General features: G+C 59.7%; 52 protein-coding genes and 1 tRNA gene (2 of these 53 cut by a window edge). 27 read left to right on the forward strand and 26 right to left on the reverse strand.

The window, feature by feature from the left end:
- Positions 1 to 360, forward strand: partial view of a glycosyltransferase family A protein gene (locus tag Q1B27_RS01360; protein ID WP_299842486.1) — the end only. 393 nt of this gene lie to the left of the window's left edge; 360 of the gene's 753 nt are visible here — the last part of the coding sequence; the start codon falls outside the window, past its left edge; it ends in the stop codon at positions 358 to 360.
- 336 nt (positions 361 to 696) lie between these two features.
- Here Q1B27_RS01360 and Q1B27_RS01365 read toward each other — a convergent pair whose 3' ends face one another.
- On the reverse strand, positions 697 to 1,593 hold the full coding sequence (locus Q1B27_RS01365) for a LysR family transcriptional regulator (protein WP_299842489.1): 897 nt from the start codon (positions 1,591 to 1,593) through the stop codon (positions 697 to 699).
- A 143-nt stretch (positions 1,594 to 1,736) separates the two neighbouring features.
- Here Q1B27_RS01365 and Q1B27_RS01370 point away from each other — a divergent pair, with 143 nt between their 5' ends.
- The gene (locus Q1B27_RS01370; RefSeq protein WP_299842492.1) at positions 1,737 to 2,327 is read left to right on the forward strand and encodes an isochorismatase family protein; all 591 of its coding nucleotides are present in this window, start codon (positions 1,737 to 1,739) and stop codon (positions 2,325 to 2,327) included.
- A gap of 268 nt (positions 2,328 to 2,595) precedes the next feature.
- Here Q1B27_RS01370 and Q1B27_RS01375 read toward each other — a convergent pair whose 3' ends face one another.
- Both Q1B27_RS01375 and Q1B27_RS01380 read right to left on the reverse strand, forming a co-directional pair.
- On the reverse strand, positions 2,596 to 3,762 hold the full coding sequence (locus Q1B27_RS01375) for a Xaa-Pro peptidase family protein (protein ID WP_299842495.1): 1,167 nt from the start codon (positions 3,760 to 3,762) through the stop codon (positions 2,596 to 2,598).
- A gap of 292 nt (positions 3,763 to 4,054) precedes the next feature.
- Entirely contained in the window at positions 4,055 to 4,813 is a 759-nt protein-coding gene (locus Q1B27_RS01380; protein ID WP_299842498.1) for a hypothetical protein, read from the reverse strand.
- An 87-nt stretch (positions 4,814 to 4,900) separates the two neighbouring features.
- Here Q1B27_RS01380 and Q1B27_RS01385 point away from each other — a divergent pair, with 87 nt between their 5' ends.
- Both Q1B27_RS01385 and Q1B27_RS01390 read left to right on the forward strand, forming a co-directional pair.
- Entirely contained in the window at positions 4,901 to 5,443 is a 543-nt protein-coding gene (locus Q1B27_RS01385; RefSeq protein WP_299842501.1) for a MarR family winged helix-turn-helix transcriptional regulator, read from the forward strand.
- Positions 5,440 to 6,132, forward strand: coding sequence for an MOSC domain-containing protein (locus Q1B27_RS01390; RefSeq protein ID WP_299842503.1), 693 nt, complete (start codon positions 5,440 to 5,442; stop codon positions 6,130 to 6,132). The genes Q1B27_RS01385 and Q1B27_RS01390 overlap by 4 nt, the downstream gene beginning before the upstream one ends.
- 155 nt (positions 6,133 to 6,287) lie before the next feature.
- Here Q1B27_RS01390 and Q1B27_RS01395 read toward each other — a convergent pair whose 3' ends face one another.
- The 3 genes from Q1B27_RS01395 to Q1B27_RS01405 are packed head-to-tail and all read right to left on the reverse strand — an operon-like array spanning position 6,288 to position 8,688.
- On the reverse strand, positions 6,288 to 6,671 hold the full coding sequence (locus Q1B27_RS01395; protein ID WP_299842506.1) for a cupin domain-containing protein: 384 nt from the start codon (positions 6,669 to 6,671) through the stop codon (positions 6,288 to 6,290).
- A 1-nt stretch (position 6,672) separates the two neighbouring features.
- Positions 6,673 to 7,041, reverse strand: coding sequence for an OsmC family peroxiredoxin (locus Q1B27_RS01400; protein ID WP_299842509.1), 369 nt, complete (start codon positions 7,039 to 7,041; stop codon positions 6,673 to 6,675).
- A 45-nt stretch (positions 7,042 to 7,086) separates the two neighbouring features.
- The gene (locus tag Q1B27_RS01405) at positions 7,087 to 8,688 is read right to left on the reverse strand and encodes an aspartate dehydrogenase (protein WP_299842514.1); all 1,602 of its coding nucleotides are present in this window, start codon (positions 8,686 to 8,688) and stop codon (positions 7,087 to 7,089) included.
- 94 nt (positions 8,689 to 8,782) lie between these two features.
- On the opposite strand from Q1B27_RS01405, the gene Q1B27_RS01410 reads away from it, so the two are divergent.
- The 3 genes from Q1B27_RS01410 to Q1B27_RS01420 all read left to right on the forward strand — a co-directional run bounded on the left by Q1B27_RS01410 (position 8,783) and on the right by Q1B27_RS01420 (position 11,085).
- Positions 8,783 to 9,676, forward strand: coding sequence for a LysR family transcriptional regulator (locus Q1B27_RS01410; protein WP_299842517.1), 894 nt, complete (start codon positions 8,783 to 8,785; stop codon positions 9,674 to 9,676).
- Between the two features lie 463 nt (positions 9,677 to 10,139).
- Positions 10,140 to 10,583, forward strand: coding sequence for a hypothetical protein (locus Q1B27_RS01415; RefSeq protein ID WP_299842520.1), 444 nt, complete (start codon positions 10,140 to 10,142; stop codon positions 10,581 to 10,583).
- A gap of 115 nt (positions 10,584 to 10,698) precedes the next feature.
- Positions 10,699 to 11,085: a hypothetical protein gene (locus tag Q1B27_RS01420; protein WP_299842523.1), complete on the forward strand. Its 387-nt coding sequence runs from the start codon at positions 10,699 to 10,701 to the stop codon at positions 11,083 to 11,085.
- 248 nt (positions 11,086 to 11,333) lie between these two features.
- Here the strand turns inward: Q1B27_RS01420 and Q1B27_RS01425 are convergent, their stop codons facing one another.
- Together Q1B27_RS01425 and Q1B27_RS01430 are read right to left on the reverse strand one after the other, a co-directional pair.
- Positions 11,334 to 11,963, reverse strand: coding sequence for an FkbM family methyltransferase (locus tag Q1B27_RS01425; RefSeq protein ID WP_299844819.1), 630 nt, complete (start codon positions 11,961 to 11,963; stop codon positions 11,334 to 11,336).
- Between the two features lie 71 nt (positions 11,964 to 12,034).
- Positions 12,035 to 12,538 carry an RNA polymerase sigma factor gene (locus Q1B27_RS01430; protein WP_299842526.1) on the reverse strand — a complete coding sequence of 168 codons (504 nt, stop codon included), beginning with the start codon at positions 12,536 to 12,538 and terminating at the stop codon, positions 12,035 to 12,037.
- A 261-nt stretch (positions 12,539 to 12,799) separates the two neighbouring features.
- Between Q1B27_RS01430 and Q1B27_RS01435 the strand changes: the two genes are divergently transcribed.
- Complete coding sequence (locus Q1B27_RS01435; RefSeq protein WP_299842529.1) at positions 12,800 to 13,054, forward strand: EF-hand domain-containing protein; 255 nt, start codon at positions 12,800 to 12,802, stop codon at positions 13,052 to 13,054.
- A gap of 153 nt (positions 13,055 to 13,207) precedes the next feature.
- On the opposite strand, the gene nhaC is transcribed toward Q1B27_RS01435, so the two are convergent.
- From nhaC to rocF, 4 genes are all read right to left on the reverse strand, one after another.
- Positions 13,208 to 14,647: a Na+/H+ antiporter NhaC gene (nhaC, locus tag Q1B27_RS01440; RefSeq protein WP_299842532.1), complete on the reverse strand. Its 1,440-nt coding sequence runs from the start codon at positions 14,645 to 14,647 to the stop codon at positions 13,208 to 13,210.
- A 130-nt stretch (positions 14,648 to 14,777) separates the two neighbouring features.
- Complete coding sequence (locus Q1B27_RS01445) at positions 14,778 to 15,830, reverse strand: ornithine cyclodeaminase (RefSeq protein ID WP_299842536.1); 1,053 nt, start codon at positions 15,828 to 15,830, stop codon at positions 14,778 to 14,780.
- A gap of 1 nt (position 15,831) precedes the next feature.
- Positions 15,832 to 16,764, reverse strand: coding sequence for a citrulline utilization hydrolase CtlX (gene ctlX, locus Q1B27_RS01450; RefSeq protein ID WP_299842539.1), 933 nt, complete (start codon positions 16,762 to 16,764; stop codon positions 15,832 to 15,834).
- Entirely contained in the window at positions 16,761 to 17,690 is a 930-nt protein-coding gene (gene rocF, locus Q1B27_RS01455; protein ID WP_299842542.1) for an arginase, read from the reverse strand. The genes ctlX and rocF overlap by 4 nt, the downstream gene beginning before the upstream one ends.
- A 116-nt stretch (positions 17,691 to 17,806) precedes the next feature.
- On the opposite strand from rocF, the gene Q1B27_RS01460 reads away from it, so the two are divergent.
- Both Q1B27_RS01460 and lysM read left to right on the forward strand, forming a co-directional pair.
- Entirely contained in the window at positions 17,807 to 18,235 is a 429-nt protein-coding gene (locus Q1B27_RS01460; protein ID WP_299842546.1) for an Lrp/AsnC family transcriptional regulator, read from the forward strand.
- Positions 18,236 to 18,334: 99 nt separating this feature from the next.
- Positions 18,335 to 18,763, forward strand: a complete 429-nt coding sequence (gene lysM / locus Q1B27_RS01465; protein ID WP_299842549.1) for a peptidoglycan-binding protein LysM — start codon at positions 18,335 to 18,337, stop codon at positions 18,761 to 18,763.
- 114 nt (positions 18,764 to 18,877) lie between these two features.
- Here the strand turns inward: lysM and Q1B27_RS01470 are convergent, their stop codons facing one another.
- Together Q1B27_RS01470 and Q1B27_RS01475 are read right to left on the reverse strand one after the other, a co-directional pair.
- The gene (locus tag Q1B27_RS01470; RefSeq protein WP_299842553.1) at positions 18,878 to 19,348 is read right to left on the reverse strand and encodes a disulfide bond formation protein B; all 471 of its coding nucleotides are present in this window, start codon (positions 19,346 to 19,348) and stop codon (positions 18,878 to 18,880) included.
- A 2-nt stretch (positions 19,349 to 19,350) separates the two neighbouring features.
- Positions 19,351 to 19,929 (reverse strand): YqaA family protein, encoded by a 579-nt coding sequence (locus Q1B27_RS01475; RefSeq protein ID WP_299842556.1) that lies wholly within the window; start codon positions 19,927 to 19,929, stop codon positions 19,351 to 19,353.
- Between the two features lie 141 nt (positions 19,930 to 20,070).
- On the opposite strand from Q1B27_RS01475, the gene Q1B27_RS01480 reads away from it, so the two are divergent.
- Positions 20,071 to 20,156, forward strand: a tRNA-Leu gene (locus tag Q1B27_RS01480).
- Between the two features lie 690 nt (positions 20,157 to 20,846).
- A complete protein-coding gene (locus Q1B27_RS01485; RefSeq protein ID WP_299842560.1) occupies positions 20,847 to 23,507 on the forward strand; it encodes an Ig-like domain-containing protein in 2,661 nt (886 codons plus the stop codon).
- 88 nt (positions 23,508 to 23,595) lie between these two features.
- Here Q1B27_RS01485 and Q1B27_RS01490 read toward each other — a convergent pair whose 3' ends face one another.
- Both Q1B27_RS01490 and Q1B27_RS01495 read right to left on the reverse strand, forming a co-directional pair.
- Complete coding sequence (locus Q1B27_RS01490; protein WP_299842563.1) at positions 23,596 to 24,222, reverse strand: nucleotidyltransferase family protein; 627 nt, start codon at positions 24,220 to 24,222, stop codon at positions 23,596 to 23,598.
- On the reverse strand, positions 24,222 to 26,630 hold the full coding sequence (locus tag Q1B27_RS01495) for an FAD-dependent oxidoreductase (protein ID WP_299842566.1): 2,409 nt from the start codon (positions 26,628 to 26,630) through the stop codon (positions 24,222 to 24,224). Before Q1B27_RS01495 ends, Q1B27_RS01490 begins: the two co-directional genes overlap by 1 nt.
- A 276-nt stretch (positions 26,631 to 26,906) precedes the next feature.
- On the opposite strand from Q1B27_RS01495, the gene Q1B27_RS01500 reads away from it, so the two are divergent.
- The 3 genes from Q1B27_RS01500 (at position 26,907) to Q1B27_RS01510 (ending at position 32,093) form a co-directional block, all read left to right on the forward strand.
- Positions 26,907 to 29,336, forward strand: coding sequence for an FAD-dependent oxidoreductase (locus Q1B27_RS01500; RefSeq protein ID WP_299842569.1), 2,430 nt, complete (start codon positions 26,907 to 26,909; stop codon positions 29,334 to 29,336).
- Between the two features lie 135 nt (positions 29,337 to 29,471).
- A complete protein-coding gene (locus tag Q1B27_RS01505) occupies positions 29,472 to 31,187 on the forward strand; it encodes a hypothetical protein (RefSeq protein ID WP_299842572.1) in 1,716 nt (571 codons plus the stop codon).
- A gap of 132 nt (positions 31,188 to 31,319) precedes the next feature.
- Positions 31,320 to 32,093: a sulfotransferase family 2 domain-containing protein gene (locus Q1B27_RS01510; protein WP_299842575.1), complete on the forward strand. Its 774-nt coding sequence runs from the start codon at positions 31,320 to 31,322 to the stop codon at positions 32,091 to 32,093.
- A 243-nt stretch (positions 32,094 to 32,336) separates the two neighbouring features.
- Here Q1B27_RS01510 and Q1B27_RS01515 read toward each other — a convergent pair whose 3' ends face one another.
- Together Q1B27_RS01515 and Q1B27_RS01520 are read right to left on the reverse strand one after the other, a co-directional pair.
- The gene (locus Q1B27_RS01515) at positions 32,337 to 32,786 is read right to left on the reverse strand and encodes a hypothetical protein (RefSeq protein WP_299842578.1); all 450 of its coding nucleotides are present in this window, start codon (positions 32,784 to 32,786) and stop codon (positions 32,337 to 32,339) included.
- Between the two features lie 220 nt (positions 32,787 to 33,006).
- Positions 33,007 to 34,314, reverse strand: a complete 1,308-nt coding sequence (locus tag Q1B27_RS01520) for an HlyC/CorC family transporter (protein WP_299842581.1) — start codon at positions 34,312 to 34,314, stop codon at positions 33,007 to 33,009.
- Between the two features lie 70 nt (positions 34,315 to 34,384).
- Between Q1B27_RS01520 and Q1B27_RS01525 the strand changes: the two genes are divergently transcribed.
- A complete protein-coding gene (locus Q1B27_RS01525) occupies positions 34,385 to 35,203 on the forward strand; it encodes a metallophosphoesterase family protein (RefSeq protein ID WP_299842584.1) in 819 nt (272 codons plus the stop codon).
- On the opposite strand, the gene Q1B27_RS01530 is transcribed toward Q1B27_RS01525, so the two are convergent.
- The 3 genes from Q1B27_RS01530 to Q1B27_RS01540 are packed head-to-tail and all read right to left on the reverse strand — an operon-like array spanning position 35,140 to position 37,770.
- A complete protein-coding gene (locus Q1B27_RS01530; protein WP_299842587.1) occupies positions 35,140 to 36,111 on the reverse strand; it encodes a site-specific tyrosine recombinase XerD in 972 nt (323 codons plus the stop codon). The two genes, Q1B27_RS01525 and Q1B27_RS01530, sit on opposite strands and share 64 nt — an antisense overlap.
- Positions 36,111 to 37,634 (reverse strand): hypothetical protein, encoded by a 1,524-nt coding sequence (locus Q1B27_RS01535; protein ID WP_299842590.1) that lies wholly within the window; start codon positions 37,632 to 37,634, stop codon positions 36,111 to 36,113. The genes Q1B27_RS01530 and Q1B27_RS01535 overlap by 1 nt, the downstream gene beginning before the upstream one ends.
- A complete protein-coding gene (locus tag Q1B27_RS01540) occupies positions 37,621 to 37,770 on the reverse strand; it encodes a hypothetical protein (protein ID WP_299842593.1) in 150 nt (49 codons plus the stop codon). The genes Q1B27_RS01535 and Q1B27_RS01540 overlap by 14 nt, the downstream gene beginning before the upstream one ends.
- Before the next feature lie 81 nt (positions 37,771 to 37,851).
- Between Q1B27_RS01540 and Q1B27_RS01545 the strand changes: the two genes are divergently transcribed.
- Positions 37,852 to 38,442 carry a shikimate kinase gene (locus tag Q1B27_RS01545; protein ID WP_299842595.1) on the forward strand — a complete coding sequence of 197 codons (591 nt, stop codon included), beginning with the start codon at positions 37,852 to 37,854 and terminating at the stop codon, positions 38,440 to 38,442.
- Positions 38,439 to 39,554: a 3-dehydroquinate synthase gene (gene aroB, locus Q1B27_RS01550; RefSeq protein ID WP_299842599.1), complete on the forward strand. Its 1,116-nt coding sequence runs from the start codon at positions 38,439 to 38,441 to the stop codon at positions 39,552 to 39,554. The genes Q1B27_RS01545 and aroB overlap by 4 nt, the downstream gene beginning before the upstream one ends.
- A 158-nt stretch (positions 39,555 to 39,712) precedes the next feature.
- On the opposite strand, the gene Q1B27_RS01555 is transcribed toward aroB, so the two are convergent.
- Positions 39,713 to 40,531 (reverse strand): hypothetical protein, encoded by an 819-nt coding sequence (locus Q1B27_RS01555; protein ID WP_299842602.1) that lies wholly within the window; start codon positions 40,529 to 40,531, stop codon positions 39,713 to 39,715.
- An 81-nt stretch (positions 40,532 to 40,612) separates the two neighbouring features.
- Complete coding sequence (locus tag Q1B27_RS01560; RefSeq protein ID WP_299842605.1) at positions 40,613 to 41,281, reverse strand: MIP/aquaporin family protein; 669 nt, start codon at positions 41,279 to 41,281, stop codon at positions 40,613 to 40,615.
- Between the two features lie 152 nt (positions 41,282 to 41,433).
- Here Q1B27_RS01560 and Q1B27_RS01565 point away from each other — a divergent pair, with 152 nt between their 5' ends.
- On the forward strand, positions 41,434 to 42,822 hold the full coding sequence (locus Q1B27_RS01565) for a hypothetical protein (RefSeq protein ID WP_299842608.1): 1,389 nt from the start codon (positions 41,434 to 41,436) through the stop codon (positions 42,820 to 42,822).
- A gap of 298 nt (positions 42,823 to 43,120) precedes the next feature.
- Positions 43,121 to 44,359 (forward strand): hypothetical protein, encoded by a 1,239-nt coding sequence (locus Q1B27_RS01570; protein WP_299842610.1) that lies wholly within the window; start codon positions 43,121 to 43,123, stop codon positions 44,357 to 44,359.
- A 26-nt stretch (positions 44,360 to 44,385) separates the two neighbouring features.
- Here the strand turns inward: Q1B27_RS01570 and tyrS are convergent, their stop codons facing one another.
- Positions 44,386 to 45,639, reverse strand: a complete 1,254-nt coding sequence (gene tyrS / locus Q1B27_RS01575; RefSeq protein WP_299842613.1) for a tyrosine--tRNA ligase — start codon at positions 45,637 to 45,639, stop codon at positions 44,386 to 44,388.
- Between the two features lie 63 nt (positions 45,640 to 45,702).
- On the opposite strand from tyrS, the gene Q1B27_RS01580 reads away from it, so the two are divergent.
- Genes Q1B27_RS01580 through Q1B27_RS01590 form a run of 3 tightly spaced genes read left to right on the forward strand, consistent with a single transcriptional unit; the run spans position 45,703 to position 48,704 of the window.
- Positions 45,703 to 46,815 carry an anhydro-N-acetylmuramic acid kinase gene (locus Q1B27_RS01580; protein ID WP_299842616.1) on the forward strand — a complete coding sequence of 371 codons (1,113 nt, stop codon included), beginning with the start codon at positions 45,703 to 45,705 and terminating at the stop codon, positions 46,813 to 46,815.
- Positions 46,815 to 47,549, forward strand: coding sequence for an aspartate/glutamate racemase family protein (locus Q1B27_RS01585; RefSeq protein WP_299842619.1), 735 nt, complete (start codon positions 46,815 to 46,817; stop codon positions 47,547 to 47,549). Before Q1B27_RS01580 ends, Q1B27_RS01585 begins: the two co-directional genes overlap by 1 nt.
- A gap of 9 nt (positions 47,550 to 47,558) precedes the next feature.
- The gene (locus tag Q1B27_RS01590; RefSeq protein WP_299842622.1) at positions 47,559 to 48,704 is read left to right on the forward strand and encodes an aminotransferase class I/II-fold pyridoxal phosphate-dependent enzyme; all 1,146 of its coding nucleotides are present in this window, start codon (positions 47,559 to 47,561) and stop codon (positions 48,702 to 48,704) included.
- Positions 48,705 to 48,946: 242 nt separating this feature from the next.
- On the opposite strand, the gene mnmA is transcribed toward Q1B27_RS01590, so the two are convergent.
- The gene (mnmA, locus tag Q1B27_RS01595) at positions 48,947 to 50,107 is read right to left on the reverse strand and encodes a tRNA 2-thiouridine(34) synthase MnmA (RefSeq protein WP_299842625.1); all 1,161 of its coding nucleotides are present in this window, start codon (positions 50,105 to 50,107) and stop codon (positions 48,947 to 48,949) included.
- 121 nt (positions 50,108 to 50,228) lie between these two features.
- Here mnmA and Q1B27_RS01600 point away from each other — a divergent pair, with 121 nt between their 5' ends.
- On the forward strand, positions 50,229 to 50,507 hold the full coding sequence (locus Q1B27_RS01600; protein ID WP_299842628.1) for a DUF1153 domain-containing protein: 279 nt from the start codon (positions 50,229 to 50,231) through the stop codon (positions 50,505 to 50,507).
- Between the two features lie 94 nt (positions 50,508 to 50,601).
- A complete protein-coding gene (ctrA, locus tag Q1B27_RS01605; RefSeq protein WP_299842631.1) occupies positions 50,602 to 51,318 on the forward strand; it encodes a response regulator transcription factor CtrA in 717 nt (238 codons plus the stop codon).
- A 361-nt stretch (positions 51,319 to 51,679) separates the two neighbouring features.
- Here ctrA and Q1B27_RS01610 read toward each other — a convergent pair whose 3' ends face one another.
- Positions 51,680 to 52,798, reverse strand: coding sequence for an alginate lyase family protein (locus Q1B27_RS01610; protein ID WP_299842634.1), 1,119 nt, complete (start codon positions 52,796 to 52,798; stop codon positions 51,680 to 51,682).
- Positions 52,799 to 53,146: 348 nt separating this feature from the next.
- Here Q1B27_RS01610 and ligA point away from each other — a divergent pair, with 348 nt between their 5' ends.
- Both ligA and recG read left to right on the forward strand, forming a co-directional pair.
- Positions 53,147 to 55,312, forward strand: coding sequence for an NAD-dependent DNA ligase LigA (ligA, locus tag Q1B27_RS01615; RefSeq protein WP_299842635.1), 2,166 nt, complete (start codon positions 53,147 to 53,149; stop codon positions 55,310 to 55,312).
- Positions 55,309 to 56,809, forward strand: the 5' portion of a protein-coding gene (gene recG / locus Q1B27_RS01620; RefSeq protein ID WP_299842638.1) for an ATP-dependent DNA helicase RecG. The gene runs 590 nt beyond the window's last position; 1,501 of the gene's 2,091 nt are visible here — the first part of the coding sequence; the start codon lies at positions 55,309 to 55,311; the stop codon falls past the right edge of the window. Before ligA ends, recG begins: the two co-directional genes overlap by 4 nt.

A 56,809-nucleotide genomic window follows, 5' to 3' on the forward strand; every position in this document is an offset into this window, starting at 1 on the left:
GGGGTGAAGGTGGAAAAACCGATGGTGCCGCGTCTGAATGCGCGCCTGCGGTTTGGCCGTAATACGGTCTCCAGCCCGTCGGTTCTGGCGATCCGGGCCGAGGTCGGGCTGCATTTCGATGAGAACCTGATCTGGCTGATGGATGTGGAATTCTATGACCGTTGTGCGCAGCAACTGGGCGCGCCGGTTATCCTGCCAGAGATGCTTGTGGCCAACCGCCTGCATGAGGGGCAGGTGAGCGCGATCGTCACGAAATCGCGCCGCCGGGCCGAGCTGCGCCATGTCTGGCGCAAGACCAAGGCGCGGGCAGGGTGGCGTGATTTCCGTGCCTTTGCCTATCAGTTTCTGAAAGCGCTTTAGGGGCCGGAGCCCCGGCGCAGTGATGAAATCGACGGGCGCAGGGCCGATAAATCCGCGGCGTTCCGACCGCCGAGACACCCTGCCGATGCGCCTGAGGCGGGAGAATCGGGTTAACGCGCTGAAAACGCTGGAAAACCCATGTCGGTATAACGTCGGTATTTTGTCGGTATTACGTCGGTGTCGAAATCGGTGTTTTGCCGGGTTAACAGGGCGTGCGGTTAAAGGGGATGGCAAAACGAGTAACGCCACCACTCATGACACGGGCGCGGCCCGGCGGATGTCTTTGACGGGTTTCGTTGTTCAGGGAGAACGCCCGGTGAGCGCTGGATTGGGTCATCACGCGGTCAGAGTGCAGTTTTCCAGGATGTAGCGCCGGACCGCTGCGACCGGCGGTGCAGATAGACGCTGTGATCTGCACAACAAAGAAAGATCAACCGGATCTGTTGACCAGTCCGGAAGCAGCCGAACAAGTGTCTTCTTGTGGACATCCGGCTGCGTCAGGATTGAAGGAAGCAATGCGGCGCCGTGGCCTTCTTGAACGGCGGCATGGGACAGCTCCATCGTGTTGACCCGCAGACCGACGCAGGGGACCACTGACTGGCGACGCCCATCCGCGTGTTGGAACGCCCATTCGGGGTCTTCCTGAATTCTCAGGACACAGGGGGCGTTTGCAAGATCCGATAGCTTTGTGATGGGCCCTGTCAGTTCTAGAAAGGCCGGGCTTGCATAAAGCGCCCTTTGCGCCGACGGCAGGGTGGCGGATACATATTTGCCCTTCGAGGCGGGGCCGGACCGAAAGGCCAGGTCGATATCATCCGCCGCGAAGTCGGTTTTTGAATCATCTGCGTGCAGCTCCAGGTCGATATCCGGGTAACTGGTCCGCAGCCCGGCCAGTAGCGGAACGAATACCGTGCCAAGAAGGCTGTTCGGCCCGGAAATCGACACCCGCCCGGCGACCGCACCGCTTTTCAGAAGCCCCAGATTGGCTGCGGTTTCCATCGCGGCATCGACCGGTCCAACGCAAAGATCAAAAATCCGTCGGCCTGCCGCGGTCGGGGTTACCGCCCGGCCCGAACGGTCAAGCAGGGTGAGCCCCAGCTCGGCCTCGAAAAACGTGATTTTCTGGCTGATGGCGGATTTCGTGGTCTGGAGTTCATTGGCCGCCGCGCTGATCGAGCCGGCGCGCACCGTGGCGACCAGAGCCTTTGCACAGGTATAGAATCTATCGTTCATATTTTTGAACGGTAGTTAATAAAGGAGATATTTTCCAGAACAATTAAGCCGCTTACCTTGACCGTATTCGCAGAGTTCTACCGGGGGCATTAACCGCCCGCAGACCTCTCTGCCTTCTTCAGACGATCCAGAAAGGAAATGTCGTGACACGCAAAAAACCAAGCTTGGAAAATGCGGCCATTGTTCTGATTGACCATCAGATTGGCACCATGAACTGGGCCAAATCCGTCGACCGTAGCCTGATCGAGGCAAACACCCGCGCGCTGGCGCGTCTGGCCGTGGACCTCGGGATGCCGCTGGTTCTGACCTCCAGCATGGAAGACCATATGCAGGGTCCGCTGATGCCCGCATTGGAAGGGATTGCGCCAGAGGCCTTTGCGGCCCGGATCAAACGCCCGGGCGTCGTGAACTGCTGGGACGACGACGCCTTTGCCGATGCTTGCCGCAATACCGGGAGGACGCATTTCGTCATGGCGGGGATCACCACCGATGTCTGTCTGGCCCCGCCTGCGATCAGTGCCGTGGCCGAGGGGTTTGAGGTGACGGCCATCGTTGATGCATCGGGTTCACCGACCGCGCTGACAGACGAAATGGCCTTTCGTAAAATGGAGCGCGGCGGTGTTGAGCTTACGACCACCAGCGCCTTGCTTGCTGAACTTGCCATCAACTGGACCAGTGAGGCGGGTCAGAAAATCATGCAGATCCTGGGCGAAGAAATCCTCAGCCAGGGGTGACGCCGGCTTGGGAGACAAAACCGTAACACGGCCACCCCGATGGGATTGGCCGTGTTTGCGGTTTCGGAACAGGCAACCGCGTTTATTGCGTACTCAATGGAGGGGCCAAGCCCGGCATTCGGCAGCAGTCAAATTCGATTTTTCCGTTTCCGCAAGGCTGCCATTCACGCTTGATGCCGCGATTTTTCCATCGCGCCGGTCAGGATGCGGCCCTATTTGCCGCTTACCGTTTCGCGGAGAATGTCCAACGCCCAAAGGTTTGGCGAGGTCACAATTTTATAATTGGGTCGCGCGGCGCATGGGTGATGATTTCAGGGGTATCATTTGTGACGATGGCCGTTTCTCCGACCGCCATCGACAGGCCGGTTTCGCGATCATTGAGGATCATATGTGTGAAAAATGTCATGTTTTCTTCTAGCACCTGCGAATTGCCCGAGAAAATCAGCGGCTGTTCCATCCAGGTCGGCGGCCACATCGCCCCCATCGTGTACCCTGCAACCGTCAAAACGGCATCATGTTCGCCCCGGTCTTCGAGCACGGACCGATAGGTGTCAAAAAGCTCGCCCACCGTCCTGCCGGGGCGCAGAACTTGCTGAACGGCCTCAAGCGCGGCCACGCTGGTTGCGTGCATCCTGAGGTGCCGGTCTGAAACCTCGGGGCCGGTCAGAACCACCCCCATGCACGCAACATGGTAATGCCGGTAGGCCAGCCCCAGTTCCAGCGTCACCTGATCGTTTTCCAACACATGTTTGCGGCCAGAGGTATAGCGCAGATTCAAAGCGGATTCGCCGCTGCCGAAAGGGGGGATATGCGCCGGAAGATCTGCATCCAGCCGGAACAACGTGTCGTAAAACGTTGCATAGATATCGCCCTCGAAAGCGCCGGGATGGGTGGCGTCGATCACCTTGTCCATGACGGTATCCATGATTTCGCCAGCCTTGCGAAAATAGGTCAGCTCCCGGGGGCTTTTGACCAGGCGCAGTTCACGGATGAAATCGGGTGCAATGATCAGATCGCACCACCCCTCAAGTTTGGTCTGGATTTCCAGGAAGAGGCGCGGCGTCAGGCCCATGGTATCGACCTGAATGCCGATCTTTTTCCCGGCCATGCCGTGTGATTGCAGCATGGTCTGGATGTGATCTGCCCGGGTCTGCCCATCCCCGTCCGGAGAGGTCCGGACATCATCGCAGATCGAGGAGTATGAGATATTTCCCAGATCAGCGGGTCGTGCCAGATGGGTCAGGGCGCCGTCCGTACCGACGAACATGCAGCCGAAAATACAAAACCCGTCGGATTCGTACCCCGTCAGCCAGTACATGTCTTCGATTTTGAAAAGCAGGAGACCATCCAGGCCCAGCTCTTCCAGACGTATCCGGGTTTTTTGCTGGCGTTGGGAAAATTCCTCGCGGCTGAAATGGATATAGGGTTTTGCCATGGACCGACTACACTCCAACAATGCATCAAATCCAAGGCAAATCTTGGTGGCCGGACGCAGGATGCTGGCGGCCCGGACGGGGCATCCGTCACGCGGTTGAACGCTGCAAGAGGGCGGTTGGATCGTCGTCAGCTTTCCCGGATGTGACAGAAAGAGGTTGTTCCAGGAACAAGGGCTTGTTCAGTATCCGGGGGCGAAGGCGCCGAGCTGATTGTCAAACGCAGAGCCATTTTACGTGTCGGTGGCTTGGCAACGCCACGCCGATGGCTGGTCATCCCGCCCCCGGGAAAGTTCACTTGATCTTGCCAGGCAGGCTGAGATCACCCGAGGCGACATCGAAAACATCCACGACGCACAGCAATGGCGAGTGGATATTCGCGTTTACGCGCAAGGCAGAGGTCACGCCGTCATAAGCGACATCCGCGAGTTCGACATCGCTGCGGAAGCCAACGTTGATCGCGATCTCGGGGCCATCGAACAGCGGCGTGAAACCCGGACTGTCCAGGAAGATTGGAAACCCGGGCCAGGTCGCTGGCAGTTGCGGTGTCGTCCCTTCGGGAATGTCGCGCACCGCAAGCGCACCGGGTCCGCAGGCTTCGGTCGGCGTCAAGACGACCCAGTGGCTGTGCCAGATGAGACCGTCATTGGTCGGATCGCCATCGTTGTTTTCATCATAGAGCGGCGTGTCGTCAAAATCCGGGTGGCTTGTTGCTGCCATCGCAAGAATTCCGGTATTGCCCTCGAAGCCAACCGCGGATGGATCAAGCGACGTGGGCCAGACATAGGAGAGCACGTTTGCTCCACCGACTTCGCCGGTGGCTTCCGGAACATCTGCACCTGCGGTGCCATTCGTGGTCATGTGGAACGTCACGACATTGCCTTTGCGATGGGCATGCGCCGCCAAGATATCGAATGAAGCAACCTTGGCTGTATCCGCGTCGGACAGGATTGCACCGTCTTGATGGATGGCGTGATCGTGGTCGCCTTCGGCGATTGCTGTCGTGCCAAGCAACGCAACAGCGGCAGAGAGCGTTAAAAGCGATTTTGTCATGTCGAGTCCTTTCAGGTGGTTTCGACTCACTATTAGTATCGAGTCGAAACTATTGCAATAGTAATTTCGACTCGATACAATAACCGCATGACCACAGACACTCATATCCGTGACCTAATCAATCGGCTTGCCAGGCTGGATTCAGCCGCTGGTTGGGAAGGGGACCTGAACCCGACTCAGCGTGCGATGCTTGGCTATCTTGACCGGGCGAACCGGTTTTCCAGAAGCCCGTCACATGTATCGGATTATCTTGGCATAACTCGGGGAACGACAACCCAATCGCTGAAGTCGCTTCGGCAAAAAGGCTATGTGAACGAGCGCCGCTCGGATATTGACAAGCGCGTCGTCAGCTATGACCTGACCCAGACAGGGCGTGAGGCGGCGGCAATCCCGGCACCGCTGGAGGAGAGCCTGTCGGCGCTGAACGCGAGTGATCAGCAGGCGTTGCGGCAATTATTGCAAAACATGCTTCAAGACATTCTTGCCAAAAATGACGGGCGTGAATTCGGGCTATGCAAAACCTGCAGGCATCACCGGGAACGCGACAGGGGACCCTATTGTGCGTTGCTGGACGTTGCGCTGACGCGCGATGAACCCCACCAGATTTGTCACGAACAGGTCAGCGCATGACCCGGGGGGATATTTCTGCCCGGATTGATGGGCTGTTTATCGGAAAGGTCGAACATCGCTGGAACGGGCGTGACCCGTCAGCAATTGGCAAGCGGGCGGTTTCGGGCCTTTGGCAGATTGACGAAAACGGTTTTGTAGAAGACGCGCAGGCCGATCTTGAAAACCACGGCGGCTACGACAAGGCAATTCATCACTATGCGGCGGATCACTACCCGTCCTGGATATCAGAGGGTGAGATCCCCGAACGCACGCTGCCCGCTGCTTTCGGGGAAAACATCTCCTCGTGCGGATTGACCGAGGAAACATTGTGTATCGGAGACATCCTGCGACTGGGGACGGCAGTGGTGCAGATCAGCCAGGGCCGCCAGCCTTGCTGGAAGGTATCTGTGCATACCCGGAACGAGCGCATGGCGTATCTTTTCCAGAAGACCGGGCGGACCGGTTGGTATTACCGGGTTCTGGAAAATGGAAAAGCGGGCGTGGGGGACGATGTGAAACTGATCGAGCGCGCGCAACCTGACTGGTCTGTGAAACGCGTTACAGCGGCGCGCCTGACCCGGCGCGTTTCCGAGGAAGAGGCGGCAGCTTTGGCCGTGATGCCGGAACTGGCCGGTGGATGGCGCACCGCATTCGCCAAGATGGCGTCGGGCGATAGGACAGAAGACACCACCAGGCGGCTGGGAGGGTAGGGGTTGTTGGCGCGTGCTGACAGTCGCGGCAATCATGGGAATGTCAGTTTGCCACGGTTTGTCGGGGCGTTCCCGAAGTCAGGACAGGATGGCCGCGCCAGTCTGAAACCAGCTAAGATGTGCCGGAAAGATTGAACACGAATATGTGCAGATCTTTATGTCCGCACGTATCGCCGCGATAATTCTTCGCGATCTTCATAGGATGCCTCGAAAATAGGGGCCGCCAATGTGGCGCGCATGTGTAAAACACCCTCGCCCGTGTTGCGAAAGCCGTGTTTGCATCCGGCTGGGATCAGGACGCTTTGATTGTCGGTTGCAAAATGGGTGTCATCGCCACACCAGATTTCGGCCTGACCCTGCATGACTTCCAACACCTCTTCGACGGCATGCAAATGCAGGGGCGCGCCCAGCCCCGGATCGCAATACTGGTCGAAAATACACAGTTGATAGGCACCGTTGACCGACGATACCCGCATTCTGGTGCGTACGCCCGGTCGCCATTCCTCAATGTCTTGGGTGTTGTTGTCGAACATCGCCATATCAGGCCTCCTTGCCATTCAAGGTCATAATCCAGTTTTCAGAAACATTGCTGCCGCTATTGGTGAATATTTTGGCGATCGGACAAGACCGGCGCAAATTGGTTTTGACGTCGGTCAGCGCGTCCTGGCGACCCTGCGCGGAAAGGGTGATCGTGATAGCGACATCGGGAAACGGGATTTCGATTTCTTCTTCCAGCATCACACCGCGACGGTCAAAGCGGGCGTTCAGCGACTGGACGTCCAGCCCGGTCTTTTCCGTAGGCGATGCGCCCAGATTGGTGCCACCATGTTCAACCGGTTCATCAATGATTGTCACCAGATCGCGGATAGAGACATCTGTGCGTGCATGAGACGGGCATCGTGCTGTCATCCCGACCGGCACCGTTGTTTTTGTCGTCTCGTCATGTCGTCCCCTTCATTTTATCTTTCCCGCGCGCCGGGCCCTGATCGCGGCCACCGCCGACAGGGCCGCCACCGCCGATGTGCGCGGATTCTCCGGCAGCGGGATGCTCTGCAAATGGCTGGTGAAGGAGCCAAATCTGCCGCTGACCGCCAATTCGTGGGAATTCCGGGTGATGTCCGGGTCAGCGATCAAGGTGACCCGGGTGCTATCGGGCCCAAGGCCGTTCTGCGCCACGATGGCACAGACATTGGCGTTCTTTGGGTAGAGCTGCGCGGCCTCTCTTGCGGTGCCGGAAAATAGCGTGACGGGCGCGGTGCAACCCTCAAGATCAGTCACGTTTTCAGCCGCGCTGCCCAGCCATGCCTTGGGTGGTTTGCGGCTGGTGATGTGAACTGTCTCAAGACCGCCATCTGACAGGGCCCGCAACGCATCGACCCCTGCAAGAGCACCGGACAGGATTTCTATGCGGGTGTTACCATCCTGCGCTGCAATTTCCAATGCACGCACCGTATCGTCATTGGTCATCGCCCCCGCGGACAGAACCCCAAGGTCAAGACCGTGGCGCAGCACATCAGGGCCGAAATCGCGCAGACCGTCATGACCGGCACATTCGATGGCATAGTTCAGCTGGACGCCGCCGAGTTGTGACATATCCGAGGCCACCACGATATCGGGGGAAAGATGTGCGGCATAATGGTGGACGCGTTCCGGGCGTACCAGCACAGCCCTGACATCCACCCCCTCGATGTGCTGAACGGCGTCAATGATATGCTCACCAATCGCGCCACAGCCGATCAACACTACCGATACCGCGGTCAAGGGCGCAGAGGCGTCGCAGAGAAAGGGCAAAACCTGTTCCAAATAGGTTTTCGGGTTGGTCATGGGCAGAAAATGCCCGCCTGCAGGCTTTATCTGTAACCTTGCATCCGGGATCAGCCGGGCCAGTCGTTTCGACATATGAACAGGGACAACCTGATCATCCTGTGTCGCGAACACCAGCGTCGGCTGCGTGATCTGCGGTGCATACCCTGCATTGTCGAACGCCAAAAGCGCATCAATCCGGGTCAATAGCACCGCCGTATCGCTTTTCTCAAGGGTCATCTGTTCCCAGGCGCTGGCTTGCTCGGGGTTGTCGGCGATTTGTGCGGCGCTCATCACGGCCAGGACCTGGGCCTTGGCATAGGCTGCCAGCCCCAACTCGGCCAATATCTGCCGTCTGAGGGCAAATCCGCGTTCAAACGCCTTATCTGGCGCCACCCAGGTTGAGCTAAGGACCAGCTTGCCGATGCGGGCCGGGCAGCGCAGGGCCATGATCTGTGCAACAGCCCCGCCCATGGACTGCCCGATCACATCTGCCTGATCCACGTCGAGATGATCCAGCAGCGCAAAGGCCAGATCGGCAATATCTTCCAGTGCCAACCGCCCATTGACCCCGGCAGAGCCGCCGCTGCCCGGGTAATCAAAAGAGATCACCCGAAAGTGCTGGTGCAAGATAGCCGCCGCCCCGGCCCAAAAGGCAGATTGCCCGCCAAGACCGGGGATCAGGAATAGCGGCGGACCAGCCTTGCTATCGGTAAAGGCGATAGGCCCGTGTTTGGAATTGAAATGCGGCATCCTGCATGTCCCGTTGGTTTGAGGCAGGTTAAGTCAGAAATTCATGATAAAAAATACCAGAATAAGTAGTAATATTACGAAGAAAGATTCATGAATGGATATGAACCAGACCGATTATCACCTATTCAAGGCCATCGTTGATGCGGGCAGTTTTGCCAATGCGGCCGAGATGCTTGGCAAAACGCCCTCGGGTCTGAGCCGCCGTCTGACACGGCTTGAGGACCGGATCGGTCAACGCCTGATCACCCGCACCACGCGACGCCTGACACTCACCGACAAGGGCGAGGCATTCTTGATCCATTGCACCAAGCTGATCGAGGATATGGCGCGGGCCGAAGCCGAGGTCGGATCGCCCGACGCCGAGTTGGCCGGTATTCTTAAAATCAAGATCATCGCCGCCTATGCCACACGCGGTTTTCTTCCGATACTCAACGGCTTTCAAACGGCATATCCCCGCATCGTTCCCTGGCTGATATCCGAAGGCACGGCAGATGGTGGGCAAGCGGACATATTGATCTCATCGGTCGACACTCCGGTTGGTCAGAACTGCCACATTCTCGAAGAAAATCCGTGGGTTCTGTGTGCCGCCCCGGCATACCTGGAGGCGCATGGAACCCCGCAGACGCCCGCAGATTTAAGTGAACATCGCTGCCTTGTTCTTGATATCGCGGGCAAAGTGCAGCGGCGCTGGCGCTTTCATGCCCAGGATGAAGTGATGGATATTCTTGTGTCGCCATGCCTGATCGGGTTTGGGGATACGATCCATCGAGCCGCCCGCGACGCCCGGGGTATCGCGCGCCTGGCCTCTTTCCTTGTGCGCCAGGATCTGGAAAACGGCGATCTTGTGCCTCTACTGTCAGAGTATTCAGGCAAGGGAAAACGGGCGATTTGTGCGCTGCCCGGCGACAGCGTTTCCCACCTGACCAAAGTCCGCGCGTTCTTCGATTACCTCTCCCGTTTTCACCGCAAAGACGGTGGCGGGGACTGAGCGCTTCGAACCTTCCTCGCGACAGTGGTGGCGATCGCGAAGAGGCAAAAAGCCGTCATTGGATAAACGCGCACCAGTGGACAAGAAAGGCTCCAACCAGCCATGGCCGGTATGCGGGACAAAGCGCCATTTCGCTGCGGCTGCGCCAAAGTCGGCTTCTCGCTTTGCTTTTAACTAGCGGTCGTTTTTTCTGTTGTCAGAAACAGTACAAGAATTGGTCAAATCTTTTTGCTCGTCGGTCGGTGCTTCCGTCGCATATCTCGACTCTGGGATGGCCACATGTCGTGCTGGAAGGAGAGTACTTATGAAAAACATAATTCCGCACTCATGTACGGCCCTGTCACCCTTTCGGATTAATCTCCTTGGTAGCGGACAAATTTCGAGTTAATATTGGCTTGCCAGGCTATGAGCATAAAGTCTCAATAGAGGGGTTTGTTCAGCCGTAATCATACAAGTGAACGCTATGCCAGAGCTTAGACATTGCCATAATTGCTATTTTTGGTCCGCTGTTCGGCAAAATGCCAACGACAACCCCAGAGAAGCCAAATGCCAACTGAATCCTCCGGAAGCTGAGAAGTCGCAACCCACAACCGGGCTCAATGATTTCTGTGGTTCTTGGCTTCATAAAGAAGACCCGCCACCATCGCGGCGTTTCACACTTGGCGCGGTCGCAATGCAAAGTCTTCCGGGGACAGTTCTTAAAACAGCGTTTGGCGCTCTGCTCGGTCCAATCGCGATGAAGGTTGATCCATCCGAGCTTTCGTCTAACTTTACGTCGGCTAAATTGATCGATGATGAGTTCCAGCACCAAGAGTGGAAGCGCGACGCGAGTTCAAAAGTCGAAATTCAGGTTTTTGTTGTAGTGGAAGAAGCCAACCCCATCCAGAAATCCATGTCGACGACTTGAACAAGAGGATCGCGTGCGCAGGCGAATGGAGTGCCGAGGGGCGGGGTATGCATAGATCATTCGCAAGCTTGGTGTTTAGCGTTCAACAGTGCTTATCGTGCTAAGGAGAAATAGAGTGAGTTTGTTGATAGTTCGGGTTGGAGTAGCTGCATTGGTACCGCTGGTCTGGAGCGGACAAGTATATGCTTGCGAGTATGAACAGCGCTCTATCCATGACGCACGGGACGCGTCGAAGGGTGGTTTTGTCATACTCGTCGGTGTCGAAGGGTATGGAGCCTCTGCTCTGTGTGGTGCTGGCGGTGGCTTCAGAGTGCGGGCTCTGGCCGAGCTTCTCTCAGAAAGAACAGGCTACGCAGCATACATATATCAAGGTGAAAGAGAGCGGACAGTTCTTTTCATCAATGATCAAGCCCAGTTAGACATAACCGATGTGGAGATAGACATAATTCTAGCCAATACAGATGTATTACTTGAAAAAGGTGGCTTGAATTACGAGCGATAAGGTGATGCTGGGGCTCGCGCGGTTCGCACCTATAATGATTATTTCGACAACAACACAAATGATAGAAAGCGGCACAGGCCGTAAGAAGCCTGGCACTGAGATTGCAATAAATCAGGTGCCACAAACCCTAGGCAAAGCGTTGTTTTATTTTAGCCGTTTTTGGTCTGGCAACGGAAGCGGACATTTGTGCACTGCGCTGCATTCAACACTTTGGGCTCAAAGCCGTCGTTCCGGTCTGGCTCATGCGGTCACTCGCGTAGTTGCCATTCTTCCCAGATGAACGGGTAGCACCAGGCGCAGTCGTGGCTGGCCTGCATTGCGGCGCGGATGTCTTCGCGGTCGGCGATCTGGCTTTCACCCTTAAGGTGGAACTGAACCTGCATCCGCTGGATGCGCTTTAGAATGCCAGCCCGCATCAGCGCTGGCAGCAGATCGTATTCCGCGCCGCCGATGTTGAATTTGACCAGGTCGATATGCGGGAAATCGAACGTGTCGAAATAGCGTTTCACCGACACGACATCGACCGTCGCTTCGACGCCACTGATGGATTCCTCGGGCAGGGGCAGTTTTCCCTCGGCCGAGCCAAGCGCGTAGTCATAGACCTTGACCCGGTCATCCTGACGATACTTGTCGCGCAGGTCGGCGGCCTTGCGGGGGTGCGGTTCAAACAGGTGAATGGTGCAATCGGGTTGCTGGATCAGCACGATATCGGCCCATTCGCCCTTGCCGCCGCCGAAATCGAACACGGTGCCGCCCACGGGCACGCTCATGTAATCGTAAAGCAGCGTATGGCCCCGTTCGCCGCGCCACAGCCGCAGGGCGTCATAATAACCGTCTTTCCAGGGATGCTGGCGACGATCCCGCCAATTCTTCAGCACGTCCAAAGGTTAGTCCTTAAAATTTACTACCTACATCTCTAAGCAGAGCCGCCCGCGCGCGCAAGCCCGCCTCAGAGCAGATCTGCGGTTGGTGCATTTGTGCCAAGCCCGACCTTGATGCGCAATTTGGCCCGTGCCCGCGCCAGTCGGGACATCACCGTACCCAGGGGCAGGCCGGTGATTTTTGCCAGCGACAGGGGGCTGGTTTCACCCGACGCGACCAGCTGCATCAGCTGTGCCTGCGGATCGGGCAGCTTGGTGATCGCGACCTCAAGTTCATGCACCGCCAGCGTGGCAAAAACATCCGGTGCGGTCGGTTCATCCACCTCGTTCAGCTCGGCCCCCGGCACCTGATCGCGCAGCCATTGTCGGTACTGGTTTCGCAGCGCGGTCATGGCATAGGCGCGCAGGTCTTCGATATCGTGATCCTCTTGCAGGCGTGTCCAGAGTTTCAGCAGGACCTCCTGGCACAGATCCTGCGCCTGATCGCGGTTTCCCGTCAGATGCCGCGCCAGGCTGGCCATTTGCGGCATCAACGCGACAAGGGCATCGGGCAATTTGGTCGGGCAGGGCATGTCAGCATCTCCTTATGGATCAAACTGATGCATAACCTGCGCCCTCAAACCCTTGTTTTCAAATGGGGAGATTCCGCCGATTGCAACAGGTGCGCCTTTTTGGGCGGGCTTCTGCCTGTTGCAACCTATGCGATAGGCGCTCTGCCGCGCGGGGGCAGGATGATGGCTTTCAGACCGGACGCAAACCCGGCATTTGACGTCTTCATACACAAGGGTCGCGAAACGCGCGCCCCGTCGCAAACTTGTCCAAGGAGACATTAAATGACCAAGTTTATCGTAATCCTGCTCGGGCTGGGCGTTCTGGCCAATTCCGCCATTGCCATGGGCGAAAAGGCGATCGAGGTGGATGCAAACGGCGACGGGCTGATGACCGTTGATGAGGTTCAGGCCGTTTATCCCGACATCACCGCCGAAGTGTTTGCCGAGGTCGATACCAACAATGACGGCGCACTCGACGATGCCGAAATGATTATGGGACAGGAGAAAGGCCTGATCCCGACGCCAAGTGACGGCTGAAACAAGCTGTCACGCTCCCCCGGGTCCACCGTTCCCCAGATAGCGGATCCGGGGGAATATCGCGACCATGCGCATCCCTCCCGCACTGCGTAGACCGCTAGGTCGCATATCACGCCGCCCTCGACACCGGTCGGGGGCGGCGGTTTTTCAGGCTCAGACCGCCTGTTCTTGCGTGTCGGCCTTGTCTTCTTCGGTATCTTCCTCGGCAAGCGGATAGATCGTCCAGCCGGTGATGCCGAACAGGATCGTCACCAGCGGTGACAGCCAGCAGAAGAAGGCGAAGGGCAGGTAAGCCAGCGTGGCCACGCCCAGGGTCGCCGCCTGATAGGCCCCGCCCGAGTTCCAGGGCACGAGGTTCGCCGTTACCGTTGCTGAATCCTCGACGGCACGGCTCAGGTTTTCGGGCGCCAGACCACGATCGCGGTAGGCTTGCGCATAGGTGCGCGCGCCCATCACGATGGCCATATACTGGTCGCACAGGATCAGGTTCGCCCCGATCGACGTCAGCACGGTCGACACGATCAGTGAGCCTTGTGACTTTGCCGCCGCCAGAATGCGGTCGGCAATCGCCTTGAGCTGATTGGTCCGCTCCATCACGCCGCCAAACATCATCGCGACGATAACAAGGCTGATCGTATACAGCATCGAGTTCATGCCACCACGGCTGAGCAGGCTGTCCACATCCTCGATACCGGTCTCCGCGGTGAAGCCGTTGAAGGACACGTCCAGCAGGGTCTCGTAATTGGCGCCTTGCAGGCCAACCGCGCAGAGCGCCCCGGCCAACACGCCAAGGGTGATGCCGGGAATGGCCGGCATTTTCTTGAAACTGACGACCAGAACCAGCACTGGCGGCAACAGAAGCACCGGGTTGATGGTGAAATTCTCGTTGAGCGTATTGAGCATGGTTTGTACCCGCTCAACCTCACCCTCGCCGCCGCCATAGGACATGCTGATCACGATCTCGATGATCAGGGTCAGGGTAATGCTGACGCCGGTGGTGTAGGACATGTGCTTGATATGCGTGAACAAATCCGTGCCCGCCATGGCCGGGGCCATGTTGGTGGTGTCCGAGAGCGGCGACATTTTATCGCCAAAGTAAGCACCCGAGAGCACCGCCCCTGCGACCAGCGGCAAGGGAATGCCCAGGCCGCCCCCGATGCCCATCAGCGCCACGCCGATGGTGCCAGTGGTGCCCCAGCTTGTACCGGTGGCCAGCGAGGTGATCGCACAGATCACTACGGCGGCAGGCAGAAAGATCGACGGTGACAGCAATTGCAGCCCGTAATAGATCAGCGTCGGCACCACGCCCGCCAGAATCCATACGCCGATCAGCACGCCCACGATGATCAGGATGATCATGGCGGGCAGGGCGTTGTTGATGCCGCGCACCATTCCGTTCTGAACGTTTTGCCAGCTGAACCCACAGCGCAACGCCACAAGGCTGGCCACGACCACGCCCAGAAGCATCGGGATATGCGGATCAAGCCCGTAGACCACGATTGATACGCTGATGCCCGCAACAAGCGAGAAAAGCGAGATCAGGGCCTCGATCATCGTCGGTGCACGCGCACCGGCAGGAATGTCAGTCTTCATTGTCCTCTCCTTTATTTTTGTTGGCTAAAATGCCGAATAATCACTGGGCACAAAGGTACGGGTCCCGAACACTGCTTTCGCGTTCAGGTAGAATAGCCGGGTTTTGTCCCGGCCTGTTAGTTTTTTGGAATCAGGATGCTGCGCGTTGCAGCATACCGAAAAGGTCGCGCGGATCGTCGGGATCGGCCAGCAGGTCAAGCTCGATGAAACGCTCGGTCCCCTTGATCCGGTCACGCACGAACCGCAGGGCGCTGAAATCCTCGATCGCAAAGCCGACCGAGTCGAACAGCGTGATCTGCCGGTCGCTGGTGCGGCCCTTGGCGGTGCCATTGATCACTTCCCACATCTCGGTGACGGGGAAATCATCGGCCATCTGCTGAATCTCGCCTTCGATCCGGGTTTGCGGCGGGTATTCCACGAACACGTCGGAACGGGAAAGGATGTCCTTGTGCAGTTCGGTCTTGCCAGGGCAGTCGCCGCCGATGGCGTTGATATGCACGCCCGCGCCGATCATGTTGTCGGTCAGGATCGTGGCATATTGCTTGTCGGCGGTGCAGGTGGTGATGATCTGCGCGCCTTCCATGCTGTCTTCGGCGGTCTTGCAGGCCACGACATTCATGCCCCAGCCTTCCAGGTTCCGCGCGGCTTTTTCCGTGGCGGCCGGGTCAACGTCATAAAGGCGTACGGTGTCCACGCCGCAGATCGCTTTCATGGCAAGGCTCTGGAATTCCGATTGCGCGCCATTGCCGATCATCGCCATCGTGGTCGCACCCTTGGGCGCAAGATGTTTGGCAACCATGGCCGAGGTCGCTGCGGTACGCAGCGCTGTCAGCACGGTCATCTCGCTCAGAAGCACCGGATAGCCGTTGCCCACATTTGCCAAAAGTCCAAATGCCGTAACGGTTTGCAGGCCTTCCTTCATGTTCTTTGGGTGGCCGTTGACATATTTGAAGCCATAGACTTCGCCGTCGGAGGTTGGCATCAATTCGATCACGCCTTCTTCGGAATGCGAGGCCACGCGCGGGGTCTTGTCGAAGAGTTCCCAGCGTTTGAAATCGGCCTCGATGTAATCGGCCAGACCGATCAGCATGGGTTCGACCCCGATGTGATGCACCAGCTTCATCATGTTGTCGACGGAAACGAAGGGCACCAGCGCCTTGTCGGAGGGGGCAAGATTGTTCATGTCAGTTACTCCTTGATTGGGGGCGGCGGGCCAGATGCAGACCCGCAATCATGCAGCGGGCCGAGCCGCCAGCGCTTTCAATGGTGGGCAGGTCCAAAGGCACCAGCCGCACGGATTTTTCCAGAGTGGCGATCTGATCGGCGTCCAGCGCCGCCAATGCCCGCGCCGAAAGGGCCAGGATGAGCCCGTCGGGGGTTTCCAGTTCAATCGCGTTCCCGGCGAATTCGGCGATCTGGTATTGGCTGAGCGCGATGACCTCGCGGCGGGTTTCTTCCAGCCGCTCGCGGATCGTGGCGCGGCGTTCGTCATCCGGCACCATATCAAGCCCGACCATCGCCACCTCGGTGCCAATCGCCATGAGGACATTGGTATGGTAGACCGGCGTGCCGCTGTCATCGACCGCGTCAAACACGATGGGTTCATAGCCGAAGCGCGTGCAGAACCGTTCCAGCAGGATCGGATCGGCCCGGTGCGACCGCGCCACGAAGGCCAGCCGCCCGATGTGGTCCAGTACCATCGCGCCGGTGCCTTCCAGCGACAGCCCGTCCGGCTCAAGCCCCGAATAATCCGTCACCTCGGCCACGCGGTAATCGCGTTTGAGCATCTCGATCACATCCCAGCGGCGTTCGCGTCGCCGGCTTTCCGCATACATCGGGTAGATCGCCACATGGCCGCCCGAATGGGTGGAAAACCAGTTATTGGGAAAGATCGAATCCGGTGTATCCTCGGCCGCGTCCTGAAACACATGCACTTCGACACCGGCGTTGCGCAGGCTGGCGACGGCCCCGTCGAACTCGCCCTGTGCCCGTGCCGCGACCTCATCCGCCGTCAGGTCGGGGACCGACTGGAACCGGTTGTCGCCCGCGGTTTCGGGGTTGGGATGAAACCGGTTGGGCCGGATCATCACAACGCTTGATGGTGCCTGAACGCTCATGAAAACGCCCGTGTCGGACGGTCGAAGACGCGGCGGCCAAGGGCCGACGCCGCCAGATCCACCATCACCTGTGCGGTGCGCCCGCGCTCGTCCAGGAAAGGGTTCAGCTCAACCAGGTCAAGCGAGGTCATCAGCCCGCTGTCGCAGATGATTTCCATCGCCAGATGCGCCTCGCGCATGGTGGCACCCCCAGGCACGGTGGTACCGACGGCGGGCGCAAAGCTGGGATCAAGGAAATCCACATCAAGCGAGACGTGCAGATCGCCGCCCGCCTTGGCCACCAGATCAAGGAAGCCTGAAAGTGGCCGGGCAATGCCGGTTTCGTCAATCGCGCGCATGTCGTGGCAATGAATATTGGTGGCTTGCAGCTTCTCGCGCTCCGGCCCATCGACCGAGCGCAGGCCCAGAAGGCAGATCTGATCCTGCGGCACCGGGTTCTGCACTTCGGGGAAACCGTCAAACCCGTCGAGGCCCGCCAGGTAGCCCACGGGCGTGCCATGCAGGTTGCCCGAGGCGGTTGAATAGGGGGTGTGATAATCGCTATGCGCATCCAGCCACAGCACGAATTGCGGGCGTCCGACATGGGCGGCATGGTTGGCCACCCCGGTGACCGACCCCAGCGACAGGCTGTGATCGCCCCCCAGAAAGATCGGAAGGCCGTTTTTCATCGCGTCCTGTGCCGCATCGCGCAGCGTCATCGTCCAGCCAATGGTTTCCGCCGGTTTGATCAGGTGTTTCGGGGCTTCCTTGGGGGCGTCGACTTCGACCGGGCTCAGGTTGCCCATATCCACAACCGAATGGCCCAGGTCGGCCAGTGCCTCGGCAATGCCAGCAACACGGTAGGAATCCGGCCCCATCACGCAGCCTTGGCGTTTCTTGCCACTGTCTACGGGGGCACCAATCAGGATACAGGTTTTTTGGGTCATCTTGGCCTCGCTTTTCTGGATTTCCAGCATAATTGTGCCGAAATGGGTTGAAATGAACCCTATATTTTGCACTAATTGGGCCATGTTTTGCCGAAACGGAATTGAAAGGTTGCGAAATGGACGACACCGACCGCCGTCTGATATCGGCCCTGCGCCACGATGCGCGGGCCTCGCTTTCTGATCTGGCCGCGTCGCTGGGGGTCTCGCGGACAACCATCCGCGGGCGGATCGAACGCCTACGCCGTTCGGGGGAAATCGTGGGCTTTACCGTCGTGCTCAAGGGCGATGTGGCGCGCGATCCGGTGCGCGGACTGATGATGCTGGGGATTGAGGGGCGCGGGACCGAACGCATCCTGCGCCAGCTTTCGGGGATGAGCACGGTACGCGCCATTCACACCACCAACGGGCGCTGGGACGTGATCGTCGAGATCGGCACCGACACGCTGGAAGAGCTGGACCGCAACCTGGCCCATATCCGGCGGCTAGACGGTATTGCCCATTCGGAAACCAGCCTGCTGCTCAATACCCGCAAATCCTCGGCCTAGGCGGCCCTCATAAATGAGCCAACCGGCGCAAATTTCCCACTAACCAATTGGCCCTTGCGCCCGCATGTTCCGAGGATCGAAACAAGAAAGGATGCGACGATGGGATTGTGGAGCTTTATGAAGGATTCGGGCAAGAAACTGTTTGGCGGCGACGAAGAGCCGTCGGCAGAAGTGCTTGAAAGAGAGATTGCCGATCTGGGTCTCAGCACCGAGGGACTGGATATCTCGGTCGAGGGTGACAAGGTCAAGGTGGCGGGCATGGGCGTCAGCCAGGAAGTGCGCGAAAAGGTCATGCTGGCCGTGGGTAATGTGGCCGGTGTTGCCGCGGTCGAGGATGATGGCGACGGTGCGGGCACGGTTTTTCACACGGTCGAAAGCGGCGACACCCTGTCGGCGATTGCCAAGAAGACCCTGGGCAGCGCCAACCGCTATAACGAGATTTTCGAGGCCAATCGCCCGATGCTGATCCACCCGGACAAGATTTACCCGGGCCAGGTGTTGCGCATCCCGCAGGACGGCGCGGCCTGATAGAAAGATCGAGAGAGCGCCCCGGTGGCGCTCTTTTTTCGCGCCGATGCCGTTTCGGCAAAGGGTAGATTGCCGCCCCGTCGTGGCGATCAATCATACTGTGGTTCCAGAAATCTAGGCCGCAGTCGGTGCCCGAACCGCTTTCAGCCAGAAGAACACCAGAAGCAGCGAAATCAGCCCGTTCCAACTGGCCATCGACAGGCCCAGCATGTCCCACGGCACCTCGTCGCAGCGGATCAGCGGGGCCGCCATGATCTGATCGAAAAGATCATCAGTCGACACACCCGATACGCCCGAGGAGGTGCAGGATGTCGGTCCCTCCCACCATCCGCGTTCAACGCCGGTGTGATAAAACCCGATGCCCGCCGTCCCCAGCGCGGCCAATGCGCCGGCCAGGGGCAACACGCGGCCCGGCAGCATCAGGGCGATCACGCCGAGAGCGATGGCAATCACATGCGGCCAGCGCTGCCAGATACACAGCTTGCAGGGCGCCATACCGCCCAGATGTTGAAACGCGAACGCCCCGATCAGCAACAGGGCCGATCCGCCCGCCGCCATCATGATCCACCATTGCCGCGTCGTCATGCCTAGAGAAGCCTTACCATATAAAACCCACCGAACAGCAAAACCACAAACAGCACGGTCATCAAGCCCAACCGCTTTTCGATGAAATCACGAATGGGTGAGCCGAATTTCCACAGCAACCCTGCAACCAGGAAAAACCGCAAGCCACGGGCAATGAGCGAGGTGATGATGAAGGTCGACAGCGGCATGCCGGTCCATCCCGACATGATGGTGATTACCTTATACGGGAAGGGCGTGATACCTGCCGTCAGCACCGCCCAGAAGCCGAAATCGTTGAACCGGGTGTTGAATTCCCCCATCGCATCGGCCTTGCCCAGTGTCTCGAGTATGGGTTGGCCGATCTGTTCATAGGCCAAGGCGCCGATCGCATATCCCAGCAGGCCGCCCACGACCGACGCGATCATGGCCACCGCCGCCACCAGCCAGGCCCGGCTGGGCCGCGCCAAGATCATCGGGATCATCAGCACATCGGGCGGGATCGGAAAGACCGAGCTTTCGACGAAGGCCACAACTGCCAGCACCCACAGCGCGCGCGGGTGATCGGCCATGCGAATGGTCCAGTCATAAAGGCGTCGGATCATGGGGCGGGGTCTTTTCGCAGCGTCATGCCGCCTCAGACCATGCAGGGCAGGGCGGGTCAACCCCGCTGACTTTCTGAGACCCCAAAAAACCGTCGAACGGTACTGGACGCCGCCGCGGCTCTTGGGTAGAGCTATCCGCGTGCCCAAGTGGCGGAATGGTAGACGCAGGGGATTCAAAATCCCCCGCCTTAACGGGCGTGCCGGTTCGAGTCCGGCCTTGGGTACCAGCTTTCCGCATCCGTGAATGAACGGTCCGTCGATTCGGCGGGCGCCGTTTGTTTGTTTCCATATCTGCAATGGTTCGGCGCGATCATGGGTATTGGATCGGGTTTGCGAAAATGCGTTTCGGCAATGTGACGAAAAAGTGTCGGCATGGTTACCGGCCTCTCCGGCTGTTTCAGGGTCGCGATGCCAAATAACCCCTAGGTTGCAAATTTCTGAAAAAATGCGCGAAAAATACTTGTTTGAATCAAATTCTATCCGTATGGGGATTACGTGGGGTAAGCTCAGGGTTGTCTAGAAGTGCTTATGAATATTAACGAATTCGCGCCACCACGAAACGTTGCTGACAATTTTCCGACATTTTTCGCTTTTTTGAAAACACCCGTTTGCTACAACTGGTCTGCCCAACTGGGGGGCGATGTTTGTAGGTCACGGGGGCGACCGCACAAAACGCGCATCATCAAAGATGCGGGAGAGGTGCGCGCGCTTGGCCATGTTTGGCACTGCGTGATGCGCACCGGATTGCGACATGTTTTCGCGCGATCCTTTCCATCGTCGGACGGTGGATCATCTCCCGACCAGCACATGAGGTGCGCGCAGTATGCCCGGTCCCGGGTTCTCAGGATCGGGTACAGGTAAATGGTTTCTGTGGTCTGGCCATTCGGCACCGGCCAGCCGCAGCGTAGGAGAAGATGATGTCGAATAATTTCGATGATCCGTTTTCGGCCAATTTGATCGGGCTGTGGGATTTTCTGAATACCGGCCCGAAGGAAGATACCGGCCTGGCTGACGGTGTTGCCCAGAACGGTCACCTCCAGGGGGATGCCTCGATCTCGGACGAGGCGCTTCATACCGGTGGCTGCGGCATGTTCGAGGTGAACGGCGGCAATGACGCGCCCTTCAACCTGGCCCAGGGCACGATCGCGGTTGAATTCACCCAGGACAATCATATCGGATCGTCCCCCGATACCATCGTCAACCGCGGCGAACAGGCGGATTACAACAAGGAAGGCTGGTTCGAGATCAGCGTCACCCGCGATGGCGCGGTGCAGGTCTGGCATGCCGACAATGGCCTCACCGCGAACCTGACAACCGGCCCGGGCTTTTTCGACGAAGGTGATACCGTCAAGGCCAGCTATTCCTGGTCACCCGAAGGTGGGCTGACCTTTGAGGTCAGCAACCTGACCCAGAATACCGATGTCACGGTCACGGCCGATAACCCCGGCCTGACAATGGATGTCACCGACGATGACGACGAAAGCTGGACCTTCGGCGCGCGCGAGGTTGATGACGGCCGATATGGCAACCATTTCGACGGCTCGATTGATTATGTCGCGGTCTACAACACCGATATCGCCACTGGCGGTGGCCTCGCACCAGAGGCCGAAAATGACGCGGCTTCGGGTGACGAGGATACCGCGATCATCATCGACGTGCTGGGCAATGACAGCGACCCCGATGGCGATCCGCTCAGCGTGACCGAGGCGTCCGATGGGGCCAACGGGACCACCTCGATCAACCCAGACGGCACCATCACCTACACGCCCGACCCGGATTTCAACGGTGAAGATACGTTCAGCTACACGATCAGCGATGGCGACGGGGGCACCGATACGGCCACGGTGACCGTCACGGTAGCGCCGGTCAATGATGACCCCGAGGCCAACCCGGATACCGCGTCGGGGGACGAGGACACCGATATCGTGATCGACGTTCTGGCCAATGATACCGATGTCGATGGCGACCCGCTGACGGTGATCGAGACGACCGATGGCGCCAATGGCACCACCTCGATCAACCCTGATGGCACCATCACCTATACGCCCGATCCGGATTTCAACGGGGTCGATACGTTCAGCTATACGATCAATGACGGGTCGGACGGGTTTGATACCGCCACCGTGACCGTGACGGTCGGGCCGGTCAATGACCCGCCCGAGGCCAATGATGACAGCGCGACAACCGGCTTTCAGGCCGATGTCGTGATCGACGTTCTGGGCAATGACAGCGATGCGGATGGTGATCCACTGACGGTCACCGCCGCCGATGATGGGGCCAATGGCACCACCACGATCAACCCCGACGGCTCGATCAGCTATACGCCCGATGCCGGGTTCACCGGCGACGACACGTTCAGCTACACGATCAGCGATGGGCAGGGCGGCACCGACACGGCGACCGTCACCGTAAGTGTTGGGCCCGATCTGCGCGATGGCATTGTCGATGGCACCACTGGCGACGATCTGATCGACATTGCCTATACCGGCGATCCCGAAGGCGATCGCATCGACGCGATGGATGAGATCCTGCCGGGTGAAGGCCCCAATGACGACATCGTTCGTGCCGGGCGCGGTGATGATACCGTGCTGGCGGGTGACGGCGATGATGATGTCCGTGGCGGCGGCGGCGACGATCTGATCTTCGGGGGTGTCGGCGCGGACGAGCTTGCCGGCAACCGGGGGGCGGATACGCTGATCGGTGGTGCGGGCGACGATACGATCACCGGGGGCCGGGGCGCTGACGACCTGCTGGGCGGGGCCGATCAGGACACCTTTACCGGTATCACCGCGGGCGATGTTGTCGATGGCAATGAAACCGGCGTTGACTTTGACACGCTCGATCTGACCGGCTCGGCCCAGTCCGAAAACCCAGGCGGCGGTCTGCGCGTCACCTACACCTCGCCGGATCAGGAAGATGGCTTTGTCGAGTTTCTGGATGCGGGTGGCGATGTCACCGGCACGATGCAATTCGCCAATATCGAAAATGTCATCCCCTGTTTTACGCCGAACACGGTAATTGCAACGCCGCGCGGTGAACAACTGGTGCAGAACCTGTCCGTCGGTGACCGGGTCATCACCCGCGACAACGGCTTGCAGGAAATTCGCTGGATCGGCAAACGCAGCCTGTCGGGTGCCGAGTTGCAGCAGGCCCCGCATCTGAAACCGATCCTCGTCCGGGCGGGCTCTCTTGGTCTGGGGCTGCCAGAGCGCGATCTTCTGGTCAGCCCGCAGCACCGGATATTGGTGAACAACGACAAGACGGCGCTTTATTTCGAAGAGCGCGAAGTGCTTGCCGCGGCCAAACATCTGACCGGCATGGACGGTGTGGATGAGGTCACGACAAGTGGCACGACCTATATCCACTTCATGTTCGACCAGCACGAAGTCGTTCTGTCGAACGGCTCTTGGACCGAAAGCTTCCAGCCCGGTGATCAGGTATTGGACGGGATGAGCGACGATCAGCGCGACGAGATTTACGATCTCTTCCCGGAATTGCGCCATCAGGCGGGTCTGCACGCCTATCAGGCCGCCCGCAAATCACTCAAACGGCACGAGGCGCGGCTTCTGGTCAAATAACGAAATGCAGCCGGTCGGCCTGTATTCAGGCGGACCGAGGGATCGGACCCTGGGGGGGATGCGCCGATTTCAAAAGGGACAATCCCGGTCAGAGGCCGGGATTGTTTCGTTTCCAGCTCGGTCGCTGCCGCCCAGTGCGCAGGCGCCAGGCGTCCCAGTCCTCGGGCGTGTCCAGATCGGTCGTGGCGCGCAGGCCGGGCAGGGGGACCGTATCCACCTTCTCGCCCACCATCACGACCCGTGCGCCCTGATCGCCGCCCAGCCCGCTTAAGGCGCGAAACAGCCGCGCGGGGAAAATCACCGGATGTCCGGCCTGCCCGTTCATATCCGTTGCCCGCACCACATTGCTGCCGTCAAAGGCATGAGTCATCCGGATCAGATCATCGACCTCGATCTCGGGCATGTCGGCGGGCAGGATCATCATGCCCTTCGCGCCGCGCTTGGTGGCAAAGCATACCGCCGCCCGGATGGATGCGCTCATCCCCTCATCCGCGTCATCGACCATCAGCATGTCCAGCCTGTCGGCCACCATGCCCTCGACAATTGCGGTACGGTCGGGCCGGTCCGGCGGCAGCGCCACCACGACATTCGCCTCCGCCCGAAGCGCGATCGAAACCTGACGTGCCAGCAAAGGCTGGTAGTCAATCAACTCCAGCAGCTTGTCGCGCCCCCGCATCCGGGAAGAGGCCCCCGCCGCGGGGATCAGGATCAGCATCAGCCCCGCATCCGCGCGCCATCCGCATCAAAAAGCGGCTGGGTGATCAGTCGCGCCGGGCGCATCTCGCCCAGGATTTCGATGTCAACATTCAGGCCATCCTGCGCCTTGGCGGCCGGGATCAGGCCCAGGGCAATCGACTTGCCCGCATAATGCGAATACCCGCCCGAGGTGCAGAACCCTTCGACCGTGCCGTCGATCCAGATGGGCTCATAGGCGGCCACATCCGCATCCAACGCATCGACCTCAAACGCACAAAGCTTGCGCGCCGCCCCGGCATCGCGTTCCGCTTTCGCCGCCTCCCGGCCGATAAACTCGAAATTTTTGTCGAAACTGGTAAAACGGTCCATGCCGGTCTCTCCGGGCGTGTAATCGGGTGAAAACTCATTCAGCCACGAGCCGAAGAATTTATCAAGCCTCAGTGACATCATCGCCCGCATGCCAAACGGGCGCATGCCATGCGGCTGGCCCGCCGCCCACAGCGTGTCCCACAGGCTGCGCTGTGCCATCGGATCGCAGTAGATCTCGTAGCCCAGATCGCCGGTATAGCTGACCCGCTGGATCAGGCAATCGACCATGCCCACGGTGGCATGGCGCAGATCCATGAATCGCATGTCGCCCAGATCATCCCGCGTGCAGGCCAGCAGCACCTCGCGCGCCTTGGGCCCCGCAATCTGGAACCCGTTCAGCCGGTCGCTGATGTTCTCGACGATCACACCCTTGACCTCATTGGCCTCGAACCAACGCATGTGATTGGCCTGCGCGCCATAGGAGGCGGTTAGCTGAAACGCCTCGTTGCTCAGGCACGAGATGGTGAAATCGCCAATCATCCGCCCCTTGTGGCTGAGCATCGGTGACAGGCTGATCCGCCCCGGCTTGGGTAGACGCCCCGCCATGATCCGGTCCAGCCAGATCCGGGCATTGCGGCCCGTGACCAGATATTTGCCGAAATTATGCACCTCGTTGATGCCCACGGCCTCGCGCACGGCCTTAACCTCGCGCGCCGTGGCCTCGAACGCGTTCGAGCGGCGGAAAGACGGGGTTTCATAGCGCGGCTCGTCACCTTCGGCGAAGTAATTGACCACCTCCAGCCCGTATTGCTGCCCCCAGACCGCGCCCATGCGGTCAAAGACGTCATACATCGGCGTCTGGCGGAACGGACGCGCGGCGGGCAGTTCCTCGTTCGGGTAAGCGACCGAGAAGCGTTTCTGATAGTTTTCGATCACCTTGGGGCGCGTGTAGCCGGGCGTGATCCAGTCGCCATAACGCGCCACATCCATCGCCGTCACGTCACGCTCGCATTCCCCCTCGACCATCCACTGCGCCAGCATCAGGCCGACACCGCCGCCCTGGCTGAACCCGGCCATGACACCACAGGCCGACCAGTAATTGCGCATCCCCGGCACCGGCCCGATCAGCGGGTTGCCATCGGGGGCAAAGGTGAACGGCCCGTGAATGACCGATTTCACGCCCGCGCGTTCCAGCGCCGGAAAGCGGCGATAGGCGAATTCGATACTGTCCTCGATCTTGTCCAGATCGTCAGGCAAGAGTTCATGGCCGAAATCCCAAGGCGTGCCATCGACGGCCCAGGGTTTGCAGGGCTGTTCGTAAAACCCGATACAAAGCCCGCGCCCTTCCTGCCGCAGATAGCTTTCGCCCGCCGGGTCCATCACATGCGGGTGCTCCTCGTCGCGGTCGACGATCTCGGGCACCTCGTCGGTGACGATATATTGGTGTTCCATCGGGTGCAGCGGCAGGTAGACCCCGGCCATCGCCCCCACCTCACGCGCCCAGAGGCCGCCGGCATTGACGATGTGTTCGGCGTGGATCGTGCCCTGTTCGGTCACCACATCCCAGGTGCCGTCATCGCGCGCATTGGTTTCGATCACCTTGCACTGGGTTTCGATGGTGGCCCCGCCCATCCGCGCGGCCTTGGCATAGGCATGCGTGGTGCCCGACGGGTCCAGATGCCCATCAAGCGGGTCGTAAAGCGCGCCCAGGATGCCATCGGTATTGGTAATCGGTGCGATCTTGCGAATGTCTTCGGGGCCCACGATCTCGGTCTCCAGGCCCATGTAGCGATGCTTGGCACGCTCGGCCAACAGCATGTCGAACCGGTCCTTGTTATCCGCCAGTGTCACACCGCCCACATGGTGCAGCCCGCAGGACATGCCGGTGATCTCTTCCAGCTCTTTATACAGCTTGATCGTATAGCCCTGTAGCGCCGCCATGTTGGTATCGCCGTTCAGCGTGTGAAACCCGCCCGCCGCGTGCCATGTACTGCCGCTGGTCAGCTCGGACCGTTCAATCAGCATCACATCCGACCAGCCCAGCTTGGTCAGGTGATAAAGAACGCTACAGCCGACAACGCCGCCGCCGATCACTGCCACTCTTGTCGTGGTTTGCATGAGACCTCTCCCCCAAGTTTTTGTCAGCCTCGCCCGCAGTCACAATATCGGCCCGCCAGAAAACGACAAGCCGCGTCGTATGTGGGTAACGGCATACTGCGAAAGGTCCGCATCTGTACCAAAATCACCAATTTTGTACCTGATGACCGAAATCCGACAGAACCTGACGCATTCCTTAACCGTTTTTCTGACTCGATGGCTAAGCTTGTCGCGAAAGGGCAACCGTGCCGTTTGCAGAATCGGCACTCTGGCCCAACGGACAACAAGGGATGAACCATGAAAACCCATGCACAGGCAGTAGTCATCGGCGGCGGCGTCATCGGATGCTCGATCCTCTACCACCTCACCAAACTGGGCTGGACCGATGTTGTCCTGCTGGAACGGGACGAGCTGACCTCAGGGTCGACCTGGCACGCGGCGGCCAATATCCACGGGCTGCATGACAGCGCTAATATCAGCCGCCTCCAGCATTACACGATGAACCTCTATAACTCGCTCGAGGAAGAAACCGGCCAGTCCTGCGGCGTTTTTCAGCCCGGATCGCTTTATCTGGCGCAGACCGAGGCGCGCGAACATCAGCTTAAACTGCAGGCCGCGAAGGCCAAGCTTTACAATATGAACTTCAGCGAGATCACCCGCGACAAGGCCGAAGAATTACACCCGCTGGTCAATTTCGACGGCATCCGCTGCATCATGTGGGAACCCGATGGCGGCAATGTCGACCCGTCGGGCGTGACTAATGCCTACGCGGTCGGTGCGCGTCAGCGCGGCGCCGAGATTTACCGGTTCACCCCCGTCACCGGCACCATCCAGAAACCCGACGGCACCTGGACGGTCGAAACCCCGAAAGGCAATATCGAAACCGAATGGGTGATCAACGCGGCGGGCCTCTGGGGCCGTGAAGTTGCGGCACTTGCGGGGATCGAACTGCCCCTGCAACCGACCGAACACCAGTATTTCGTGACCGAAACCATCGACGAGATTGACGCGATGGACCGCCGTCTGCCCTCCGTCGCCGACCGTGATGGCGAATACTATCTGCGGCAAGAGGGCAAAGGCCTGCTGATCGGCGCCTATGAGCAGGAGATGAAGTTCTGGGCCGAAAACGGCACGCCGCTTGATTTCGCCCATGATCTTTTCGCCGATGATCTGGACCGGATCATGGATAACGTCATGCGCGCGATGGACCGTGTGCCCGTCGCTGCCGAAGCGGGCGTCAAACGCGTGATCAACGGCCCGATGATCTGGTCACCCGACAGTAACGTGATCCTCGGCCCTGTGCCGGAGCTGAAGAACTACTTCGTCTGCGGCGGCATCATTCCCGGCTTCAGCCAATCGGCAGGCATGGGCCTGATGGTGGCGCAATGGCTGACCACGGGCGAGATGGAATATGACATGTTCCCCTGGGACATTGCCCGTTTCGGCCTTTGGGCCAACAACAAGGAATTCGTCAAGGCCAAGGTGCAGGACCAGTACGGCCACCGTTTTGCCATTCACTACCCTAACGAGGAACGCACCGCCGGTCGTCCGCTGAAAACCCGTCCGGTTTACGAAATGCAAAAGGACATGGGCGGCGTATTCGGCCTCAACTACGGCTGGGAACACCCGCAATGGTTCGCCGGAGAGGCGGGCGCGAAGGACACCAACGGTTTCACCCGCCAGAACTGGTGGGGACCCGTGGGCGAAGAGTGCAAGATGCTGCGTGACCGTGCGGGCATCATCGACATCTCGAATTTTGCCAAATACCGCTGCAAGGGGCCGGATGCCTCGGACTGGCTGAATTCGGTTTTTGCGAACCGGATGCCCAAGGGCATTGGCCGCTCGTGCCTGACGCCGCTGATCGGCGTGCGCGGTGGCATCGCCGGTGACGCCACCGTCACCCGCGTGGCCGAAGATGAATTCTGGATCGTCTCGTCGGGCATGGCCGAGCGGTATCACAAGCGCTTCTTCGATGCCGTTCCGCTGCCCGAAGGCACCACATTCGAAAGCTACACCGAGGCGATGTGCGGCTTCAACGTCGCCGGTCCCAAGTCGCGCGAATTGCTGCAACGCCTGACCAACACCTCGCTCGCGACCGAGGATTTCCCCTTCATGCGCTCGCAGCAGATCGAACTGGCCGGTGTCAAATGCCTGGCACTGCGCGTCAGCTTCACCGGTGATCTGGGCTGGGAACTGCACTGCGCCACCGAGGATCAGAAACGGCTTTACGAGGCGCTGATCGAGGCGGGCAAGGATTTCGGCGCTGGCCCCGTTGGCGCGCGTGCGCTGATGTCGATGCGGGTCGAAAAGGGCTATGGCTCCTGGAGCCGCGAATACAGCCCCGAATATTTCCCCCACGAGGTCGGGCTCGAGATGCTGTGCAAGATGGACAAGGATTTCCTCAACAAATCCGCCGCCGAAAAGGCGCTTGCCAAACCGACCCGCGAAAACCTCGTGCTCATCCACATCGACGAAGAGGCCACGAAGGCCTCGAATGCCGATGCGACGGGCGGCGAGCCGATCTTCAAGGATGGCAAGGGCATCGGTCGCGTCACCTCGGGCACCTATGGCTACACCGTTGGCATGTCGCTGGCACTTGGATATGTCCGCACCGGCACCGCCGAACCGGGTGACGAGGTCGAGGTGATGGTGCTGGGTCAGCCCCACAAGGCGCGCATCCTGACCGAGCCGCCGTTTGATCCCAAGGGCGAAAAACTCCGCGCCTGACCGGCCATCCCACGCACACCACACCCGGCGTCTTATGACTTGCACGCCGGGTGATCTGCTGTCTTTATCCTGAATCTGAGCGGGCCGCGCTGCGGGCCTGCCGATGTATGGGACAAAGTGACGGGGATCCTGGGTGTGACACGGGAATTTTTGCGTATTGCGGGCAGGGGTCTGATCCTCTTGCTGATGATCACGACCCTGACGCTTGTTGCCACCCCGCGGCAGCCCCACGCGCAGGAGGCGTCTGAACAGGCCGCCGCCGAAGACGCCGCCGCCGAAGAACTTGTCGCCCGGGCAAAAACAACCGTCGTCACGCTGGAGCCGCTGCTTGAAAGCCTGGCAACGCTCGAAGCCAATGCCGAGGAGCTATCGGCCCGGATCGAAACCGCATCCGAGGCGGAAAAAACGGCCCTGACCGAAGAATTCGAGGCGCTCCAGGCCGAAACCGACCGTGTCCGCGACCAGATCTCGATCGTCGTCACCGGCGTGTCGGAACAGGCCTATCTTGATGTTGAGGGCCAGGATTTCGACCTGCGCAGCGAATTCGAGGCACTGCTGGAGCCTTTCGTTTCAGGCCTCAAGGGGGCAACGGAAAACGCCCGCCAGATCGAACGCACCCGCCGCGCGCTGGCAGCCACCGAAAACCGCCTGTCGGATGCGGAACTGGCAGTCGAAAACAGCATGGCCGCAATTGCCGAAGCCAGCGACGAGGCGGTGCTGAAAGTCCTCAACCAGCAACTTGAGCTTTGGCAGGAACGCATCGAGATCAACCGCTCCCAATATGCCGCGCTGACCCAGCAACTGGTCGATCTCTCCTCGGAGCGGGCCACCAAAAAGCGCAACGTGAACTCCGCGATGAGCGAGTTTTTCCGGGATCGCGGCCTCAGCATCGCGCTGGGCCTTGCCGCCTTTGCCGGTTTTCTGGGCACCTGCCGATTGCTGCGCTGGGTGGCGATGCGGATCACCGGCCTGACCGGGCGGCCCCGAACATTTGCCGCGCGCCTGACCAACCTGCTGTTCACCGCTTTCACCGTTCTGGGCAGCTTTGTCGCGATGATCATCGTGTTCAACCTGCGCAACGACTGGCTGCTGCTGGGGCTTGCGACCTTGCTGACCTTTGGCCTGATCTGGGTGACGATCCGCATGCTGCCCAGCCTGATGGAACAGGTCACCGTGCTGCTCAATTTCGGCGCGGTGCAAGAGGATGAGCGCGTGCTGTTCAACGGCGTGCCGTTCCGTGTGGACAAGCTCAGCTTCTACACCGATCTGGTCAACCCGGCGCTTGATGGTGGTGAATTCACCCTGCCGGTGCGCGAACTTGTCGGCCTGCATTCGCGGCCCGCGGCGGAAAACGAATCCTGGTTTCCGTCCATGAAGGGCGACTGGGTGCGGCTGGCCGATGGCAATGCCGGTCAGGTCATGGCACAAACGCCCGAAATGGTCGTGCTGCACCTGCTGGGCGGCGCGCGCGTCACCTACCAGACCGCCGATTACCTGTCCCAGACACCCGAAAACCTGTCGCTTGGCTTTCGCGTCGAGGTCGAATTCGGCATCAGCTACCGCCATCAGGCCCAGGCCGCAACGACAATCCCCAAGACCATGCAGGCCGGGGTCGAGGAACACATGCGGGCCTTTCTGGACGAGGGCAACCTGCGCGCGGTCGAGGTTGAACTTCTGCGCGCGGGGGCCTCGTCGATCGACTACGAGGTCGAGGTTGATGTCACCGGTTCCGCCGCCCCCCGCTTCGAGGAGATCGAGCGTGAACTGGCCCGTGTGCTGGTCGTGCTGGCCACCGAACATGGCTGGGAAATCCCGTTTCAACAGGTTGTGCTGCATCGGGCCGATGGCTGACAGACAGCGCGTGGGCCGCCCTGCATTCCAGGTTGGAAAAATCATGGTCCCTTACGCCAGCGGATGTTATGCGACATGTAAGGGCGGGGGCGTTCCTCCCCGCGCCAGAAACGCTTAGAGCCGGGTTGTTACATGAGCGCGCAGTTTAAATCGGTTTTGGCCAGTTTCTCAAAACCCCGCCATTTCCTGCAAAACATCTATGCCGTTGCGGACGCGCGGATGCCGCATCATCTGGTCTATATGCGAAATCACAAGGCGGCCTGCACCTCGGTTATCCTGTCGCTCATGAAACACCGCGCCACGCTGGAGGGCGAGAACGTCGATGACCTGAACATTCGCGAGGTGCACGGCCGTCCCGCCGGAATTTTTGTAGACGTCAAGGCGCTCGGTGGCCCGGCAAGCCATGATCTTGTGCAAAGCCCGGAAAGCTTCACGTTTTCGTTCGTGCGTCATCCGCTGGAACGCGCCGCCTCGGCCTTCGCGGACAAGGTGGCGGGCAGTCCACGGCATCGGGCCAAGATCATGCGCACGATCGGCAAGTCGGGCGCTGATGACATCACCTTCCCCGAATTCATCCATGCGCTGACAACCAATCCGGCTGCGCTTGACCTCGACCGGCATTGGCGTCCACAGCACAAGGAACTGGCCTCTGGCCTGATCAGCTACGATTTTCTGGGTGCGCTGCCGAATATGGATCGTGATCTTCCGGCAATTCTGACTTTTGGGTTCGGGGCAGGGCAGAACGCCGTCGCCGACGCCCGCGATGCCTTTGGGCACAAGACCCGCAGCAAGGACCTGATTGACGAATTGTCGTCGACAGAAAAAAGTGCTTTCGAAGAGGTGATGGCACAGGATTACGCGCTTTACGAAGATGCGCTTGGTGCTGCGTTCACCGATGGCCCCTGAACAATTGTGCCAACTGGGTGACGGTCAGCGTTCGGGCAAACGCAGGGGCATCCCGACGGTCGTTGAAGATCAGCTTAAAGATATGCCAGCAATTTTCTGAAGTGACACCGGGCCACAAGCCCTAGCAGGGTGGCGTGCTAAGGAACGGTCTGGTTTTGGAAGCGTCAGGCATGCCGAACAGCTTCTTGTCAGCGGCTTGCACGTGAAACGGTTTTTTTCTCTGGCGATCATCCTGCCATCATGTCATCTGACAGGCGCTTCCCCGAAGGTCACCGATTGCCCGTCGGGGTTCATCACCAGCCAGCGCGCGGCGTAGAGCTGGTGTTCGCGGGTCTGCCAGCCCTGGTCGTCACAGCTGAAACGAGGGCGCCACGACCCCTCGATACGAACCGCGTGGCGGATCCGGTCCACATTGGGCGGTGCACTGTTTGGCCCGCCTGATACATGCGCGCGTTTCAGCATCATCTGCAATCGCGCGATCAGCGGTTTCGCATGTTCCTTGCGACGTCCGGGGAATACCACATCAATCGCGCCATTGCCGTCGACAAAGCCCTTGACCATGATGTCCTGACGCGAATTCCGCCCAAACATCGGTACCAGTTCGACCGTCATCTGAACCAGCTGAGTCTTGAATATCCCGGAATCCTCGTACCAGGGGGTCACTTCATGAGCAGGTTTTCGGCGGTCGTGCATCATCAAACTCTGTTGCCATCGGGTCGGGGCACAATTTGGTTACGCCGTGCCAGCGCGCGCAAAACCTACCATCAAAATCGTTAACGGGCGCTGAACCGGACCCTGCAAACCGGCAGGTTTTGGTGCGGAAAACGTACGGGTCGTACGCCGTGCCTTCCGGAACACCCGAAAGACGTACGTAACGCGCGTACAATCCGTACGGTGTGTCCGTTTTTCGCTGTCAGAGAGGGCGGATTTTCAGACGGGTGATGCGGTTGTCTTTCACCTCGACCACCTCGAACCGGAAGCGGTGAAAACTGAACACCTGACCAACCACCGGAATGATCTGTGCCTCGTGAATGACAAGGCCCGCAACGGTGTTTGCCTCCTCGTCCGGCAAGGTCCAATCGGTTGCGCGATTAAGGTCGCGGATCGTCATGGAACCATCGACAAGGTATTGATTATCCGCTGTTAATTCCAACGGAAGGTCTTCATCCTCGTCAAACTCATCGGTAATCTCACCAACGATTTCCTCAAGAATATCCTCAAGCGTGATCAGCCCTTCCAAGGTGCCATATTCATCCACCACAAGGGCGAAATGGCTTCGCATCCGCAGGAACTGACGCATCTGATCGTCAAGCGTCGTGGTCTCAGGCACAAAGTAAGGTTTGCGCGCAACGCTGCAAATATCAAAGTTTTCCAACGAGTTAAGCGACGCATTGGGACCAGTGACCAGCTTGTGCATCGCGCGCAGCAGGTCTTTGGCATGCACCACGCCGATGATGTTGTCGGGGTCGTTCCGGTAGACCGGAAGACGGGTGTGGTTGCTCTTAAGGCATTGTTTTAAAATGGCTTCCGGCTCGCTCTCCGCGTCAATCATCTCGATCTGAGACCGATGCAGCATGATCTCTTCCACCGCCCGTTCCCCCAGATCGAGCGCGCCCAGAATCCTGTCACGGTCTTCTTTTTCGACCACCCCTTCGGAATGCCCCAGATACAAGGCCCCAGCAATTTCCTCGCGTACCGCAAGGATATGACTGTCCGGATCTGTCTTGACACCAAAAAGGCCAAGCACACCGCGTACCATCCAGCGCACCATAGTCACGATGGGGGAAAAAACCCTTATTACAAACACGATAATCGGTGCCGTTCGCGCCGCCGCGGTTTCGGCATTGGTGATTGCATAGGTCTTTGGCAGCACCTCGGCGAAGATCAAAACCAGCAGCGTCATCACCAACGTCGCCAGCGCCACACCACTTTCTCCGAACAGTCGCGTGAACATCGCTGTGGCCAAAGATGTCGCCAGGATGTTCACCAGATTGTTGCCCAAAAGGACCGATCCGATCAGCCGTTCATTGTCCTCGGTGATCTCCAGCGCCTTCTCTGCACCGCTCGATCCCTTTTCGGCCTGAGACCTGAGCTTGCCCCGTGACGCAGCCGTAAGCGCGGTTTCGCTGCCCGAAAAGTAGGCCGAGAGCACCAGTAACAAGATAATCGCCACCGCGGTGACCCAAAATGCACCGTCGATCACAGATGAAGAAACTTCCATTGCCGCCTTTGTCCTTTTATCCAGTAGGGTTATGGGGTGCAGGAGCACGTCAATCAAGGGATCATCGGCAATGTATTTACGGGATTTGGGGCAGTTGGACGGGCCGGTGCTGTTGTTTGGTGGGCCGTATTCCAATTTGCCTGCGATGCGGGCGCTGATCGACCGGGCGCGCTATCATGGCATTGCTGCGGATCACATGATTTGCACCGGCGATACCGTTGCCTATTGCGGTCAACCCGCTGAAACTGTTTCGGAAATTCGAAAACTGGGCTGCACGGTCGTGGTGGGGAACTGCGAAAAACAACTGGCGCATGACCAGATGGATTGCGGCTGTGGGTTCGAAGAAGGCAGTAGTTGCGATCTGCTGTCGGCAGCGTGGTATGCCCATGCCGACGCCGAAATCGGTCGGGATGACCGCGACTGGATGCGGCACCTGCCAGATGTTGTGACCTTCTCTCATGGCGGAAAACGCTGCGCGGTTATTCATGGCGGGGTAAGGGATATCAGCCGGTTCATCTGGAAAGTCAGCCCCGAACAGGTTTTCTTAGAGGAAATCAAATATCTTCAAGAGGTTACGGGTCCGATCCAGATGGTAATTGCTGGCCATTCGGGTATACCGTTTCAGCGGCGTATTGGGGATGTTGACTGGGTAAATGCCGGTGTTATCGGGATGCCGCCCAATCGTGGAATGCCTGATACCTGCTACGCATTGATGGCGAATGGTCGGGCGCCAGTTCTACGCCTGGTATATGATCATGCGGCGACGGTCGAGGACATGCGCCAGAAGGGCCTGACCCAAGGCTATGATACCGCACTGGAAACGGGTTACTGGCCGTCCGAGGACGTCTTGCCATCTAAGTTGCGCCGGTCCGCCTTGGCCAGCGGGTGATGTTCCAGCACAAGTTCCTTCAACCGTTCCTCCAATACATGGGTATAGATTTCGGTTGTCGCCACATCGGCATGGCCCAATAGCGTCTGAATGGCCCGAAGATCGGCACCGTTCGCCAGCAGATGCGTGGCAAAGGCATGGCGTAGTGTATGGGGGGTGACCTTGGCGGGTGAAACCCCTGCATAGACAGATAACTCTTTGATCAGCATATAAAACCTATGCCGCGTCAGATATCCAAGCTTACCGCTGGACGGAAAGAGATAAGGTGATGGGGCGAAACCTTTGGCGCGCGCCGCGTCCTCGGCCGTATCACGCAGTTCAAGCCATTCGGTCAGCGCCTCGCGGGCAGGCGGAGAAAGGGGTACAAGACGTTCCTTGCCGCCTTTGCCGCGTATCAGCAACATGCGCGGGTCACCGCGCGCCGCCGCAACCGGAAGCGATACCAACTCGCTTACCCGCATACCAGTGGCATAAAGCAATTCCATCAGGCATGTGTTACGGCTGCGATCTTTTGCGCTGCGGGCTGATTGACGAGCGGCGTCAAGCAGGCGATCGACCTCTGCTTCGCTCAACGTTTTGGGCAGACGTTGGTCCCGACCGGGCCCCTTGATACGGATGGCGGGATTGTCTTCGCGCAGGCGCTCTTCAAAAGCAAATCGATAAAGCTGTTTGATCGCTGACAATCGTCTGGCACGCGTTGATTTTGCAAGACCTTGGGCATCACACCAGACCAGATATGCCTCGACATCGTTTTGCCCCGCTGCGGCCAGTGAGATCGCCTTGCCCGAAAGCCATGCGTGGAAATCGGTCAGATCGCGATCATAGGCGGCGATTGTGTTTTGGGCGGCACCAAGTTCGGCTGCCTGAGCTTCGAGAAAACTGCTGATCCAGTGCTGCTCGGATGACATCAGGATGGCCCGAGGACGAGAAGTTGCAAAGCAGCGCGTCGGGCGGTGTCTTCCAGCCCCAGCGACCGGAGCGTTACCAGCGCGTTGGTCATGTCGCTCAGACTGCCATTCCGTGCGCTATCCAACTGGTTGGTTGCTGTCAGAATGACCTGTCCGATTTTGCCGGCCTTGATCAAATAGGCTTGTTCCGGTTTTGGCTGTTCGGTTGAAAACCCTCGGGCAATCGCCCGTTCACGGCTGGTGTTTGCAGGGGCATCATCCGGTGCGCCAGCCGCCAACGCGATCAGGAATGCTTGTCGGCTATCTGGCGTCTCCAGAATGTCGCCGGCGCTCTCGTATTCATCTGACAATAGATTGACAAAAAACGATATTTCCTGACTTGCCGCCGGCAATTTCACATCCTTCAGCGCGCTGGCGAAGAGTTGCGCAAAGGCAGTCTGTAGTCCGCGATCACGCATGGCGCGCCAGGCTCTGGGCAGGGTGGCTGCGATCTGATCGACATCACCTTTCTGCAGGGCGGCATCAAAGGCCTGAACCGCACGGACCCTGTCCCAGACACCACCCGACGCCGCGGGTTTGCGATCTGTGTAGAGGCCAAGCAGCCGGTTCGCGGGTAGGGCGCCGGTGCGTGTCAGACGTTCAGCGGCTTCGATCTCGGCGCGCCACCCGGCCACCTCGCGCAGGTCCGCCGTGGCATATATCCGGGGAAGCCGGTTGGTGGGCAAGGGGTTCCCTGCCGCTTCGAAGAGACGGAAGATCAGGGGTGACATGGTTTTAGGCGGGGTGGGCAGGCTCTCGAACTCGATGGTTTCGGGATCAAGATAGAAGGCCAGTAAGGACGCTTCGACCGGGGATAGTGCATCAAGCCCCACAGCCGTTTCATAGGTCAGCGCGGCGGTTGGCCAGTCTCCGGCGCGCGCGGTGCAATAAATCCGCGCAGTGTAACTCTGGCTTAGCCCGGGATTTTCCCTCAATACATCGCAGGCAGCGTTTTCGGTACCGCTGAGCAATGAGACGTCCAGCCATTGGTCAAATAAAACAGGGTTTTGCGGGCCGGCGCGTTCCAACAATGCCCGGGCCGGATCCGCAGCGCCAAAGTCAATCAGCGTCGCCACTCTTGCCTTGAGAAACGCTGCATCCTTGCCCGCATCGACCGGCGCGTCAGCTTCGGCCAGCAATAGCGTGTAGTAAAGCGCCTGCAACGCCGGAAGCGGTGTGGGCGCAATATGTGACAGCTCGGTGATCAGATCGTCGGTCGTGCTTGCAGACCACAAACTGGCTGGCAGGCCGGTCGTCGTTGACGGCAGCAGACCCACCGCATCCGCATTTGCGGTATCGAGCGGCATCACGTCAACTTTGGGCGTGAGGGCGGTTTCGGTTACTGCGGGTTCACCGGGTTTTGGCTGCGCGATTGGGACTGTGCCCAGTTCATCCAGCCAGTCGATCGCCGACAGCGGGGGTTGCTGCGCCAGCGCAGTTGTTGCCAGAAATGAGGTCAGGAGCGCGGCTTTAACCGGTTTCAAGGATAATTTCCTGGCGAATCTCGTCAGTGGGCGGCGTGAAATCCACCCCGAAAAAGGGGCCGATATACGCATAGCCGACAAGGCCAATAAAGGCCAGACAAGCCATATAAATCAGCCATTTAAGTAGTCGTATCATTGTCGTTCTGCCCGTTTTTGATCTTCTTTTGATAAACTTATAACTGGCCTTTCAGGCAAGATCACGTCATTCAAGGGCAAAATGTTCATTTTGGCAGGGGAGCGCCGAGGCGTGGCGGCGGCTGAAAGCTGGAAATTAAAGAAAACCGTCGTGCTGGTGGGCATGATGGGGGCGGGTAAAACTGCGGTTGGTAAGGCATTGGCAGCACAGCTTAATGTGCCTTTTTTGGATTCCGATGCTGAGATCGAATTGGCGGCGAATATGACCATCGCCGAGATTTTCGAGCGCGACGGTGAGGCGTTTTTCAGGGATCGAGAAACCGAAGTGCTGGATCGCTTGCTGGAAAATGAATGCGGCATCCTCTCGACCGGGGGCGGTGCGTTTCTGGCCGAAAGGAACCGGAAACTGATCACCGACAAGGGTGTTTCGGTCTGGTTGAACGCTGACCTTTCGCTATTATGGAACAGGGTAAAACATAAAGATACCAGGCCCTTGCTGCGTACACCTAATCCAAAAGAGACGCTGACGGAAATCTACAATCAGCGCGTGCCGGTCTATGCGATGTCTGATCTGAACGTCGCTGCAAAATCTTATTATACGATAGAAAACATGGCCGGGCAGGTGCTGAACGCCCTGACGACGCGGCCGGATGTGTTGGAGAAAGTGGCATGACGGAAACGGTTCATGTGGGATTGGGTGACCGGGCCTATGATATCCTGATTGGGACAGGGCTGCTGACCCGTTCCGGAGAGCTGATTTCGCCGCTTCTGAAGCGCCCGCATGTGGCGGTAATCAGCGACGAAAACGTGGCGCAATTGCATCTGTCAACGCTGCGGGAGGGGTTGGAAAAGGCGGGCATTTCCGTGTCGGCCCTGACGCTGCCGCCCGGTGAAACAACCAAGTCCTGGCCCCATTTCGAGCGGGCGGTGGAATGGCTACTATCGGAAAAGATCGAACGAAATGATGTGGTTATCGCCTTTGGTGGCGGTGTCATTGGCGATCTTGCGGGCTTTGCCGCTGCCGTCATGCGCCGGGGCGTGCGCTTTGTGCAAATCCCCACCAGCCTGCTGGCGCAGGTCGACAGCTCGGTCGGGGGTAAGACCGGTATCAACGCGCCGCAAGGCAAGAACCTGATCGGGGCGTTTCACCAGCCTTCGCTGGTGCTGGCGGATACGGATATTCTGGGCACGTTGACCGAACGGGATTATCTGGCAGGCTATGGCGAGGTCGTGAAATACGGATTACTGGGAGATTCCGAGTTTTTTCAATGGCTTGAAGAGAACGCTCCCAATGCGGCAGCGGGCGATATGGCGGCACGGATCAGGATCGTCAAACGCTCGGTCGAGATGAAGGCCGACATCGTTGTCAGGGACGAAAAAGAGAGCGGTGACAGGGCATTACTGAATTTGGGTCATACGTTCTGTCATGCTTTGGAGGCGGCCACGGGATACTCGGACAGGTTGCTGCATGGCGAGGGCGTGGCCATCGGGTGCGGGCTGGCTTTTGAGCTCTCGGCGCGGATGGGACTGTGTTCACAGGAGGATCCGAGCCGGGTCCGGGCGCACCTGCGCGATATGAAGATGAAGGTTGATCTATCTGATATTGAAGGAGATTTACCGGATTCCGATGCGCTGATCGAGCTGATGAAGCAGGACAAGAAGATGATGGGCGGTAAGCTGCATTTCGTGCTGGCACGTGGTATCGGTGAGGCGTTCGTGACCGCCGATGTGCCGCCAGAGGTGGTGAAATCGGTGCTGGAGGATGCCTTGAGCCAGCGCCGCTGAGCACCGCCATCAGAGTTGCAACTGTGTAAACTGTGTACGCGGATTGTGTAAACTCGGGCGCTTTGGCGTGCGGTGGGGCAGGACAATCGCAATCCCGGCGCGCGGTGGTTTCAGTTTTGCATGACCTTTGATCGCCATACCGGCTGGTAGGCGGTCCGTCAGTCTGGCGCTTTGCGGCGCATCGACACCTGGTCGATTAGATAGCGGTCGGATTGCTGGTTCGGACGCAGGGAGGCGCGCAGCCGAATGCGCGGGGCCGGGTATTCGTTATTGGGATCCTTCATCAGATACTGAAACGATCCAGTGGCGGTTTCGGTGACAAGTTTTTCACCATCCGGCAAAATCTCGACTTTGACGGGACCGGACACGCGCATTTCGAATGTCTGGTCCGGGAACATCAGCACCTGAAAGAAATGCGGGATGTTTTCGCTGACCGAACCAACGGCGATGCCATTATAGATAACATCGAGGTTCTGAATCGACAGGACCAGATGATCATTGGATGTGGCCGAGCTGTAAAAACCGAAATCCACCACGGTGCCGGCCTGGGCGCGCCCGATCCAGCCGACCGAGAGGTATTCATAATCGTTCAGGAAGTCGGTGCTTTTGAAATGCACCATTTCGCGGTTGATCGTGCTCTGGAAAGAGGGGCATTCAAGCGGGGCGGTGACGGTTTGCGGATCAAGCGCCAGATAGCGGTTGCTGACAACGGGCATGGTGCCCTGCACCTCAATCGCGCTTTCGGGGCTCAGCACCGGGCCGGGCTGGGCCGGGCAGATTATCTGGTAGATGTTGTCGCCGTCCACAAGGGCAATTTCATCCCCGGTCGGCTGGCCGGGCGGGGTGGGATCAGGGACGAACCCGGCGGGTTCACCGCTGAAATTGCTGAAAAAGATGTTTTCCGTGCAGGCGGTAAGCGCAAGGATCAGGGTGATACAGGCCGCGTGGCGGGCCGGTTTGGGGGTTCGAAATGTCATCTTCGGTCTATGGGCTTATGAAAATACACCCATAAGTATAGTCGAAAAGAGGAGATTCTCGAAATTCGGTCGTAAGGCGGGTCACTCCCGCGACGGTTTTTGCAGCAGCCAGCCAAAGAGCAGAACAGCGAGCACAGAGCCTATGATCTGCGCCACGATGAAGCCCGGCACGTCACCGGGGCGGATGCCTGCAAACGTGTCGCTGATGGCGCGGCCGATCGCGACGGCGGGGTTGGCAAAGGACGTGGACGCGGTGAACCAGTAGGCGGCGGTGATATAGAGGCCGACAAGCCACGGCACCGCCTCGGCGCGGAAGCGGACACCGGCAAGGATGGTACCGACGAGGCCAAAGGTTGCCACGATTTCGGCGATCCATTGCGGGCCGCCGGTGCGCGCGGTCTGGGAAATCTGGATCAGGTCAAGGTTGAACATGGCATGGGCGATGACGCTGCCCGCAAGCCCGCCCGCGATCTGGGCCAGCATGTAGGGGGCGACTTCGGTCACCGGGGCCTCGCGCCGCAGGGCGAAGGCGAGAGTTACCGCCGGGTTGAAATGTGCGCCCGAAATCGGCCCCAGGATGGTGATTAGCACCACGAGGATCGCGCCCGTGGGCAGGGTATTGCCCAGAAGCGCCAGCGCCACATCATCGGTCAGTTGGTCGGCCATGATGCCGGAGCCGACCACGGTGGCGACCAGCAGGGCGGTGCCGAGTGCTTCGGCGGTCAGGCGGCGGGGCAGGGTGTAGATCATTCCGGGCGTCTCTTGTGATTGTCGCGTTGCCTGCGTTGGTGTCGTCTTAATCGATGCAGGTCAATAACCGGTCGGCGTTTTCCGGGTTTTTGTCACATGGGTTTTACATGGTCGCCTTACGGTCGGGGCAGATGAAGCCGTGAGGAACGATGATGAGACGCTTGTTTTTTTGTTCGGTCGCGATTGGGGTGCAGCTTTCCGGCGGAACGCTATGGGCGGCCTGTAGTCAGAATGGCCAACTTGGCGGCGGCACCGTGATCTGTAGCGGCACGATCAGCGACAGTTACATGGCCGAGCATGCGAACATCACGGTGCGCATTGAACGTGGTGCGGTTCTGAAAGCGGGGCGCGATGACGCGGCAATCGAGTTCGAGGATGATCCGGGCACGCTGGAGATGAAAGGCGCGTTGCAGGCCGAGGGTGACGCTATCCGGGCGGGTGATGATTTCACGCTGGTCAACGAGGGCAGCATCAGCGCTGTCGGGGACGGTGTGAATATCAGCGGCAGAGACGATGCCAGCCTGACCAATACCGGCGTGATCAGGACCGGAGGCCGCGCGGTGCATATGGACGATGTCGAAGATGCCGGTGGCACCGGACATGTGCTGATGAACACGGGCCATATCATTTCGATCCGGAACGAGGCGGTTGAGGGCGGTAACGGCAACCGGGTCGTCAACGCCGCGGGTGCGCTGATCCAGGGCTATGACGACGCGCTGCAACTGGGCGAAAGCGCGGTGATCGAGAATCACGGGGTGATCCGCTCGGTCGGGATGCCGGGAGAGCCGCAGGATGCGATCGACCTTGATAGTGGCAGGATCGTCAACGGCGCCGGTGGGCAAATCATTTCGGATCTGGATGCGGCGATTGATTTTGACGCGAGCAGTATCGCATCGCTGATCGACAATGCCGGGGAGATCCGCGGCGTTACCGGGATCATGGTCGAGACCCATGCCTCTGCCGCCAATATCGCGGTGCAGGAGGTGATTAATCAAGCCGGAGGCGTGATCGCCGGGCGTGGCGGTGTGGCGCTGCTGCTGGGCGCGGGCGAGGATCGGTTGGTCAACCATGCGGGCGGCATCATCACCGGGTCGGTGCTGATGGGGGGCGATGCGGATCGGGTGGTGCTGGAGGGCAGCATTGCCGGGACTTTCGGCGGCAAGCGGGCCGTGATCGACGGCGGGGCCGGGGCCGATCACGTGGTGCTGAGCGCCTACAGTTTTGATCAGATCACCGATGTGGCGCTGATGCGGGACGGGTTTGTCCTGTCGCTGGATAACGGCACCGGCGCGGCTGACATCGCGCTGCGCAACTGGGAAAGCTTCGATCTTGCCGGGACGGTCTACAGCGCGCAGGAGATTGCCGCGCTGGCGCCGCAGCGTGCGCCACTGACGGCGGGACTGTTGCTGCTTGTCCTGGGGTTTGGCGGGATGGGGCTGATCCGGGGGCGACGTCACTTAGGTGCTGTCGCAACGGTCGCACGCGGGGCTTTGGCGCGCGCAACATTGGGGCTTCAGTCGGCCAGTCGGACTGGTGCGTGACGTATCCGGCGCGCGTTCAGATTGATCGGTGCGATCAGGTCTCTTGCGTCTTGTCTTTCAGGTGTTTGCGATAGCACCAGAGCCTATCACTATGGCGACCGACTGGACGGCGCCGCGTGCGTCGGTGGGAGCAGGTGTAGATCAAGGCACCTGACTTCTGCTATTGTCGTAGTGGCGAACCCGCACTTGGCCGAAGATATAGCAGGCTGACGACCTTTGGATTTTTGCTGTCGTTACAAAGATTTTTGCAAGAACGGTTCGTGTTTTATTCAAGTGATTTGGACCGGGAGGTCGGCAAATGAGAAACTTTCTAATTTTTACAATTGGTGTCGGAATACAGTTCTGGGGCGCGGCTGTGTTGGCGGAATGTGCCCCTGCGGCGCCGGGTACTGGTGGTGATCTTGCCTGTACGGGCATTGACGAGGATGGGTTTGAAAGCGAGGCAGGGAGCCTCAGCATTCTGATCGAGACCGGGGCGATCGTGAATTCCGCCTCGGACGGGCATGGCATGGATATTGCGCACAATTTCAACCTGCTGAGCAACCGGGGCACGGTGAATGCGGACCGCGACGGTGTGCGCGGTGGTCAGGGTCTGACGCTGATCAATGAAGGCGTGATCGCCGCCGGGGATGACGGTGTGGAAATCTCGGGCAAGGGAGCTGCGACGCTGACCAATAACGGGTCGATCCGGGCCGGCGACCGGGCCGTGGAGATGGATGACGACGATGGTGTGGGCGGTGCCGGCAACATGGTGGTGAACAATGGCCAGATCATTTCGGACGACGGAGAGGCCATCGAGGGAGGCGATTATGCCATCATCTTCAACAACCCCGGCGCTTTGATAAAAGGGTTTGATGATGCGATACAACTGGGCGAGAGCGCGCGTATTCTGAATTTTGGCACCATCCAGTCGGTGGGCAGGCCCGATGACCCGCAGGACGCGATTGATCTGGATAGCGGTTCGATCACCAATGGGGCGGGCGCGCAGATTATCTCGGATCTGGATGCGGCGATTGATTATGACGCAAGCGCGATGCCGTCCTATGTGGAAAATGCGGGTGAGATACGCGGCGTTAAGGGCATCATTGTCGAGCTTGGGCTGGATGATCCCGACAGCGCCAATGTCATGGCGCAGGTGATCGCCAATCTGCCCAGCGGAAAGATCATCGGAAGCGATGGCACCGCGTTGGTGCTGGGCGCGGGCGAGGACGTGCTGATCAACCGCGCGGGCGGTCAGATTAGCGGCTCGATCCAGATGGGGGAGGATGCGGATACCGTCGTGCTGGAGGGCAGCTATGCTGGCGATTTCGGCGGCATGTCGGCTGTCGTCGATGGCGGTGCGGGCGAGGATACGTTGCTGGTCAGGGCATATGAATTCAGCCAGATTACCAGCGTCACGAAGGCCGAAGATGTGATGACCTTGTCGCTGGATAACGGTGTGGGCGCGTTCAGGATCGCCTTGCAGGGCTGGGAGACCGTCACGTTAGGCGGCGTGGACCACACCATGCAGGAGATCGCGGAACTGGCAACGCCCTGACGGGCGTCACCGCGCCGCCAGAGATGTCAGTCGGCCAGCCGCACCAGCGCGTGACGTTTCTTGCCCGCGCTCAGCTTGATCGGTGAGGTCAGGTCGGCGGCGTTGATCATCAGCCCCGAATCGGTGAGCGGTGCATCATCGAGCCGCGCGCCGTTTTCGGCGATCAGACGCTTGGCCTCCTTGCCGGATTTCGCCAGCCCGGATTTCACGATCAGCTGCACGATGGAAATACCGTCGCCCAAATCGTCGGCGCTCATCTCGACCGTGGGCAGATCATCCCCCACGCCGCCTTTTTCAAAGACTTCGCGGGCGGTCGCCTCGGCCGCGCGGGCCGCATCAGCGCCGTGCAGCAGGGTTGTGACCTCGCCCGCGAGGATGATCTTGGCCTCGTTGATCTCGGAACCCGCCAGCGTGCCAAGACGTTCGCATTCCTCCAGCGGCAGTTCGGTATAGAGCTTGAGGAACCGGCCCGTGTCGGCATCGGTGGTGTTGCGCCAGAACTGCCAGAATTCGTAAGGCGAGAGCATGTCGGCATTGAGCCACATGGCGCCCCCCTGGCTTTTGCCCATCTTCTTGCCGTCCGAGGTGGTCAGCAGCGGCGAGGTGAGGCCAAAAACCTCTCCGTCAATCACCCGGCGGGTGAGGTCGATGCCGTTGACGATATTGCCCCATTGATCCGAGCCACCCATCTGCAAGCGGCAGCCGTAGCGGCGGTTCAGCTCCATGAAATCATAAGCCTGCAGGATCATGTAGTTGAATTCGAGAAAGCTGAGCGATTGTTCGCGGTCGAGCCGGGATTTCACTGATTCAAACGACAGCATCCGGTTGACCGAAAAATGCCGCCCGATGTCGCGCAGGAAATCAAGGTAGTTCAGATCGTCCAGCCATTCGGCGTTGTTGAGCATGATCGCGTCGGTCGGGCCATCGCCATAGGCGAGGTATTTGTCGAAGACCTGCTGCATGCCCGCGATGTTGCTGTCGATCTGATCCGGCGTCAGCAGCGGGCGTTCATCGGCGCGAAAGCTGGGATCGCCGACCTTGGTGGTGCCGCCGCCCATCAGGGTGATCGGCTTGTGCCCGGTCTTTTGCAGCCAGCGCAGCATCATGATGTTCAACAGATGACCCACATGCAGCGACCGGGCGGTGGCGTCGTAGCCAATATAGGTCGGCACGATGCCCGCGTTCAGGGCCTCGTCCAGCCCCTGATAATCGGTGCAGTCGGCCAGAAAGCCGCGACTGATCATGACATTCATGAAATCCGATTTGGGGTGGTAGGTCATATCGCTTGTCCAATGATGATTTGCGGGGCATGTATAGGGAGGGAATTGGCGAAGGAAAAGGCCATGTTGAAGGCTGGACGCATCTGGGCGTTGGGCGCGATGTCGGGCACGTCTCTGGACGGGGTCGACGCGGCGATGGTCGAGACCGATGGCGAGGCGATTTATGGCTTTGGCGACAGCAGCTATCGCGCCTATTCCCCCGACGAACAAAGCGTGTTGAAAGCGGCCCTCGGGCGTTGGCCCGGTGACGATGTGGCGGCGGCAACACGGATCGTGCAGCAGGCCCATGAAGAGGTTCTGTCGGGCTTTGATGGTGCGGAACTGGTCGGGTTTCACGGTCAGACCCTGGCGCATGAACCGGGTGGGCGCGGCACCCATCAGGTGGGCGATGGTGCGGCACTGGCGGCGGCGTTGAACTTGCCGGTGGTCTGGGATTTCCGCAGTGCCGACATGGAGTTGGGTGGCGAGGGCGCGCCGCTGGCCCCGTTCTTTCATTTCGCCTGTGCCCGCTGGATCGGGGCCGACGCGCCGCTGGCGTTTCTTAACCTTGGCGGTGTCGGCAACCTGACATGGGTGGATCCGCGCAAGGCCCGCCCCGAAGAGGATGGCGCGTTGCTGGCGTTCGATACTGGCCCGGCCAACGCACCGATCAATGATCTGATGATGACACGGCGCGGCGAGCCCTTTGACCGCGATGGTGCCTTGGCGCGGCAGGGCGAAGTTGTGCAGGGCGCTTTGGAGCTGTTTTTGCAGGAAGGCTATTTCACTCGGATGCCACCCAAATCCTTGGATCGCGACGCCTTTGCCGACATGATCGGGTTGGTGAATGAACTGAGTGATGCCGATGCGGTGGCCACCCTGACGGGTATGAGCGCGGCGGCGGTGCTGCGCGGGATGGAGCATTGCCCTGTGTCGCCCGGTCGTCTGCTGGTCACCGGTGGCGGGCGTCATAACCCAGTGCTGATGGAAATGCTGCGCGTCGCGCTGGATTGCCCGGTGGAGCCGGTTGAGGCGGTAGGTCTGAACGGGGACATGCTGGAGGCGCAGGCCTTTGCCCATCTGGCGGTGCGGGTGCGGCGCGGATTACCAACCTCGTGCCCCGGTACGACCGGCGTGCGTGCGGCGGTTTCGGGCGGCATATCAAGCCAGCCCGGCGAAGCGGAAAGGAGTGCGTGATGGTCAAGGTGGTTTTCGATGATGGGGCGGGCTGTGGTCATCGCCTGGGGATGATCGTGTTGAGCACCGATGAGACGCTGGAATACGAGGCCCGGCAGGTGCTGGACGGGCGATGTGTAAACCTGATGCACAGCCGGATTGAATCGCACCCGCAGGTCACCCCGGACACGCTGAAGGAAATGCGCGCGCGGATGCCCGAAGTGGCGCGTTTGCTGCCCGCGGGTCTGGATGCGATAGCTTATGGTTGCACCTCGGCCTCGGTGGTGATCGGGCCAGAAGTTGTCGCGCGGGAGGTGCAGAGCGTGCAGGCGGATGTCCCGGTGACCAATCCGATCAGCGCAGTGGTGACGGCGCTGGGCGCACTCAGGGCGCGTCGGATCGGTCTGGTGACACCATATGCGGCCGAAGTCGCAGCACCCATGCGGCAGTTCCTGTCGGGGCAGGGGATCGACACGCTGCATGAGATCAGTTTCGGCGAAGCGGAAGACCGCAAGGTGGCACGGATCGCGCAGCGCTCGACTCTGGCAGCGATGCTGGAGGTGGGGCGTGCCCAGGGGGTTGAGGCGGTGTTCGCCAGTTGCACTAATCTTGGCACGTTCGAGGTGATTGATCAGGCCGAGGATGAGCTGGGGATCCCGGTGATCAGCTCGAACCTGGCGCTGGTCTGGCATCTGCTGAAGCTGGCGGGTATCGAGGCGCGGGGCTGGGGCCCCGGGCGGTTGTTTCATCTCTGAGAGGGCATCATGACAGGCAAGGATCTGAAACCTGCGACCATCGCAGCCCGGGCTGCGGGTGCATCGGATAGCGGCAGTGCCGGTGTTGTGCCGGGGATACATCTGGCGACGACATATATGCGCGGACGCGACAATGCGCTGATCCGCGATGGCAATATGTATGGTCGCGATCAGAACGACACGGTGCGGCAGGCCGAAGAGGTGCTGCGCCAGCTTGAGGGGGCGGCCGCGACGTTGCTTTTCCCCAGTGGCATGGCGGCAGTTGCATCGCTTTTCAGAACGGTGCCCAACGGGGGCCGCGTGGTGGTGCAATCGGGCATCTATTGGGGCACCACTGGCTGGACCCGCGATTTCTGCGCCCGGCGTGGGATAACCCTGACCGAGGTGGATGCGTCTGATCCGCAGGCGTTTGAGGCAGCCTGCACCCAAGGCCCCGCTGATCTGATCTGGATCGAGGTGCCGTCGAACCCCTGGCTGAAGATGGTCGATATTGCCGCGGCGGCGTCGTTGGCCCGGGCGGCGGGGGCACTGCTGGCGGTGGATGCGACTGCCGCCACGCCTGTGTTGATGCGGCCCCTGGCGCTGGGCGCGGATTTCGTGATGCACTCGGCGACGAAGGCCATCAACGGCCATACGGATGTACTGGCGGGGGTTCTGTCCTGCGTCGATCAAGATCACGCTGCGTGGCAGGCAATTGCAACCGACCGCCATGATGCGGGTGCTATTCTGGGCCCGTTCGAGGCATGGCTGTTGATGCGCGGGATGCGGACGCTGCCGTTGCGGATGGAGCGGATGTGCACCAATGCGCAGGCCGTGGCCGAGTTTCTGAATGCGCACGCAGCGGTGGAGAGCGTCTTCTATCCCGGACTGCCGTCACATCCGGGTCATGAACTTGCGTTGCGGCAGATGGCCGGCGGGTACGGGTATCTGATGTCGGTTCTGATCCGTGGCGGTCGCATGGCTGCGCTGGACGTGGCCGGGAAGCTGACTCTCGCGCATCGTGCCACCTCATTGGGCGGGGTCGAAAGCCTTGTCGAGCACCGATACACGGTCGAACCTGATACGGGTATCCCGGAAAATCTGTTGCGGCTGTCGGTCGGGATCGAGGATGTGAATGATCTGATCGCCGATCTAGACCAGGCGCTGAACCCTTAACTGTTGTCAGATTGAGTGCGCTGTCGCGCACGTTGGGTCTCTCGTCGTCCGCCTCCGGCCTCCTCCTCGGGCCGCCCGTGGCCGATGTGTCACCCTGCAAATTCCGGCAGCATGGCTTTGCAACGGTGCGGATCCGGATCAGGCTTCACCTTGGCAGAAATACTCCGGGGTCTGGGGTGGAACCCCCGGGGCCTGCATGGCCTGAATGCAATACTCAAATGGGTGAGCGGCAGCGAACGCCGCTAGGAAACAGCCGGTTCGGCGGGTGCGCCTCTCCAGATCCAGCCACCGCCAAGGATGCGGCTGCCACCGGTCTCATAGAAGACGCAGGCCTGGCCGGGGCTGATGCCTTCCTCGGGGGTCAGCAATTCGACCTCGGCCTCGGTGTCGCTGAGCGGGCGGATGATGGCTGCGCGTGGGGGGCGGGTGGAGCGCACCTTGACCGACACATGCCATTCGTCCTGGCTGGTGAGGGGGGGCGAGCCCAGCCAGTTGATCTCGCGCACCGGAACGGTTCGGGTGGCCAACAGTTCTTTCGGGCCGACCACGACCTGTTTCTTGTCCACATCCAGTTTGACCACGTAAAGCGGATCGGCAAGCCCGCCGATGCCCAGCCCGCGCCGCTGGCCGATCGTGTAGTGGATCACCCCGGTATGGGTGCCCAGCACGCGGCCATCTGTATCGACGATCTCGCCGGGTTCCGCAGCACCTGGACGGAGTTTTTCGATCACGCTGGCGTAGTTGCCGTTCGGCACGAAGCAGATGTCCTGGCTGTCGGGCTTGTCAGCGACGCTCAGCCCGTATTTCGCCGCCAGCTCGCGCGTTGCCGCCTTGGAGGGCAGGTGGCCCAGTGGGAAGCGTAGATAGGCCAGCTGCTCCGGCGTGGTGGAGAAGAGGAAATAGCTTTGGTCGCGGGCGGCATCGGCAGCGCAATGTAGTTCGGGGCCGCTCGTGCCTTCTTTGCGTTGGATATAATGCCCGGTCGCCATGCAATCCGCCTCAAGATCGCGGGCGGTTTCCAGGAGGTCCTTGAACTTCACCCGTTCGTTGCAGCGGATGCAGGGCACCGGGGTGGCGCCGGCCAGGTAGCTGTCGGCAAATTCGTCGATCACCGCGTCTTTGAAGATGTTTTCATAATCCAGCACGTAATGCGGAAAGCCCATATCTTCGGCCACGCGGCGGGCATCATGGATGTCGACGCCTGCGCAGCACGCGCCCTTCTTGGCCAGCGCCGCGCCGTGATCGTAAAGCTGTAGCGTCACGCCGACCACGTCATAGCCTTCCTCGGCCAGTTGCGCCGCCACGACCGAGCTGTCGACGCCGCCCGACATGGCGACAACGACCCGCGTTTCGGCGGGGGGCTTGGCAAAGCCGAGCGAATTCAGAGGGTGGTCAAGGGGCATTTGATGGCTCCGGGTGATTTCCTGCGGAATATAGGAAAATCCTAACTACTCTCAAGGCCGCGTTTCACCGCGTGTTAAGGGGCTGGGTGCAGATTGGGCTCGTTCAGAAGAGGTGAGAGTGATGTATCTGAAAAAAGTCGATGGACCAAGGGCCGTGACCCTGCCGGACGGGCAGGTCATAACCCAGGCTGATCTGCCGCCGGCAAACACGCGCCGTTGGGTGGCGTCGCGCAAGCTGGCCGTGGTGCGGGGGGTTGCCTATGGGCTGATCACCCAATCCGATGCGCTGGCGCGTTACGGGCTGAGTCGCGAGGAATTCAATGAGTGGATTTCCGCCGTAAACGCACATGGTGAAAAGGGTTTGAAGGTCACATCTTTGAAAAGTTATAGACAACCTTAAGTAGAATTCGCATTATGTTCTGCATCGGTAACCTGTGGTTAACCAATTTTGGCCAGTGTCTGGTGAGACAACCAAGATTTAACGGAGAGAACATATGCGCGTGCTTTTGGTCGAAGATGATCCGACAACCTCGAAAAGCATCGAGCTGATGCTGACTCATGCCAACCTGAACGTCTACACGACGGATCTGGGCGAAGAAGGCATCGATCTGGCAAAGCTCTATGATTACGATCTCATTCTTCTTGACCTCGGGCTGCCGGATATGAACGGCCATGACGTGCTGCGGCAATTGCGGCTGGCACGGATCGAAACGCCGATCCTGATCCTCAGCGGTGCCGATGACACCGAAAGCAAGATCAAGGGGTTCGGGTTCGGCGCCGATGATTATCTGACCAAACCGTTCCACCGCGAGGAGTTGGTGGCACGTATCCATGCGATCATCCGGCGGTCGAAGGGCCATTCGCAATCGGTGATCAAGACCGGCAAGATCAATGTCAATCTGGATGCCAAGACGGTGGATGTGGACAACAAGACCGTGCATCTGACCGGCAAGGAATATCAGATGCTGGAGCTTCTGAGCCTGCGCAAGGGCACGACGCTGACCAAGGAGATGTTCCTGAACCATCTATATGGTGGCATGGACGAGCCGGAATTGAAAATCATCGACGTTTTCATCTGCAAGCTGCGCAAGAAGTTGAGCGAGGCGACAGATGGCGACAATTACATCGAAACGGTATGGGGGCGGGGCTATGTGCTGCGTGATCCGGAACCAAGCGAGATGGACGATCAACGCGTTGCGGTAGGAGCCTGAGCAGAGCGCGCGACCTGCGCAGGATAGCCAGGTCGTGTCGCATAAAGGAATGACCGAGAGAGCCGGGGGCATATGCGTCAAAGCATGGCTCCCGGTTTTCGTTTGGGGCATGCGGGGTGTACCTGTGCCATTGTCTTTTCTGGCCGAGACCTGACATCGCAACTAGGAAAAACAGAAGGTGTGAATTGTTGCGGGGCTTGTCACGGTCGAAGCTGCGTCTGTCTTTCGTGAATGCTCCGGGTAAGCTGGCGCCGATTGGCCGAGAAGAAAATGCTCAGCTCTGAACGGGCTCGCTTGATCTTTGGATCCTGGAGGTCGCGGGCAACCGACAGCGGCGCCATTTGTGAATGCGGCGCGTATTCTAACGAAAGCGCCCCCGTGGATTGCCAGCAAAACACGAGAGATTTCCGCCATAGGCCGGGCTCGACAAAGGTCGGCGGGCATCGACCTGCCGGGCAAAGCGGGCAGTAAGCGGGTGGTTTGGAAAACGTCTGGAAAACAATTCGAACCAGGCAGCGGTTTCATCATTGTGACGCGAGAGGTGCAGAAACTTGTCGCCGTGGCTGGCTGAACCAGTGTGTTTTGCCACGACGGTGTTGTCTTCAAGTCCCCGGACCAGAAATTCGAAAGCGTCAAAGATATCGGCCCCGCCCTGTTTGGTTTTATAGAGATTATAGCCGTGGCGCTCGCCGATCTCGGCGGTCATGACCAGATACCCGACGATCTGATTCTGTTTGCGCAACGCCCGGTCGCCACCCGATCCGATCTTCTTTTTCGGGATCACGTCGTTTTCATTGCTGCCATCGCTGCGCGAGGCGCGTAGCCCTTCCTTGAAATGCGAAATCCCTTTGTTGAGCCATTTCTTGTTGCCGGAAACCGCCCCCCACAGCATGAAGGTCGTACCGCGGTGCAGCGTGGTGTGGTTGGCATCTTTGTTGTCACAGTAATCCGACATCTCGCAGCCGCCCTTGTCGGTGGATTTGACCACCGATTCCAGCCAGGAACGGATCGCCGCATCCTCGTCGGCAGAAAGGTGATTTGTCTGGCGCAGCAGGTCATACCCCATGAAGGTCGGTTTCAGGGCAAGCCGCAGGTTGAAGAGCGGGTCGACATATCGGAACCGATCCGGATCGGGGATGATCCGCGAAAAAGACCGCGCCTTTGCGGAGGTCAGCATCCAGCCCCTTAAACCGTCAAGATAACGGGGATCGCCGGTGTTCAGCCACCCCGCGATCATGCGGTCGACAAAGCGCACCTCGGTCTGGAACGGATTGGGCTGGTTCAGAATGGTGTATTTGGTACCATGCCCGGTCACATTCACGGGTGATGCACGCAACGAACCCGGCCCGCTGACAGGACATAGCCTGCTTTTTGCACTGCCGATTGCGGAGAGCTCCTTGCGGCGGGTTTTGAAATCAATCCAGCCGATAGAAGTGTAGCCATCCGCGCCCTTTGCGCGCTGGACGGATGTTTCATCCACTTGGCATCCGGTCAGGGCCAATGCGACCGCAAAGGTTAGCGAGCTGCAACCTCTGGTAGCGCGAATTTTCCGGTAAATGAGATTAGCCAGGGTGGCCGGTCTTGATGCGAACGCGGGATGTTGCGGCGAAGATGCTGATTTTCCAATTGGTGCCATCTGTTTTTTTACCCCCTGAAACCCGGCCTCTTTGTGCCTTGGGTCAAAAATGCAAAAGCCGTAAAATTTTTGTTTTTACCTTTGTACCCTTTGGTTCGTGGATCGAGTCAAGCAAGTTACGAAATCCGTGGCGGCCTGCCTTGTCCACTCGCGACTGGACCGCAGCGGCGCTGCGGCCTATCACTTTCGCCTATGCAGGGGGTGGTGATTTGCCCCGGATCAGGATCGGGGGATGACTTGGACGACATAATTGCTGTTGATACCCTGAGCGAGGATCAGGCGCGGGACGAGTTGGCACGGCTGGCGGCCCTGTTGGGGGATGCGAACCGTGCTTATCATAGCAAGGACGCCCCGGAGATCTCGGACGCTGACTATGACGCGATGAAGCAGCGCAATGCGGCGATCGAGGCGCGGTTCCCGGCACTGAAACGCGATGACAGCCCCAGCGAACAGGTGGGTGCGACCCCATCGGACGGCTTTGCCAAGGTCACCCATGCGGTGCGGATGCTGAGCCTGGGCAATGCCTTTGACGATGAGGATATCACCGAGTTCGACACGCGTATCCGCAAGTATCTGGGCCTAGAGGCAGCAGCGCCGTTGACCTACACGGCTGAACCCAAGATCGACGGGTTGAGCCTGAGCCTGCGCTATGAGCAGGGCATTCTGGTGCAGGCCGCGACGCGCGGTGATGGCAGCGTCGGCGAGAATGTCACCGCCAATGCGCGCACGATTGATGACATCCCCGAGCGGATCAGTGAGGCGCCCGAGGTTCTGGAGGTGCGTGGCGAAGTGTATATGAGCCACGCGGATTTTGAGGATCTGAACGCGCGCCAGGGTGAGAGGGGCGGCAAGATATTTGCCAATCCGCGCAATGCCGCCGCCGGATCGCTGCGCCAGCTTGATTCGACGATTACCCGGGATCGACCCCTGAGGTTCTTTGCCTATGCCTGGGGAGATCTGAGCGCACCGCTGGCCGATACCCAGAAAGGCGCGATTGACCGTCTGGCCAAGATGGGATTTTCGACCAACCAGCTGACCGCGCTTTGTGATGGCCCGAACGAGATGCTGGCGCATTACCGCGAGATCGAGCAGAAACGCGCGACGCTGGGCTATGACATCGACGGTGTGGTCTACAAGGTCAACGATCTGGCGTTGCAGGGGCGGCTGGGGTTCCGGTCGACCACGCCGCGCTGGGCGATTGCGCATAAATTTCCGGCCGAGCTGGCCTGGACCCGGCTGGAGGCGATCGACATTCAGGTGGGCCGCACCGGCGCGCTGAGCCCGGTGGCGCGGCTGACGCCGGTGACGGTGGGCGGCGTCGTGGTCAGCAATGCGACGCTGCATAATGAGGATTACATCAAGGGCCTTGATAGCAAGGGCAATCAGATCCGCGGCGGCAAGGAGATTTATGTCGGCGACTGGGTGCAGGTTTACCGCGCGGGCGACGTGATCCCGAAAGTGGCGGATGTGGACCTGGCCAAGCGGCCGGACGGCGCAACGCCCTATGAATACCCGACGATCTGCCCGGAATGCGGATCAGAGGCGATCCGCGAAGAAGGCGATGCCGTGCGGCGCTGCACCGGCGGACTGATCTGCCCCGCGCAGGCGGTGGAAAAGCTCAAGCATTTCGTCAGCCGGGCGGCGTTTGACATTGAGGGGCTGGGGGCCAAGCAGGTCGAACAGTTTTACCGCGATGGTTGGATCGCGGAGCCGGCGGATATCTTCACCCTGCGGGATCGCTATGGCAGCGGCATGCAGCAGTTGAAGAACCGCGAGGGTTGGGGTGAGAAAAGCGCCACGAACCTGTTCGAGGCGATTGACGAAAAACGCAACATCCCGTTTGGCCGGTTGCTGTTCGCGTTGGGCATCCGCCATGTCGGCGAGGCTGCCAGCAACATGATCGCGCGGGTCTATGGGGCGTGGGATGAATTCACTGGCGCGATGGACGGGGCCGCGGATTTCGACGGCGCGGAATGGGAGCGTCTGCTGGGCATCGACGGTGTTGGCGAGGTGATGGCGCGATCACTGGTCACGGCCTTTGCGCAGGAACACGAACGCGCGGGCATCGACCGGCTGACGGCGCATCTGAACGTGGAAGAGGTGGAACAACCCGACACCGAGGGCAGCCCGGTGGCGGGCAAGACCGTCGTGTTTACTGGCAGCCTGGAAAAGATGACGCGCGCCGAGGCCAAGGCGCGGGCCGAGGCGCTGGGGGCCAAGGTTTCGGGCTCTGTCAGCGCCAAGACCGACCTGGTGGTCGCCGGACCGGGGGCGGGATCGAAAGCCAAGAAAGCCGCCGACCTGGGCGTCGAGACCATTGATGAGGATGGCTGGCTGGCCCTCATAGGTGACGCATGAGCGGGCGGCCCGAGATTCTGTTTCCGCTTTTTGCGGGGCTGGAAACGCTGGCGGGCGTGGGGCCGAAATCGGTGCAGAATCTTGCGGCAATTGATGTCGCACGACCGCGTGATTTGATCTTTACGTTGCCGCATTCAGGTGTGGACCGACGCAAGCGGGAAACGGTGCAGGGGGCCGATCTGCCCGGTGTGGTCACGGTTGAGGTGACGGTGGGCGATCACCGGGCGCCATCGCGCCGGGGCGGGGCATACCGGGTCGAGGCGACGGATGCGGCAACCACGTTTCAGATCGTGTTCTTCCATGCGCGCGATGATTACCTGCGGAAAATCCTGCCCAACGGCGCAAAGCGGGTGGTTTCGGGCAAGGTTGAGCTCTTTGACGGGGTGGCGCAGATGGTGCACCCGGATCATGTGCTGGAACCGGATGAGGCGGGTGAGATACCCGATTTTGAGCCGGTCTATCCGCTGACCGCAGGCGTGACGCAGAAGATGATGGGCAAGGCGGTAGCGTCGGCGCTGACCCGCGTGCCGGACCTGGCCGAATGGATCGACCCGGCACAGAAGGCGCAGGCGGGCTGGCCGGATTGGAAGGCGGCGGTTGAGATCGCCCATGCGCCTGAAAACATGGGTGATCTGTCGGCGGCGCATCCCGCGCGCGAACGGCTGGCCTATGACGAGTTCATGGCGCATCAGGTGACGCTGGCGCTGGCGCGATCAAAACTGCGTCGTGCCAAGGGGCGTCAGACGGTGGGCACCGGCGCATTGCAGGCCAAGGTGTTGGAGGCGCTGCCGTATACGCTGACCGGCGCCCAGACCCGTGCGATTGCCGAAGTTGCCGCCGATATGGCCTTGGCCACCCGGATGAACCGACTGTTGCAGGGTGATGTGGGTGCTGGCAAGACGCTGGTCGCACTCAAGGCGTTGTTGATCGCGGTCGAAGCGGGCGGGCAAGGGGTGATGATGGCCCCCACCGGCATTCTGGCGCAACAGCATCTGGAAGGGTTGCGGCCGCTGACCGATGCGGCGGGTGTGGTTATCGAAATCCTGACCGGGCGCGATAAGGGAGCAGAGCGGCGCGCCAAGCTTGAAGCGCTGGCCAGAGGCGATATTCAGATCCTTGTCGGCACCCATGCTGTGTTTCAGAAGGACGTCGAATTTGCCGATTTGCGTCTGGCCATCGTGGATGAGCAGCATCGGTTCGGGGTGCATCAACGGATGGAACTGGGCAAAAAAGGCGCGCAGGCGGATGTGCTGGTGATGACGGCAACGCCGATCCCGCGCAGTCTGGCGTTGGCACAGTATGGCGACATGGATGTGAGCGTGCTGGATGAAAAGCCCCCGGGGCGTAAACCGATCAAGACCGCGCTGGTGAATATGGGCCGGATGGACGAGGTGGTAGACCATTTGCGCAAGGCGGTGGCCGAGGGGCGGCAAGCCTATTGGGTCTGCCCATTGGTCGATGAAAGCGAAAGCGTGGACCTGTCCAGTGCTGAAGAAC

The organism is uncultured Roseovarius sp., assembly GCF_947489715.1.
In the GTDB taxonomy this organism is placed as follows: Bacteria; Pseudomonadota; Alphaproteobacteria; order Rhodobacterales; family Rhodobacteraceae; genus Roseovarius.

Bases quoted from the DNA above. Each gene is read 5' to 3' on its own strand.
- Q1B27_RS01365 (WP_299842489.1), bottom strand. From the start codon at position 1,593: ATGAACGATAGATTCTATACCTGTGCAAAGGCTCTGGTCGCCACGGTG.
- Q1B27_RS01375 (WP_299842495.1), bottom strand. From the start codon at position 3,762: ATGGCAAAACCCTATATCCATTTCAGCCGCGAGGAATTTTCCCAACGC.
- Q1B27_RS01380 (WP_299842498.1), bottom strand. From the start codon at position 4,813: ATGACAAAATCGCTTTTAACGCTCTCTGCCGCTGTTGCGTTGCTTGGC.
- Q1B27_RS01385 (WP_299842501.1), top strand. From the start codon at position 4,901: ATGACCACAGACACTCATATCCGTGACCTAATCAATCGGCTTGCCAGG.
- Q1B27_RS01390 (WP_299842503.1), top strand. From the start codon at position 5,440: ATGACCCGGGGGGATATTTCTGCCCGGATTGATGGGCTGTTTATCGGA.
- Q1B27_RS01395 (WP_299842506.1), bottom strand. From the start codon at position 6,671: ATGGCGATGTTCGACAACAACACCCAAGACATTGAGGAATGGCGACCG.
- Q1B27_RS01400 (WP_299842509.1), bottom strand. From the start codon at position 7,041: ATGACAGCACGATGCCCGTCTCATGCACGCACAGATGTCTCTATCCGC.
- Q1B27_RS01405 (WP_299842514.1), bottom strand. From the start codon at position 8,688: ATGCCGCATTTCAATTCCAAACACGGGCCTATCGCCTTTACCGATAGC.
- Q1B27_RS01410 (WP_299842517.1), top strand. From the start codon at position 8,783: ATGGATATGAACCAGACCGATTATCACCTATTCAAGGCCATCGTTGAT.
- Q1B27_RS01415 (WP_299842520.1), top strand. From the start codon at position 10,140: ATGCCAGAGCTTAGACATTGCCATAATTGCTATTTTTGGTCCGCTGTT.
- Q1B27_RS01430 (WP_299842526.1), bottom strand. From the start codon at position 12,538: ATGCCCTGCCCGACCAAATTGCCCGATGCCCTTGTCGCGTTGATGCCG.
- Q1B27_RS01435 (WP_299842529.1), top strand. From the start codon at position 12,800: ATGACCAAGTTTATCGTAATCCTGCTCGGGCTGGGCGTTCTGGCCAAT.
- nhaC (WP_299842532.1), bottom strand. From the start codon at position 14,647: ATGAAGACTGACATTCCTGCCGGTGCGCGTGCACCGACGATGATCGAG.
- Q1B27_RS01445 (WP_299842536.1), bottom strand. From the start codon at position 15,830: ATGAACAATCTTGCCCCCTCCGACAAGGCGCTGGTGCCCTTCGTTTCC.
- ctlX (WP_299842539.1), bottom strand. From the start codon at position 16,764: ATGAGCGTTCAGGCACCATCAAGCGTTGTGATGATCCGGCCCAACCGG.
- rocF (WP_299842542.1), bottom strand. From the start codon at position 17,690: ATGACCCAAAAAACCTGTATCCTGATTGGTGCCCCCGTAGACAGTGGC.
- Q1B27_RS01460 (WP_299842546.1), top strand. From the start codon at position 17,807: ATGGACGACACCGACCGCCGTCTGATATCGGCCCTGCGCCACGATGCG.
- lysM (WP_299842549.1), top strand. From the start codon at position 18,335: ATGGGATTGTGGAGCTTTATGAAGGATTCGGGCAAGAAACTGTTTGGC.
- Q1B27_RS01470 (WP_299842553.1), bottom strand. From the start codon at position 19,348: ATGACGACGCGGCAATGGTGGATCATGATGGCGGCGGGCGGATCGGCC.
- Q1B27_RS01475 (WP_299842556.1), bottom strand. From the start codon at position 19,929: ATGATCCGACGCCTTTATGACTGGACCATTCGCATGGCCGATCACCCG.
- Q1B27_RS01485 (WP_299842560.1), top strand. From the start codon at position 20,847: ATGTCGAATAATTTCGATGATCCGTTTTCGGCCAATTTGATCGGGCTG.
- Q1B27_RS01490 (WP_299842563.1), bottom strand. From the start codon at position 24,222: ATGCTGATCCTGATCCCCGCGGCGGGGGCCTCTTCCCGGATGCGGGGG.
- Q1B27_RS01495 (WP_299842566.1), bottom strand. From the start codon at position 26,630: ATGCAAACCACGACAAGAGTGGCAGTGATCGGCGGCGGCGTTGTCGGC.
- Q1B27_RS01500 (WP_299842569.1), top strand. From the start codon at position 26,907: ATGAAAACCCATGCACAGGCAGTAGTCATCGGCGGCGGCGTCATCGGA.
- Q1B27_RS01510 (WP_299842575.1), top strand. From the start codon at position 31,320: ATGAGCGCGCAGTTTAAATCGGTTTTGGCCAGTTTCTCAAAACCCCGC.
- Q1B27_RS01515 (WP_299842578.1), bottom strand. From the start codon at position 32,786: ATGCACGACCGCCGAAAACCTGCTCATGAAGTGACCCCCTGGTACGAG.
- Q1B27_RS01520 (WP_299842581.1), bottom strand. From the start codon at position 34,314: ATGGAAGTTTCTTCATCTGTGATCGACGGTGCATTTTGGGTCACCGCG.
- Q1B27_RS01525 (WP_299842584.1), top strand. From the start codon at position 34,385: ATGTATTTACGGGATTTGGGGCAGTTGGACGGGCCGGTGCTGTTGTTT.
- Q1B27_RS01530 (WP_299842587.1), bottom strand. From the start codon at position 36,111: ATGTCATCCGAGCAGCACTGGATCAGCAGTTTTCTCGAAGCTCAGGCA.
- Q1B27_RS01540 (WP_299842593.1), bottom strand. From the start codon at position 37,770: ATGATACGACTACTTAAATGGCTGATTTATATGGCTTGTCTGGCCTTT.
- Q1B27_RS01545 (WP_299842595.1), top strand. From the start codon at position 37,852: ATGTTCATTTTGGCAGGGGAGCGCCGAGGCGTGGCGGCGGCTGAAAGC.
- aroB (WP_299842599.1), top strand. From the start codon at position 38,439: ATGACGGAAACGGTTCATGTGGGATTGGGTGACCGGGCCTATGATATC.
- Q1B27_RS01555 (WP_299842602.1), bottom strand. From the start codon at position 40,531: ATGACATTTCGAACCCCCAAACCGGCCCGCCACGCGGCCTGTATCACC.
- Q1B27_RS01560 (WP_299842605.1), bottom strand. From the start codon at position 41,281: ATGATCTACACCCTGCCCCGCCGCCTGACCGCCGAAGCACTCGGCACC.
- Q1B27_RS01565 (WP_299842608.1), top strand. From the start codon at position 41,434: ATGAGACGCTTGTTTTTTTGTTCGGTCGCGATTGGGGTGCAGCTTTCC.
- Q1B27_RS01570 (WP_299842610.1), top strand. From the start codon at position 43,121: ATGAGAAACTTTCTAATTTTTACAATTGGTGTCGGAATACAGTTCTGG.
- tyrS (WP_299842613.1), bottom strand. From the start codon at position 45,639: ATGACCTACCACCCCAAATCGGATTTCATGAATGTCATGATCAGTCGC.
- Q1B27_RS01580 (WP_299842616.1), top strand. From the start codon at position 45,703: ATGTTGAAGGCTGGACGCATCTGGGCGTTGGGCGCGATGTCGGGCACG.
- Q1B27_RS01585 (WP_299842619.1), top strand. From the start codon at position 46,815: ATGGTCAAGGTGGTTTTCGATGATGGGGCGGGCTGTGGTCATCGCCTG.
- Q1B27_RS01590 (WP_299842622.1), top strand. From the start codon at position 47,559: ATGACAGGCAAGGATCTGAAACCTGCGACCATCGCAGCCCGGGCTGCG.
- mnmA (WP_299842625.1), bottom strand. From the start codon at position 50,107: ATGCCCCTTGACCACCCTCTGAATTCGCTCGGCTTTGCCAAGCCCCCC.
- Q1B27_RS01600 (WP_299842628.1), top strand. From the start codon at position 50,229: ATGTATCTGAAAAAAGTCGATGGACCAAGGGCCGTGACCCTGCCGGAC.
- ctrA (WP_299842631.1), top strand. From the start codon at position 50,602: ATGCGCGTGCTTTTGGTCGAAGATGATCCGACAACCTCGAAAAGCATC.
- ligA (WP_299842635.1), top strand. From the start codon at position 53,147: ATGCAGGGGGTGGTGATTTGCCCCGGATCAGGATCGGGGGATGACTTG.